The sequence below is a fragment of the Shewanella xiamenensis genome (assembly GCF_014647135.1).
Classification (GTDB): Bacteria; Pseudomonadota; Gammaproteobacteria; order Enterobacterales; family Shewanellaceae; genus Shewanella; species Shewanella xiamenensis.
In genome coordinates this window covers 57,672-115,342 of sequence record NZ_BMOP01000005.1, presented here as the reverse complement: position 1 = coordinate 115,342, position 57,671 = coordinate 57,672, and the positions used below count along the sequence as shown (strand labels likewise).

The window sequence follows — 57,671 nt, the reverse complement described above, 5'->3', positions numbered from 1 at the left end:
TCTTGCGCCATCGGCAATAAAAATACCCGATCAGGTATTTGGTCCATTGCCTGAAGGTGGCTTTGGCATGATTGAAACCCAGCAGCCAAAGGCGATGAGCGAACAAGATATCCAAGCGACTATCAGCGATTTTGTGCAAGCAGCACAAAATGCGATGTTAGCCGGTTTTGATGGGGTTGAAGTGCATGCAGCCCATGGCTATTTATTTGATACTTTTATGCGCTTAGAAAGCAATCAACGGCAAGATCGCTACGGTGGCAGCCAAGAAAATCGGTTGCGTTTTTTAGTCGACACCTTACAAGCCCTTACACAGACCATTGGATCTGGGAGAGTCGCTGTGCGGATATCTCCCCATATTGGCGAGGGATTTACCGGTGACAACCCAGACATCATCCAATTAACACTCGCCTTGCTACAAAAGCTGCAACCGATGAATCTTGCCTATGTGCATTTTTCTGAAAACATCTCGCGCTATGTGGAAGTGTCTGACGCGTTTCGTCAGCAAGTGCGCAGTGTGTATCAACACCCGATAATGGTGGCGGGGAAATTAACCAAGCAATCTGCTCAGCGTTTACTCGACCAACACTATGCTGATTTTGTGGCCTTTGGCACGCCGTTTGTGACCAATCCGGATTTAGTCGCGCGCTTTGCCCATGACTGGCCATTAACCGAGTTTGATGCGGATGCAAGGCTTACCTTGTATGGCGGCGGTGAAGCTGGCTATATCGATTATCCCGTTTATCAGGCATCGTTTGCAGAGAGAAAGGCATAGTCTGAGCGGCATCGTTTTAGTGACATAGTCTAGTGGTGTAGTTTGCGGCTATTAGCTACTAGCTACTAATGGTGTAGGCGCTAAGGGAAGGGGTGAGCCAAAGGGGCAGCCTCACTTAGTGCCTTAAGCTAAAACGGCTCCGCTTGCATAGTCTGTGATTGGATACTGGGGGAATTTATCCGATATTTTGTCGCTGAGTTTGCTATCATGCCGTTTTCCCCTTGAAACCTTACGCAGGTTTCCGCTGTATGAGTCCCGCTTTTTATGTCTATTCAAACGCTGTTATCGACGGCTTTAGCTAAACGCCATGATTTTTTACTACAAGCAGAACAAGATCATACCGATTGTTTTCGGGTGTTCCATGGCACGGTCGAAGGTGTCAGTGGCTTGAATGTCGATCGCTACGGCGATAATTGGTTAGTGCAGAGTTTTCACCACACCTTAACCGCTGAGGAATTGGCTGAAGTAGTGGACGTGCTCACCCAAGAAGTAGCCCTGCCGGTAGTGTATAACGACCGCTCCGCTGGCCATTCGCGGGTGCTCAATGCGCTAAGCCCTGAACTGGATGATATTGCCTGTGCCGAGTTGGTGATGCAGGAAAATGGGATTAAATTCACCACTAAGCTACGCCACGAAGGACAAGATCCGCTGCTATTTCTTGATATGCGTATTGGCCGAGAATATGTGCGGGCACATAGCCAAGATAAAACCGTGCTGAATTTGTTTTCTTACACCTGTGGTATCGGCACTGCTGCGGCTATGGGCGGCGCAGAACGGGTTGTGAATGTCGACTTTTCCTCCTTTGCACTCGCCGCAGGGCGAACTAATGCCGAATTAAACCAAGTGTCAGAGGTATGTGAGTTTGTGCAGAGTGATGCGTTTCCGGCCTTGCGCCAATTAGCTGGTTTAAGTGTGGGAGGGCGCCGCAACCAAAAATTACCCAGTTACCCCAAATTGCCGCAGACCCAATTTGATCTGGTATTTCTTGATCCGCCTCGTTATGCCAAGAGTGCTTTCGGGATTGTCGATTTAGTTAATGATTACCAAGGTTTATTTAAACCCGCATTATTATCAACCAAGGCTGGTGGCACCATTGTGTGTTGCAATAATGTCGCCAAAGTAGACCGTCAAGATTGGTTTGATAGTCTAGTTCGCTGCGTTGAAAAACAAGGCCGAGGTGTGGTTGATCACACTTGGCTCGATCCCCATGAGGATTTCCCGTCGTTCGATGATAATCATCCCCTTAAAATTGTGGCGTTGACTTTAAATTAACCTGAGCTCGGGATAAGTAGCGCCGCTGAATAGGCCCTTTTCGGGCCTCTCTGCGTTGCTCTGTCTAACCATAGCTCGCTATGGTTAGACAGAGCGCCTTGATATGCGCAAAAATCTGCATATTCAGTCAGGAAAAAGATTTTTCTTTTCAAAATAATCATCTATAGCATTGATTTTGTTTGTTATATTTAGACTTTTTCGACACTCGTTATCCCGATTTCAGCTTAAATTAATCGCATTGCAAACCTAATAGGGCGACCATCTTGGTCGCCCTATTACTTTGCTTAATTTAAAGAGCCTTAAAGCGGATCGCTGTGCCGCCACTGCTGGCGAGGGCTAAGGTTAGGCTATGCTTGGCGCTGACTTCTTTGGTTTCAATCACATAATCATAGGGATTGGTTTTCCAATCGGCTTTAGCACCATCGTGATAGATCTGGGCTTGATAGCGTTTGTTTGGGTCGAGGAAACCCAGTTTAACCTTGATCTGACGGGCATTTTCATCGGTCAGCGCGCCTAAGTACCAATCCTGTTGATCTTTGGCTTGGCGGGCAAACACCACATAATCACCCACTTCGCCAGCCAGTGCGATACTTTGATACCAGTCTGTTGGTACATCGCGAATAAACTGGAAGGCATCTAGATGTTTTTGATAATTGCGTGGCAAGTCGGCGGCCATTTGGATTGGGCTATAGAGCACCACATACAGGGCGAGTTGCTTCATTAAGGTGGTTTGCACGCGATTTTCGGCATCTAACCCCTTAGGCGCCAAATCAAAAATCCCCGGGGTGAAGTCCATTGGTCCAGCCAGCATGCGGGTAAAGGGCAGCATGGCGGTATGTTCTGGGCTATTTGGTGGGCTGCCCCATGCATTGTATTCCTGTCCGCGGGCACCTTCGCGGGAGATCCAGTTAGGATAAGTGCGGCGCAGCCCAGTATCTTTAATCGGCTCGTGGGTATTAATGCTGATATGGTGCTTGGCTGCTTCGGTAACGCTGTGAAGATATTCGCCCACCATAAACTGACCGTCGTGCCATTCGTGACGGGTGATGCCATTTTCATCGATGCGTTTGATTTGTCCACCGTCAGCGACATAACCGGTTTTGACTTGGGTCACGCCATGTTTTTCATACAGGGCGAATGCATCATCCATTTGCTTGCGGTAGTGGGTGACTGAGCCTGCGGTCTCGTGGTGACCAATCAGGCGCACGCCTTTTTTCGCGCCGTAGGCGGTAATGGCGGGTAAATCGAAATCATCATAGGCCTTAGTAAAACTGAATTGATCGCCATTATGGAACCAATCGCCATCCCAACCTTGGTTCCAGCCTTCGACCAAGACGCCATCAAACTGGTATTTGGCGGCGAAATCCATATAGCGCTCTGTTTCGCTGGTGGTTGCGCCGTGCGTTGGGCCCGAGCCCCAAGTGTTTTCATTGAGGTGCATACCCCACCAAATACCAACATATTTGCCCGGTTTAACCCAAGAGACATCCCCCAGTTTATTGGGCTCATTCAGGTTGAGGATAAGGTGAGAATTAAGCAGCCCCGTGGCCTTGTCGGCGATTTGAATCGTGCGCCATGGGGTATAAAAGCCCGCTTGGGTTTTAACGCGAGTGCCATCTGACCAAGGGGTGAGATCGGCCTTTAGCTTGCCATCGCGCTGTTGATCGAGTGTCATTGAGGCAAAATCAACTAACGCCGCCTCGTGAATACTCAAATGGGTGCCATCGACCAGTTTAAAGGTAAAAGGAGTGTGGGCTCGGTCGACCTGATTGAGCGCGCTGGTGCGATACAGATATTCGTAGCGGTTCCATCCCCGAGAAGGGATCCACCAGGCGGTGGCCTTATCACTCTGTCCAATATTAAATTCGGTGAGTTCATCGGTAATGGCAAGCGGCGTATTGGCTGGCAGGGCATTTTGTGCGGCTAAGTGATAACGAAAGCCGATGCCATCGTCAAAGGCTTTAAACTCGAGGTTTAAGTCGATTTTACCGTCGGTTAATACCACGCTCAGTTGATTGTGTTGATCCTTTACCCACTCTTGCTCACCCCAAGGTTGCTGCCATTTTTCATTGGCACTGGCGGGGTGGCTCGATTTAATGCGAAGACCTTGGCCTAATTCGCCCAGTGAGGCAAAGACTAACCCTAATCGGCTCGGTTCGATAACGGTTTTGCCATGAAAATGGATTTGATATTCGGGGCGGCCCGTATCATCACTCAGACTCAAGACGATTTGCTTATCGGGGGAGCTCAGGTTGAGGGTCTGCGCCGTGGCACCTGTACTCAACAGGCTGCCAATGCTGAGTGCTAGCAAGCTGGGCGTGAATAAATTGTGTCGATTTCGCGTTGGCGAGTTGATGTGGCGTGCGTGGGTAAGAAGATTGCTGAACATTCCCTGATCCTTGTTTTTATAGTGAATATGGGTCAATGCATACTAGTGGTGATGGCTTTTTGCTCGCAATGGGTTGCATACGTATTCACCGGTGCGGCCTAGAGGCTGGCAGCCTAATAGTCAAACCTAAAGAGATGGGTTTTAACCGCTGACTCGGGTAGAATGCGCGGCTTTATGGCGCTCAAGCATGTATGGGCGCGATTTTTGAGGCGTCAGCGGTGAAAATCAGTCAGCGATTACAGCAGATCAATCAGATGGTAGAGCAAGGATACGATCATATTTGGGACTGCTGCTGCGATCATGGTTTACTCGGCATGCTGTTACTGCAAAGAAATGCCGCGCCTAAAGTGCATTTTGTCGATTGTGTGGCGCCCTTAATGCAGCAACTCAGCCTTGAGTTAGCTCGGTTTTTCCCCCGGCAGCCTATCTCAAACGCTCAAAACGAAAAAGAGCAAACCACCCATGCCCAGAGTGAATGGCAAGTGCATTGTCTGGATGTGGCGGCGTTGCCACTGGCGCATTACGGCAAGCAAGCCAAGCACTTAGTGATTATTGCGGGTGTGGGGGGCGAGTTATTGGTTGAACTGGTGCGCAGCATAGTGTCGTGTTATGGCCAGTATCACAGCGACAATCACAACCATTCTTATCATTCCAGCCCGCTCGAGTTTATTTTGTGTCCCGTGCATCATAATTATCATGTGCGCAGCTCACTTGCAGAGTTGGGATTATCCCTTAAGCAGGAATATTTACTCGAAGAAAATCAGCGCTTCTATGAGATATTGCATTTAACCCATTCGAGTACAGCTTCGAAGCGCAATGACGTGGCACCCTTAAGTTCGACTGGCTCAATTATGTGGCAAGGGTTAGATGCGGATAAAACCAGCCAGGCTAAGCGTTATCTTGTGCAGACAATCAGCCATTACCAACGTATCCCCGAGAGCCGCTTGCCAAATAAGGCGCAAATAGTTGCGGCCTATCAGCAAATCTTGCGGCAACTAAGCAACTGAATTAACCCGTTTCAAGTGTACGTATTGTTGTGCGTGTTGCTTGAAAACGGTTTTGCTCTATAAATCCATAAAGTTGGTTTATGCTAATAGGCCGTTAATCTTGAGTTTTTCTATGCGTTTATTGAAGTCCACCCGAGCCGCCAATATCAATTTGAAACAGGCAAGGATCTTTTATCGCCAAGCCGCCCGCGCCATTGTGCTGTCGGGGGAAGATATTTTGCTGCTCTATACCCAAAAATATCGAGATTACGGCTTGCCCGGCGGTGGTGTGGATAAGGGCGAGAGCATCGAGGTTGGGCTTATTCGTGAGTTACAGGAAGAAACCGGCGCCATTGCAGCTAACGTTATTGCACCCTTTGGCCGCTATGAAGAATATCGACCTTGGTTTCGCGAAGGCGCCAACATAGTACATATGGATTCCTATTGCTACCTGTGTGAAATCGATATGACTTTAGGTAACCGTGGCTTAGGTGAGCCAAAGCTTGAAGCCCATGAAGTGAAAAACGGTATGCGCCCTGAGTGGATCAATATCCATCAAGCCATTGCCCATAATGAAGAAATTCAGCGCACCTTCGCCAACAAAGGCCAATCTATCGACAGGGAAACCTTTTTGCTGAAACAGATAGTTGCAGAATTATTGTAGATAACGCTTGGCTGGCGACTTTATCACTTAGCCATAAAACTCAGTCTCAAAGCATTGATATAAAAAAGCCACCCAGAGAATGGCTTGTGTGACTCAGAGTGCGTGAGATGCTAGATCACTGTTAAATAAATACAGAAGAAATGACTCATCGCGCCAGCTAGCACAAACAGATGCCAAATCGCGTGATTGTACGGAATACGTTTGCCGACATAAAAGATCACTCCAAGGGTGTAAAACAACCCGCCCAATAGCAGTAGATTAAATCCAAGCGGTGACATTGCTGCTGTCAAATCGCCAATCACCGTCATACAAAGCCAACCCATCGCCAGATATAACACAAGACTGAGTTTTTTAAATCGGTGAATAAATAAGGTCTTAAATAAAATCCCACCAATAGCCAAAGACCAAATCGCCGTCAGGATAATGGTTGAAAGCTGTCCTTGCAGGCTGATTAACATCAGTGGGGTGTAGGTGCCCGCAATTAAGCAGTAGATAGCACAATGGTCGGCAATCTTAAGTTTATGTTTCCAGCCTACATGCGTCACGCTGTGATACAGGGTAGAACTTAAAAACAACAGGATAAGGCTTGTACCATAAATAATAACACCTGTAAGTTGAATATTGGTGAGATGATCTGCGCCCTTAAGTAGCATAAAGATTAAGCCCACTACACCTGCAATCACCCCTAGGCCATGGCTGATACTATTGGCAATCTCTTCACTAAGGCTATAGCTACTGATGTTCAATGGTTTTTCATGACTCATTTGCGGCTCTATCAAACTCTGGCTTGGCATGCTGTTGATCCACTCGATGGCGATAATGACTGAGTCTATCAGTTGATAAATTGGAAAGCCATAATTAGCTTACACGTGTAAGCTGATTTATTTTACGTGTTCTTGCCATCGGCTATAACACTGATGAGTTCTGTTGTCTTTGTACAAGATTATGGTACTGGTTTACAACTGAATAATGTCACTGCTTTGGAACTTTGTTCGACTCACTTTCTCTAATTCTCCGTAAGATGTCATGGATTTGTTAAGTACTTTATTCATTAAGTACTAAGGGATGGATTTTGCCTGTTCGATCGAATATAGCCCCAGAAGATAGCATCAGATTTGATGCGCACAGCAGTGCCACAAAGGACGAGGCTTTACCATTTTCCGCTTTGCCTTTTTGTGCAACGTTTTTAAGTGCTACAACCCAAGGCGCTACAGATTTGAACACTAAGCCTTTTAGCGCTTTAAGTGTTCATGCCGAGTCTTGCGATAACAATCTACACCTCAATTTAAGTAAAGCAGACCAAAGATCAATCGATAGCGCATTTAAAACATCTTCAAATCTAAGCGGGCTAGAGCGGCCACATTATTTCAATCTTAAGCTATTGCTTTGGGTCATGTTTGGCCATGGCTTACTGCTGTTTTTATTAATTTTTTTATGGCGAACCCAGTCGGAACACTTAGGGCTGCATTTTACTGAATCATCTGCTAACGCACGGACTACAACCAAAGCGTTAAAGGCATATTTTATTTATGCGCCGCCAACGCAAACTGCTCCAGCGGATTCTGCTCAAGATATCTCAGTGGAAGAGTTTATTAACACTAGCGAGCCGATAACCTCACCGCCTAATACCGTAAAGCCGGCAGCTGATATTGAGCAGTCAGCGAAAGTGTCACCAAAAGTCGCAGTAAAGCTGACGCCAAAACCCATGGAGCAGATAGCCAAACCTCCAGAAGTCAGCGCCCAAGAATCAAAAGTAACAGAATCAAAAGCATCAGTACCAAACACATCTGTGCCTAACACCTCAACGCCGAACACCTCAACTCAGGGCCAAACCCAGCAGAGTGCAAAAGAGGCTGTTAAACCGAAAAAGGCAGAAACCCAATCAAGCTCGGCTCATGCGGCAAGTACTGAGCAGTCTGCGGCCAGTGGGCAAAGCGGTGGGGCGGCGGGCAGTGTGGGATTGTTTACTCAGCGTTATTTTGAACGACAGCGTGAGCAAGCTTTAGATGATTTAGTGTTAGAGCAAGCAAATTATTACAGCAAACGGTCGAATATGTCTGAAATGAGCCCCGAGATGGAGGTACTGATTGTGCCCAATGCCGACGATTTTAGCGGCCCCACCAGTTTGGATTTAGAGCTGGATCCGAATCGTATCGTTCGTCAAGGTAATACCTGTTATCGGGTCGTCAAAGTAGGCACCCCAATTAATCCCTATGCCGAGAATTTAGGTTTTCCCTTCGATTGCAGTGGCAAGAAAATGAACCAAGAAATTGATGATGCCATTAAGGCGCAGCTCGATAAAATGATGGTAAAGCGGCCAAAAGGCTAAAAAATAACGATGATAAATTTTCACCCAAAATAATGATAATGATGAGTTTAAAAATTTTATAAAATTAAATGCTATAATATACAGTTAGTTATGTATTCTTTGTTTTTGATTGATAGTTAAGTTTTTATCCTTAAATTACGCTTGTTTGTTCGCAGCGCTTCTGCCTATACTTTTGCCCATCTTGTCGGAGTGCCTCTTGGCTGAGACCGTTTATTCGGGATCCGTTGAACCTGATCAGGTTAAAACCTGCGAAGGAAACAAGCATAATAACTTCCATTAAATCGTATCAGCGGCAATCTTTTGCCGTCTATTTACCCATCGATTTAGTCGTTATTGAGTCAGTAAATCCACTTACGGTTTACAAGGCTCAGCTCTCAACACTCAAGTCTCCAGACAAGCAACCCCATTTTTATTTGTTAAAGTGAGATTGCTTATGTCCAGTTTAGAATCGTCCTCAGAATCACTTGCCGTGAACACTCATGGGCAAACGAACCGCCGTGTGGCGCGCGCCGAGGCGCAAGCCTTTATCGATACCCTTAAACCATTACAACATCCTAATTCGCAAAAGCTGTATTTGCAGGGAAGCCGTGCGGATTTACGTGTGGGGATGCGGCAAATTCTGCAAACCGATACGCGGATTGGCGGCACGGCGATCGCGGCCAACGTTGAGAAAAATCCTCCCATTCCGGTGTACGACTGCGCTGGCCCGTATTCCGATCTGGCTGCGCAAATTAACGTGCGCCAAGGACTAGCCAAACTCAGATTACCGTGGATTATCGAGCGCCAAGATACCGAAGTACTCGATTGCGCGACCTCAGATTTTACCCAGCAACGCCTAAAGGATGATGGGCTCGATCATCTGCGTTTCGAAGCAGGCTCAAGTGCGATTGTTCGTCCTCGCCGTGCCTTACCTGGTAAACGCGTGAGCCAACTACACTATGCCCGCCAAGGGATTATTACCCCTGAAATGGAATATGTGGCGATTCGGGAAAATATGGCGCTCGCCCAGGTGCAAGATGAAATCTTAAACCGCCGCGGCCATGGTGAATCCTTTGGTGCCGTAATAGGTAAACCAATTACCCCTGAGTTTGTCCGCGACGAAATTGCCCGTGGACGCGCCATTATTCCGTTAAATATCAATCATCCAGAAGCTGAGCCTATGATTATTGGCCGTAACTTTTTAGTGAAAGTGAACGCCAATATCGGTAACTCGGCGGTCACGTCTTCCATCGAGGAGGAAGTGGAAAAGCTTGTTTGGTCAACCCGTTGGGGCGCGGACACTGTGATGGACTTGTCCACTGGCCGGTATATCCATGAAACCCGTGAATGGATTATCCGCAACTCGCCAGTGCCTATTGGCACAGTGCCGATTTATCAAGCATTGGAGAAAGTGAATGGTGTTGCTGAGCACCTGACCTGGGAAGTGTTTCGCGATACTTTGATTGAGCAAGCGGAGCAGGGCGTCGATTACTTTACCATCCACGCGGGCGTGTTATTGCGCTATGTGCCGATGACCGCCAAACGGGTGACTGGGATCGTGTCCCGCGGCGGCTCTATTATGGCCAAATGGTGCTTGAGCCACCATCAAGAAAACTTCCTCTATACCCATTTCCGTGAGATTTGCGAGCTGTGCGTTGCCTACGATGTGTCGCTGTCATTAGGCGACGGTATGCGACCAGGCTCCATTGCCGATGCCAATGATGAGGCGCAGTTTGCCGAGCTTGAAACCTTAGGCGAGCTGGTCAACATCGCCTGGGAATACGATGTGCAGACCATTATCGAAGGGCCTGGGCATATCCCGATGCAGCTCATCAAGGAGAATATGGATAAACAGCTTATCCACTGCGCCGAGGCGCCGTTTTATACCCTAGGGCCGCAAATTACTGATATTGCGCCGGGTTACGATCATTTCACCTCAGGGATCGGTGCGGCGATGATCGCATGGTATGGCTGCGCCATGCTCTGCTATGTGACGCCGAAGGAGCACTTAGGTTTGCCCAATAAGCAGGATGTCAAACAAGGGCTGATTGCCTACAAGATTGCCGCCCACGCTGCTGATATTGCCAAAGGCCACCCAGGCGCGCAGATCCGCGACAATGCATTATCCAAGGCGCGTTTTGAATTCCGCTGGGAAGATCAATATAACCTCGGACTTGACCCTGATACCGCCCGAGCCTATCACGATGAATCCCTGCCACAGGAGTCGGCCAAGGTCGCGCATTTTTGCTCTATGTGTGGCCCTAAGTTCTGCTCAATGAAGATCACCCAAGATGTGCGCGACTATGCGGCAAGTTTAGCGGCGGGTACGTTGTCAGTGGCTTCGTCAAGCCAAAATGTTGTGAGCGCTGAAGCGCTTGCATCGATAAACCCTGCTCAACAAGGGCAATCAAACACAGAAGCAATCCAGCAGATCAGAGTCAAAACTCAAGATGAATTAGCGGTGGCCATGGCGCAAAAATCGGCTGAGTTTGCGGCCTCGGGCGCCAAACTGTATCTGCCGCTGGGCGATGCTAATACAGCTAAAACTGCCAATGAAGCGGCAAAGCATCAGGATGGGGCAGAGCTCAAACCAACAGCACAGGTTGCGGAGGTTTGATAATGACCTTTGCTAAAGATATTAGCCAGGTGGCGCCTAAACCTATCGTCTGGACCATTGCGGGTTCAGACAGCGGTGGCGGCGCGGGGATCCAAGCCGACTTGGCCACCATCAAGGATTTGGGCGGCCATGGATGCAGCGTGATCACCACGTTAACGGCCCAAAGTTCGGTGGCGGTAGCGTTAGTTGAGCCTGTGAGTGAGGCAATGTTACTCACACAGCTTTCGACCCTGTTAGCTGATTTACCGCCTCAGGCGATTAAAATTGGCTTACTCGCAAATCAGCAGCAAGTGCACTTAGTTGCCGATTGGTTGGCTGGTTTTAAAACCCAATTTCCACTCGTCCCCGTTATTCTCGACCCTGTGATGGTTGCCAGCTGTGGAGACGAACTCGGCGATAAGAGCACAGCTAGTAAACCTCTGGATTTTGCACCCTTTAAGGGGTTGATTAGCCTGATAACGCCGAATGTGCAGGAGTTGGCAAGGCTTACTGTCGCCACAGACAAACGAGCGTCAGCCATTCATACAAAAGCAGAATTCGCCGGTGCGGCAATGCAACTCTCTGCGCAATTAGCGTGCAGCGTATTAGCCAAGGGCGGCGATATTGATTTTGCGGCTCAGGCAAGTGCTGGCATTTACACCAGTGATGTCTTAAGCGATCAAAAAAGCGATATCACAAGTCATCGCATCGCCACAGAGAATCAGCGTTTGGCGGAAGATCTGTTGATTTGTCATCAGGTTACTGGCTGCTCACCGCTTGACGCGAATGGTGGTTTTTGGCTCAGTAGTGCGCGGATAAACACGCGCCATAACCACGGCAGTGGTTGTACTCTGTCTTCAGCCATCGCCTCGGTGTTAGCCTTTGGGTTTGTATTGCAGGATGCGGTTGTGGTAGCAAAAGCCTATGTCAATCAAGGCTTAACTTATGCAGTGGGGATTGGCCAAGGCCCCGGACCACTCGCGCGTACCGCATGGCCGCACAGCATAACGGCGTATCCTTACGTCACTTCTTACCCTAAAAATAGCTTGAGTGAATCCAGTGATTTGCAATGCGGCGCGTTTAAGCGCCTTGATTCTGACTTAGGGATTTATCCAGTTGTCGATAACTTACTGTTACTCGAACAATTATTGGCGTGGGGCGTGAAGACGGTACAGCTCAGGATAAAGTCTAATGTGCTGGCGTCGGACGAACTTGAGGCACAAATCCAAACCGCGATTGCCTTAGGTAAGCATTATGATGCGCAGCTTTTTATCAATGACCATTGGCAATTAGCGATAAAGCATGGCGCATTTGGGGTCCATCTTGGACAAGAAGATCTGGCGGTGACGGATCTTAACGCCATTCATGCAGCGGGATTGGCTCTTGGCATTTCGAGCCACGGTTATTTCGAGTTGCTGCGTGCCCATCAACATGCGCCATCTTACATCGCCCTTGGGCATATTTTCCCGACGACGACCAAGCAAATGCCATCGGTGCCACAAGGGTTATTCAAGTTAGCGCATTATGTTGAACTGTTAAAAGCGCATTATCCCTTAGTGGCAATTGGCGGCATCGGGCCTTCGAATCTTGCCCAAGTCAAAGCGACTGGGGTGAGCAATATTGCTGTGGTGCGGGCGATTACCGAATCAAGCGATCCAATAATGGCCTTTGCCGAATTGACGCGAGCTTGGGAGTCAAGCCTATGAGCATCACACAAGAGCAGGCGCAATCCCTTGCCGATAAAGACTTTATTCGTTATTCGCGGCAAATATTTTTACCCGAGGTCGGCGAGGCTGGCCAGTTGCAGCTTAAACAGGCTCATGTGCTTATCGTCGGCTTAGGCGGCCTCGGGCAATTGGCGGCGCAATATTTGGCTTGTGCCGGAGTCGGGCGCTTAACGCTTGTCGATGGCGATAGGGTGGAATTATCCAATCTGCCAAGGCAGTTACTCTTTAGTGACGACGATATTGGTCATCACAAAGCCCTCATTGCTAAACAGAAATTAGCCGTGTTGGCGCACGGTTGTGAGATTGATGCCTTTGCCGAGCATTTGACTCTCGAGTCTGCGAACACTGTATTTTCTGGTCTGTTAACCCATGGTGAAGAGACGAGGTTAGTGCTTGATTGTACTGATAACCTTACTGCGCGCCATTGTATCAATCGGTTGTGTATTGAGCATGCCTTGCCTTTGGTGAGCGCCTCGATTGCTGCCTTTAACGGCCAATTGTTTGCGGTTGATCAGCGGCGATTTCCCGCAGGCGGCTGTTATCACTGTATCTTCCCCTCGAATACTCGCGCGCCACAAAACTGTAGCAGTCAAGGAGTGCTCGGCCCCAGTGTCGGCGTGATGGCATCGATGCAGGCGCTGCTAGCGATGCAATTGTTGCTCTTAGCCACGCCGCCAACTTCTACAACAAAACAAACGGGTAATCAGTCTTTCGAAGAGACAAGTCACCCAGTCACCTCCACGAGAGCGCTACTTGGCCGATTTTGGCGTTTCGATGCCAAGTTACTCCAATGGCATTCGGCCGCATTAACCCGTGATCCCGAGTGCAAGGTGTGCGGATTAAAGCCGAGTGCATTAATGCAATCAACCACAGCTGCTTCATTCAAATCTGTCCCTAATCGAGGTTTGTTATGATTTTAATTCATCTCAATAATGTGCCCCAAACACTTCAACAACCGCTCAGTTTACAAGCCTTGTTAGAAGCACAAAATATTAATCAACAATCAGTCGCATTAGTGCTAAATGAGGCCGTAGTGCCAAGGCATAGATGGTCATCTATCCTCTGCCACCATGAGGATAAGATTGATGTATTTGCCGTGGTCGCAGGAGGTTAAGATGTTAACAATTGCGGGAGTTGAATTTGAATCGCGATTATTTACGGGCACAGGAAAATTCAGCTCAAGTCAGCTGATGCTGGAGTCCATTAAGGCGTCTCAGTCGCAGTTGGTGACAGTTGCGATGAAAAGAATTGATTTAAAAACAGGGGCCGATGATTTGCTCTCGCCACTTAGGCAAGCGGGAATGCGACTCTTGCCAAATACCTCGGGGGCGCGTAATGCTAAAGAAGCAATATTCGCCGCCGAATTAGCGCGGGAAATGCTGGGAACACAATGGGTTAAACTTGAAATTCATCCCGATCCTAAGTACCTGATGCCCGATGCGGTCGAGACGTTAGCTGCGGCCAAAACCCTGTGTGAACGCGGGTTTATTGTGATGCCCTACGTGCATGCCGATCCCGTGCTGTGCCGACGTTTAGAGGATGTTGGCTGCGCCGCTGTGATGCCACTAGCAAGCCCAATTGGCACCAATCAGGGGTTGGTGACTGAGCCTTTCATCAAGATGATTATCGAGCAAGCAAGGGTGCCGGTGGTGATTGATGCGGGAATTGGCGCGCCATCCCATGCAGCGCACGCGATGGAGTTAGGTGCCGATGCCGTGCTGGTTAATACCGCCATTGCCAGCAGTGCTTCTCCGATTGAAATGGCGCTGTGCTTTAAGGATGCGGTAGATTGCGGGCGACGCGCCTTTGAAGCGGGGCTTGGCCGAGTGCAAACTCAGGCTGTGCATACCAGCCCATTAACGGGATTTTTGCAGCAATGAGTTTTGTCGATCAATTTACCCGTATTGAACGGGATAAGTTATTGCTGGCGTTATATTCCTGCACGGCGGTGGAGGTTGAGCGCGCCCTGATGCAACCCGAGGGTAACCTACAGAGTTTACTCGCCTTGCTGTCTCCTGCGGCCGAGCCCTATATCGAAGAGATGGCACAGCGCTCGGCAGCGCTCACTCGACAACGCTTTGGGGCCAATATCGGATTGTACTTACCACTGTACTTGTCCAATCTTTGCGCTAACGAATGTGATTACTGTGGTTTTAGCATGAGCAATAAGCTCAAGCGCAAAGTGCTCAATGAGCAGGAACTTGCTGCCGAAATGGCGATTATAAAATCCCGCGGCTTTGATTCTATCTTGCTAGTGTCGGGAGAGCATGAAACTAAGGCTGGAATGGATTACTTTCAGCGGGTTTTACCGTTGGTAAAACAGCAGTTTAGTTATGTGGCTATGGAGGTGCAGCCGCTTGAGGAGATTGATTATCGCCAGCTTGTTGAGCAAGGGCTGGATGCGGTGATGGTGTATCAAGAAACCTACCAAGCCGCGACTTATGCTAAACATCACACCCGAGGCAAAAAACAGGACTTCGCCTATCGGCTTGCCACGCCCGATCGCGTTGCCCGTGCGGGTATCGATAAGATAGGCCTAGGTGTGTTACTAGGATTAGATGACTGGCGGCTCGATGCCTTACTGATGGGCCACCATTTGGACTATTTAGAACGACATTACTGGCGTACTCGTTTTAGTATTTCTCTACCACGTTTGCGGCCTTGTACTGGTGGCATAACACCAAAAGTGCATTTAACCGATCTTGGACTGGTGCAAATGATCTGTGCCTTTAGACTTTTTAATCAACAACTTGATATCAGTTTATCGACCCGCGAGGCACCATCGCTTCGGGACAATTTACTGCCTCTTGGGATAACGCAAATGAGTGCGGGCAGTTCAACTCAGCCCGGCGGTTACCAAGCACCTGATAGTCAGCTCGATCAGTTTGAGATCAGCGATGAGCGAACTGTTGAGCAGGTCATCAGTCAAATGCGGCTCAAGGGATTTAACCCCGTCTTTAAGGATTGGGAATCGGCTTGGATAGCCTGTTAAAAAGGAGCTGAAAATGAGCAAAAAAGCTCTCCATAAGAGGGATAAATCTGTACATCAAGGTAGGTTTGGTCAATAATTAACCTAGTGTTCACCAGATGCAGGAATCCCTTTATGCAAATCCAATCTGCTTATGCTTCCGGTCTGCAAGGCTTGCAAACGGCTCAATCAGGCTTAACACAGGCTACGATTGATGTGGCTAAACCGAGTCCTTCGCAAAGCGCTGCACCCACAGAAACCGCTAAGGCGGTAGATGAAACCGATAAAACCTCAGCATTAGTTGCTGCCAATTCATCATTGCGACAAGGCGAAGCATCGACTGAGGTACTAGAGAGAGAATCTGAAACTATAGGTTCGATTATTAACATCAAGGTGTAACTATGTCGGTCATGGCGCTGTCATCCCAGGTTGGCGCGCCATCCAATTCGTTTTTGAGTGCTGATAAGCCCATTGAGCCGCTAAAAGGAGCAAAACCTCAAAGTGGACTGGTTTATCAAGGTGACAATAGTCAGACGGTTGCTAACCATAGCGCTTCAACGGCTAGCCTGCATGCACCAAAATCCGAAGTGAATGGGGCACTTGAACCGTCTTTTAGTAGCTTTACTGCTGCGTCCAACCAAACTTTGCTTTTCACTGGGACTCAGCCTGAGTTATTGGCAGGCGCTAAATCGAGTTATGCGAGCCTTTCTTCTAGCGCGAATAATGTTGCGATACAGAAAGCTATTGTAGATTTAGGTGTAAACGCTTCTGCTCAGCTATATTCAAACCCCTCCGCTCCAAAACTGATAGATTCGACTTCACAGTCTTCAACTAATAAAAGTTTTAGTTTACTCACAGGACCTCGTTCCATAGGTGGAATGAGAGGTGGGCAAATTGCTGCCTCTCAGACAGCCGTGTCAGTGTTGAGTGCTCCGGATATGGGGCTTTCAACCTTGAATGGTGCCGTTAATCCTCTGGTGTCTTTGGCGCCAAGCACAACCGCTTACTCAACTGAAAGCGATATCGGTAGTATTACTTCGTCAAATTCGGATTTCGCCAATATATTCCCGACTTCAGATCCCATCACAACGAGTATCGCACCATTGGGACAACAAAAGGCCACTAGTACTGCAATTAATCCTTTTGCTACTGAGTTTGCAGGGGCTGATGTTGTGGGTACTTCTTCGGGGACCCGCGATTCGGTGGTGGCCAACGTTGGTGATAGAACCTCGCCTCAGGCAAACAGTTTGAGTGAGCAGTTTAGTCATATCTTTGGCCAACCTGCCGCGACCAAGGAACCAGTTGGGAGTGAATCGGTAGCAGGCGAACTTTCTCACATTCAGCAAAATCAAGCTGAACAAGTTCGTGATGAGCAAGCTAAGCAAGCAAGGGAAAAGGCTATACAAGAGCAGGAGCAAAAACAACAAGCATTAGCCGAAGCCTTTGCTAAAGCCGATAATAGCCAACAAGCTCAGCAGACACAGGGCGAACAAACTCGCCAGCAAGACTTAGCGAAGGATCAAGTCAAGCAGGCTCAAGAAAAGGCGATAGAACAGCAAAAAGCCCAAATAGACGCATTAAAAGCGAGGGATACAGAAGTCAAAGCCCATGAGCATGCCCACGCCAGTGTGGGCGGTCAATATGCTCAAAGCCCTAGTTTCAAGTATGAAAAAGGTGCCGATGGTCAGCGCTATGCTACCGATGGTGAGGTGCAAATCGATGTGTCAATTGTACCTGGCGATCCACTGGCGACCATCAATAAGATGAAGCAGGTCTATGCGGCGGCGATGGCGCCAGTTGACCCATCTTCTGCCGATATTCGTGTTGCGGCGCAAGCGCTGCAGAAAATGAATGAGGCCAAGGCTAAACTTGCTGAGGAACGTCAGCAGCAGATTGTTGACCAACCGACCACGGAAACCCTAATTGGCGCCGAGGCACAGATTGAAGGTTTACCACCGCTTAAGGAGCGCCAAATTCAAGTCACGGGCAAGATTGATGCTAATGGCAATATCACTGCGCCCCAAGATGACCCATCGGCACCAGTGACAGAAGTGATTGATAAGATTAAGCAAGCCATTGCGGCGCAGATTGCATCGAGTGATACCTCTGATGCCGTAAATGTCATAGAGGTTGAAAATAGCGATACAATTGAACCTCCAACAGCAACCTTGGCCGTTGGTTCTGTGCAATCTAGCCAAGCTGAAAATCCGCAGATTTCCTCACAGCGACTCGAATCATCCGCTCGCTTGTTCAACAAGGGTGCATTGAATCTTAACCAAAGGGACAGCAATGCGGTTCGTTTCTATGATGCGGTAGCCGTAGCAGCGCTAGCCAGTAATCAAAACTCAACACTAGTGCACAATGAGTCGAGTGTTGATGCACATCGTGGGGAGATAGCAGAACCAATAGACGATTCTGCATTGGCGTCTAGCTCGACTGTTTATGGGGAGAATAGTCTTATTTCCAATGGATTAACACTTGACTCATCAAACCGCCAAGACACTCGCGGCCTGTTCAACCCTCAAACTTTAGCACTGCATCGTCCGCGTTTCTTAGATGTGAATGTCTAGGGCGTGTTGACGTTTCGAGATTAGATTTTGTTCGTTCTGGCAAGCACGTGCTCGCGAAACGAGGAATGATGTGTAGTTATTCTACTCAAATGACGAGCGGCTCTTATGACAGAAAGTAAGAGCAAGGCTTGCCAGACGAACCCTTCGGGCAGCATTTGGCTGGCTTTTCTGCCGCGTTATCGTCCGTTTATGTAGAATAACTACACAGCACGGACTTTGCCTTGCATAAAAGCCAGCCTAATTGCTGCAAAAATACCCCTGAAACGTCAACACGCCCTAGCCTCTAATTCTCGATATTCTCGCAAATATTAACCGAGTAGCGTTTGCCCATTAAGGCCTATCGCTTAAGCGTGCTCTGTTTGCAAGTTCATTAGCCATAAATCAAATAACAGTGACTCCCTATTACCTAAGTGCTCATTTTGCTGTTAGAGGAAACAACCTTAGCGTTATCAATCGGTAGTGCTCACACCATGGTGCTTTAGGATATAAGAGGCCAGCAGTTTCGAGGCGGGGCCTTGGTGATCGCGGTTGGGTATCACAAGGCTAAGCATTATCCGTCGTTTCTGGCTGCCTTGCAGGTGTAAACGCACCAGTTTACCCGCGGCTAATTCTTCTTGGATAAGGAAGGATGGGATCCAACAAAAACCAATTCCCTGGTTTAAAATAACTTTCGCCTCATGGAAGTTAGATACTGTCCAGCGCTGCTCGGCTTTGAGCCAGCCGATATCAATGTTAGATTGCACGCCCGTGTCTTTGATCACTAATTGCAGATGCTGTGCCAACAGTTTGTCGTCATCTAAGGTGCCAATGTCGGCTAAGGGGTGGCTCGGGTGGCAAACCAGATGCAGCTCTTGTTCACATAGAGGCTCGGATAAATAGCCTTTGGGTGGGATGCCTGCACAAATGGCTATATCGACTTTATTCTGCAGGATCAGCTCCTGCGTCCCAGTGATCACTGAATCAAGCATAATAATGCGAGTACCACGGCTATGGGGTAGAAAGTCACTTAGCGCACATACAAGGCTTTCCATCGGATAGACAATTTCACGGGCAATGGTCAGCGTTGGCTCCCAACCTTGCTCTAGGTTGCTAGCAAGTTGTTCTAATTCATTCACAGATTGAGTGACATGGCGTGAACGTCGCAGTAACACTTCGCCCTGTGGCGTTAGGTAAGCTTTGCGGCCTCGAACTTCGAGTAGCTCAATTCCCAATTGATGTTGCAACTTGGCGACAGCATGGTTGAGAGACGATTGGCTCTTGTTGAGTTTTTCTGCCGCCTGCGCATAGCCGCCATAATCGACGACGGCCTGTAAAATACGCCATTGCTCAAGGGTGGATTTAGCGCGAGTCATGGAGATCCTAATGTCTAACGACAATTTTCTAAAAAAACGATAGGTTTAGCCCTATAGTGGCTAGTCATGATCGTTTTTTCAATGGTATCGGTGATTTAATTGGAAGACGATAATCGCGGCGATGTGCAGCAGTATGATTATTACTGACGGTAAGATTACGTGTGGATATTGTTTGTTGGTGTGTGCAAATCACCACTCCCATTGAGTTAAGCCGCTAAAAAGCACAATGGCTAGCGTTAGCGTGCGATCCTAAGACAACGATAATCCTCTGGATAAGCGATGCCGCATCAACGGGATCACCAATAGTAGCGCGTAGTTGCTCATTTAAGGTGAGTGCAGCCTCATTGACCACCAGCAGATTAAAAAGCCCAAGTTTATCTTGGCAGTCTTGTGTGGATAAATAGACAAATTTCGCTAATTGCGTTTGCCACAGGGATTGATAATAGCGTGGACCCTCATTAGCGATTGCATTGAAACTATATGCATAGTCAATTGGTTGTTCCCAATTTGCGCCAAAACTCTTACTGAACTCTGCTTGTAGATCGGGATAGCTTTGCTGTTTTAGAGACTGATAAAAATTAAGCGCCACTTTAGCGCGAAACACATTAAGTTGTTTGGTATAGGCCTTGGCGAGTATCTCCCTTGGCGCTATATGTTGAATATCATATTTTGGAAAGAGTGTTTCGTGTAATACATTGGCTAGCCAAAGGCTTGGTAACTGATTTGAATCGAGACTCGGGCCTAAGGTATTGTTTAGATAAAAATGGCTTCCCCGTGCAAGTGCTACAACAGCTTGGGCTAACGCATTGCAAAAACGTTCAATATCTTTGTCACTGTTGAGTGTGGGATTAAGCTCGAGTGCCTGTTGACCAAACTGTTGGCCAATTACACTTTGTCTGAGGGTATGTTGACTGGCACTGGCATGCCGACTATTTACGTCAAGATACACTTCACCAAGCAAACGATGTTGGTGGTAAACCCGAATGATTTGTTGCTGCCATTGGGCCGCGGTTGATGCAATATGCCCATCTATCACTTCAAAACTCAATCCATACTCACCGAGAATAGCAAAAGCATTATCGAGCACTTCGCCAGTGTGTAAGGAAATCTGTTTGGCACTACTTAGCTGCGATAATTTGCGGCCGACATCCCAAGGTGCGACTCCAATTGATTCAGTTTGGCTATCTAGAAACTGTTTTACTAACGCAGGAGAATTGAGTTGCTGTTCAGCCAAGCTGTAACTGGCAAAATCGATAAAGTTTGCGTCATTTGCCATTTGTTGACGCAATTCTGCAATACGATGCAATGCGAGTTGGTTATGCTCGCGGGCACGACCTTGATAGGCCTGCCACAGAATTTGCCGACAGTGGCGATCGGGTTGTTTTAAGAGATAACCGACAATCGTGCCGGAAAACGTTGTATTTGATGTTTCTGTGGTGTTATCTACTGCATCAACGGCGACATTTTCTGTGTTGGCAGTAGTAACCTCAGTTGGCAGTTGGCATTGGGTTGCTTGAACCGCTAAATGAAATTGTTGACTGCCTAATCCTTGTCGAATAGTGGCTTGTGCTGTGTGCAGTTTGGCCTTATCAAGGGGGGATTGATGCTGACGTAGTAATGCGACTAATTGTTCACCGAATAAGAGTTGATCTTGGGTGAGATGCTCATCATTGCTATGTTTATCAGCCGCATCAGTGAGCTCATCAACAAGTTGGTTGAATGCTGCTTGGCTCAGCAGGTCGTTTAGGATATCGGCAAGGCGCAACTGACATTGCAGTAGTCCTTGGCGTTCTTCGCCCGAGAGAGATAAACCTCGGTAGTAGTTGAGTCTATCATTAATGTTATTAAGCCCTATGGTGTGTTGCTCTAATACCAAGGCTTTATCTGAGAGCATTAAAGTGGGCAAATTATGTGTATTGGCATAGCGGCTAAAGGCGCTAGTCAAGTCAATATTAGGATGACGTAAACACTGTTCCACCAGCAGAGGTACAGGGCTTGGTGCAGCAGAGGCTGCACCAATATAGGATAATAAACACCAGCCAAACAGGCTAGCCGTAAACAATGTTTTTGGCATAGGCAACGGGGCTGTGACCCTCATGGTATGGGATGACATGGCTTTAACATGCCTAAGTGTATCATGCTCTAGTTCAAATCTTGATTCGGTTGATTTTTCACAGCAATAATCGTTGCGCGTTTTGGCGCAGGGTAACCCTCGATAGTTTTAGTGATATCGTTAGGATCAAGATATTCAACCAGTGATTCATTTGGCATCCAATCGGTTCGGCGCTGCTCGGCAAGGGCGGTAATATCGGTATCGACACAACGTATGTCGGTGAAATCACATTTTTTAAGCCAGAGCATCAGTGCCGCAACGGATGGAATAAACCAAACGTTATTCATTTTGCCATACCTATCTTGCGGGACGAGTACGGCGTTTTCATCACCATCAATCACTAACGTCTCTAATACTAATTCTCCCCCCATACGTAACTGATCGCGTAATTGCAACAAGTGATCAATGGGTGAGCGTCTGTGATACAAGACGCCCATGGAGAATACTGTATCGAAGGCATCCAATGGCGGAAGTTCTTCAATACCAAGTGGCAACAGGTGCACAGGGTGATTCTCACCACTCAAGCGTTTAACCGCTTCAAATTGGCATAAAAACAGCGGGGAAGGGTCGATACCCACGACACGCTTAGCGCCGGCCCCTAACATACGCCACATGTGATAGCCGCTACCGCAACCTACATCGAGTACTGTACGGTTTTGCAGGGGCGAAATATGCGGTTTAACCCGATCCCATTTCCAATCGCTGCGCCATTCGGTGTCGATATGAATGCCGTGAATATGGAATGGACCTTTACGCCAAGGCATAAAGAGCCGCAGTAAATTCTCGAGTTTTTCCTTTTCGCCTGGCGTGAGCTGCTCACCCGTGCCTATCGTGACACTATCAACAAAATCGACTTTATCTGGGCTTGGATAGTGCAGTTTATTAAGCACTTTTTCCCATTTCGGGAGGTTGCCGTGTTTGTGTTCTCTTTGCCATTTACCGAGGATTGCTGGCAAGGTTTCAAGCCAATGTTGTAAATTTGAGTCGGCAATTTGCTGATAAAAGGAACTAAAATTAATCACTTGATGGCCACCATAGAAGCAAAGTTAAAACATTGGAACCATGTACTAAAGTGACTAAACCCTTGGCGAGTTAAGCGCTGTTGATGCGTACTTAAGGTATCTGGTTTCATGACATTTTCCAGCGCACTACGTTTTTGACTGATTTCCAGCTCGCTATAGCCATTGGCTCGTTTAAAGTCGAGATGCAGTTCTTCAAGTACACTTTGAATTGGCGCATCATCAAAGCGGATTTTTTCCGAGAGTACTAAGATCCCTCCTGGATTTAAGCCTTGATAAATCTTGGCGATAAGTGACTCTCTGTCCTCGGGAGGTAAAAATTGTAGCGTAAAGTTGAGCACCACTAAGGAGGCGTTTTCGATGTGAATATCGCGAATATCACCGCAGATCAGCTCAACCTCAGTATCACTGACATAGGCATTGAGGTTTTCTTGGCAGCGCGTCACCATAGACTCACTATTGTCTACGGCAACAATTCGGCAGTCACGGCCTTGGATCTGGCGGCGAATGCTCAATGTTGCAGCACCTAAAGAGCATCCTAAGTCGTAAATCTGGGTATTAGGTTTAACAAAACGATCCGCAAAATCGCCGATAGTATTGATAATTTGGGTGTAACCAGGCACGGAGCGGCGGATCATGTCACTAAAGACACCCGCAACACGGCTATCAAACTGGAAATCGCTAATGTGCTCGCTCGCTTGAGCGTAGATAGTATCTTGGGAAGCGTTCATTTGGGAATGTCTCGAAAGTTCAACCCCGCATTTTAACGAATCCCGTTCACTAGCAGCAAGTCTCGGGCTAGTAATTTGCCAGAAATTTCTGTCTAATATGCGATAAATAACAAAGTATTTACATTGTACATCAGGTACTAGGGACCCCAGTTGAAGTTAGTGTTCCAGCTTATTGTGATCCTGTGTTGTGTTTTTTCGAACAACACAGTTAATGCCAGTCAAGGACCGACTGATTCGCTTATCGTGGTGATGGGGGAAGACAGCTTTCCCTATCAATTTGTGGATAACGAGGGCGAAGCCACGGGGTTACTAGTCGATCTTTGGAAGGAGTGGGGTAAACGTACCGATACCTCACTTGTTTTTGTTGCGCGACACTGGAATGAATCCCTCGTACAGTTACAACAGGGAAACGCCCAAGTGCATATTGGCATGGGTAAAACCCCGGAGCGTGAACAACTATTTGATTTTGCCGATCCGATTGCTGATGTTCGCACCTATTTGTATTTACATAAATCCTTGCAGGGCAAAAAAAACATTAAAGAATTGGTGCCTTACCAGATTGGAATTGTGTCCGGTTCTTCCCATGAAGCGGAATTACGCCGTATCGAACCGGCCTTAGTATTTAAATATTATGAAAGCCGTGAAAAGCTACTTGCAGGTGTGGCGGCGGGTGACACTGTGGTGTTTGCGGGGCTTGACGGTTATCTTCGCGATCCTTCCTCTAACCAAACGATCGCAGCAAATTTTCCTCTCAATATTCGTATCCCCATTAAAGCGATGCAATTTGTGCCTGCGGTGATGAAGCACAATACCGCCTTACTGAATAAAATTAAGGCGGGTTTTAATGCTCTTGACCCTAAATTTATCCAACAAACTGAGCGTCGCTGGTTGGGTTACCACGGCCAAAAAGCGGGATTGATAGTCGCGATGCAACTGGGGGTTGAACCTTTTGTTGATTTAGGTGTTGATGGTTTACCCCATGGTTTTTATGTGGATCTTTGGCGACTATGGTCGGCTAAAACGGGGATTGATGTCGATTTTATCTCAGGCGATATGAACGGCAGTGTTAACGATGTACGTCAAGGGTTAGCCGATGCTCATATTGGTTATCCCGAGAGTGATGACATGAAAACGGGGTTAACTCGTGCGTGGCACTTGTATACGGTAAAGAGTCGACTGTTTTTGTATCAACAGCAATTAACTGATTTACATCGCTTAAAAGGTAAACGTATTGGTGTTGTGCCAACGGCGCCATATTTAGTCCAGTTACGCAAAGCACTGCCAGATGTGTCATTGCGTTACTATGACAGTATGGATGCAATGGTCGCTGGTGCAAGAGCGGGCGAGATTGTTGGGTTTGTTGCTGCGGGAGCATGGACTACCCATTATCTTTTGCAAAACAAAGCATGGGCCGATTTTAATCAATACCCTGAGCTGGAATTTCCTACCGATATCTATGTATTAACTCGAAGCGATGATCCTGGACTGACTCAACGGATCAGCAATGGATTTCACAGCATTAGCATGCAGGAATTTGCTGATGTTGAACAAAAATGGATGCTTAACCCTAAAGACCGTATTTTTAATCAGGCAGGCTTACGCAGTATCCAACTCTCAAGCAGCGAACAAAACTATCTTTCACAATTGGGTGAACTCAAACTGGGTTATCTTAAGCAGTGGCCGCCCATGGAGTTTAGTGATGAACAAGGGCAATTCGCGGGCATTAATAGTGATATCGTAAATATGTTCGCCCAGCAATTGCATCTTAAGATCCAACCCGTTGCGTTTGATGATTGGCAGTCGCTTATTCGCGCATTGCGAACAGGAGAGATTGCACTGGCGGGCAGTATTGCTAAAACCGCTGAGCGGCAACAGCATGTGGTTTTTAGTGATGCCTATTGGCCATCGCCATGGGGGTTAGTATCGCAGCTTGAACAAGTCTCTGTCTTTAATTTGGCACAATTGGCAGGTCAGAGAGTGGCCGTGGTTGAAGGCTATCATCTTGTCGCTCAACTAATGATGCTACAACCTTCGCTGAAGCTCGTATTGGTACCCGATACGCACTCAGGGCTTTTAGCGGTAAATGAAGGTAATGCCGATGTGTTTATTGATAAGGTGGTGACGCTAGCCTCTGAGTTAAAAACAGGCCAGTATCCTTTACTTAAAATGTCACTCTTAAGCGATTTAGCCGACCAGCATAGTCATTTTGGTATAAATCCGCAATTTACCCCATTGGCACCATTAATCAACCGAGTATTAGCGCAGATCGATCAGCAAAAGCAGCAACAAATCTATTCCCATTGGGTGAATTTCGCGATTGCCACTGACGATGGGCAATACTTGCGTTGGATCCGCTATTTATTGCTTGGAGCGTTGAGTTTATCGGTGGTGATGATCGCGGTATTAGTGGTTAATCGTCGTCTAAATCGTGAGATCACGCGCCGTATTGCGGCGGAAAAACGTTTGCAATACGTTGCGAACCATGATGCATTAACCCAGTTACCTAATCGAGGCTTACTCGATGATCGATTATCGCAGGCACTATTAGCCCATCGTCGCGATCAGAGCCATTTTGCGCTGCTGTTTATTGATTTAGATGGATTCAAACAAATCAATGATCAGCATGGACATCCAATAGGTGATGCCTTGCTTCTACGGGTGGCGGGATTACTGACGCAAGCCGTTCGCCATTCTGATACTGTGGCTCGATTTGGCGGCGATGAGTTTGTTATCCTGCTAAATCGTGTGCAAGATCTCGATGCCGCGACCCAAGTTGCTGATAATATTCTGCACTCGCTTTCATCGCCCTTCACTTTTGAAGGCGTAAAGGTAGAAATTGCTGTGAGTATCGGTGTGGTGATTTATCCCCGCGATGGTGATACGGCGATTGAATTGTTAAAAAAAGCGGATCAATTAATGTATCAAGCCAAAACGGCGGGTGGGCGTTGCTACCGCGTGGCTTGATGTTTTTTTGTACGTTTATGCATAGATAGTGCGTTCGCCTCTAGTCAAGGGCGTAAAACTGTTTGATACTTCACCGCCTAAAAGTGAAGTACTTTGGTAATCGGCATTATTTGACTATAATGCCGCTTTTATCTCGTTTTGATTATTTCCAAAGCACCGGTTTCCGGATAAAGGATAGAGTTAGATGCGCAGTCATTATTGTGGAGACGTCAATAAGTCTCACGTTGGACAAGAAGTTACCTTGGTAGGTTGGGTTAATCGTAGCCGTGATTTGGGTGGCGTAGTCTTTTTAGATTTAAGAGACAGAGAAGGTCTGGTCCAAGTGGTTTACGATCCAGATTTACCTGAAGTGTTCAATGTGGCTAGCACACTGCGCGCTGAGTTTTGTGTGCAGGTAAAAGGCGTGGTTCGTGCACGTCCTGATAGCCAAGTTAACGCACAAATGAAAACTGGCGAAATTGAAGTGTTGGGTAAAGCACTAACTATTATCAACAGTTCTGAGCCACTGCCGCTGAGCTTAGATAACTATCAAAACAACAGTGAAGAACAGCGTTTAAAATATCGTTATTTAGATTTACGTCGCCCAGAAATGGCACAGCGGTTAATGTTCCGCGCGAAAGTGACCAGTGCTGTGCGTCGTTTCCTCGACTCAAACGGTTTCTTAGATATTGAAACGCCGATCCTGACCAAGGCAACCCCAGAAGGTGCCCGTGACTATTTAGTGCCGAGCCGTACATATAAAGGTCAATTTTTCGCACTGCCACAATCACCACAGCTATTTAAACAGCTGCTGATGATGTCAGGCTTTGACCGTTACTATCAAATCGTAAAATGCTTCCGTGACGAAGATTTACGTGCTGATCGTCAGCCAGAATTTACTCAAATCGATATCGAAACGTCTTTCATGAGCTCAGAGCAAGTGATGGCGAAAACCGAAGAGATGATGCGTGGTCTGTTCCTTGAGATGCTGAATGTCGATTTAGGCGAATTCCCGCGCATGACCTACAACGAAGCCATGCGTCGTTTTGGTTCAGACAAGCCCGATTTACGTAACCCATTAGAGCTGGTGGACGTGGCTGACTTGCTCAAAGAAGTAGAGTTTGCGGTATTCTCAGGTCCAGCCAATGATGAAGAAGGCCGTGTTGCGGCGCTGCGTATTCCTGGCGGTGCAAGCCTGTCTCGTAAGCAAATCGACGATTACACTAAGTTTGTTGGCATCTACGGCGCCAAGGGCTTAGCGTGGATGAAGCTAAACGACCTTACTCAAGGCCTAGAAGGCATTCAATCGCCTGTGCTTAAGTTCTTGAATGAGAACATTGTTAACGAAATCATCAGCCGCACTGGCGCACAAACGGGCGATATTATTCTGTTTGGTGCTGATCAAGCGACTGTGGTTGCCGAATCTATGGGCGCACTGCGTCTTAAAGCCGGTGAAGACTTTAATCTGCTTGAAGGTCAATGGCGTCCATTGTGGGTGGTTGACTTCCCAATGTTTGAGAAGATCAACGGCAGCTTCCACGCGGTTCACCATCCATTTACCGCTCCGCGCGGCGTGACACCTCAAGAGCTAGAAGCCAATCCTGCTAACCGTGTGTCAGATGCCTACGACATGGTATTAAACGGCTGTGAATTAGGTGGTGGTTCGGTACGTATCCACAACCAAGAGATGCAGTCTGCGGTATTCCGCATTCTTGGCATTACCGATGAAGAAGCGAAAGAGAAATTCGGCTTCTTACTCGAAGCGTTACGTTACGGTACGCCACCACATGCAGGTTTAGCCTTTGGTTTAGACCGCATCATCATGCTGATGACGGGCGCAAGCTCAATCCGTGATGTGATGGCATTCCCGAAAACCACCACAGCGGCGTGCCCGTTAACCAATGCGCCAGGTTTTGCTAATCCACAACAATTAGCTGAACTAGGTATTTCCGTGGTGAAAGCCGCGAAGACTGAAGACTAATCTTTAGCGATTATCGAGTACCGAGGCGCAAGCCTCGGTCTATTTTTATCCCGTCATTTCATTTCTTATCAATATCTGCGTTATCGACGTCACTGAACTTGCCGTCATTCACTGTGTAAAGGAACATTGAGTAAAGGCGCCTTATTCGAGGCACCGTCAAGGTTACCTTAGGCTATTGATAAGATGTGCAATGGCTACATGTAGAGGAGAACTCCCATGGCTGGTCATAGTAAGTGGGCCAATATTAAGCACCGCAAAGCAGCGCAAGATGCCAAGCGCGGTAAACTCTTTACCAAATTTATCCGTGAGTTAACGGTTTCAGCCCGCGAAGGCGGCTCAGATCCCGATTCAAATCCGCGTCTGCGAATCGCCATCGATAAGGCGCTCGGCGGCAACATGACCCGCGATACCATTGAGCGCGCGATTAAGCGCGGTGCTGGCGAGCTTGAAGGTCAGCAGCTCGAAACCATTATTTACGAAGGTTACGGCCCAGGCGGCACCGCGGTGATGGTGGAAACCATGACCGATAACCGTAACCGTACCGTCAGCGGCGTACGTAATGCCTTTAGCAAATCGGGCGGTAACTTAGGAACCGATGGTTCGGTTGCCTATTTGTTCACTAAACGCGGAGTATTGTCCTATGCGCCTGGCACCGATGAAGATGCCTTGATGGATGCGGCGCTCGAAGCGGGCGCCGAAGATGTGGTGAGTTACGATGATGGTGCGATTGACGTATTTACCGAACCGACCGAGTTTTACGGGGTGAAAGATGCCCTCGATGCCGCAGGGTTTGTCAGTGATAACGCCGAAATCGCGATGATAGCCTCGACCAAAGCCGAGTTAGATGCCGAGACTGCCGAGAAGTTTATGCGCCTTATCGATACCCTCGAAGAGCACGATGATGTGCAAGAGGTGTATCATAATGCCGAAATTTCTGATGAGATTATGGAAAGTTTGGGTTAAGCCAACTTGGGGAGGTACAAGTGTTTGCAAGCTAGATGCTGAGTAAGACAACGTGTCTTCTTTGGTTGAATGAACGCGAGCAGGTTTTGAGTGGTTCTTTAATGGTTCTTTAATCAGTCATGATTTGGTTGAGGCGCTGTTAAGACGCAAATCGACCGATTTACGTAAGGCGCACGCATAAGGAAACAATGGCAATTATTTTAGGTGTAGACCCAGGTTCGCGGATCACAGGTTACGGTGTTATCCAATGCCAAGGGCGACAGCAACTTTATTTAGGCAGTGGCTGCATTCGTACCTCGGGTGATGATTTGCCGTTAAGATTAAAGCAGATCTTTGATGGGATCAGTGAAATTATTCGCCAATATCAACCCGATGAGTTTGCGATTGAGCGGGTATTTTTGGCTAAAAATGCTGACTCAGCTTTGAAATTGGGTCAAGCCCGTGGCGCAGCAATTGTCGCAGCAACCGTGGCGAATTTACCTGTTACAGAATACAGCGCAACACAGATAAAAAATGCGGTGGTAGGGACGGGACGTGCCAAGAAAGAGCAGGTTCAACATATGATCCAGCAATTGCTTAAGCTTCCAGCTGCACCACAGGCAGACGCCGCGGATGCACTCGGCGTTGCAGTATGTCATTATCACACCAATCAAAGTTTGGTTGCCTTAAGCGGCCGAGCAACAACAAGAACATATGGACGGTACAGATGATAGGTCGTTTACGTGGCGTATTAATAGAAAAACAAGCGCCAGAGGTGTTGATTGATGTGAATGGGGTCGGTTACGAATTACAAATGCCGCTGACTAGCTTTTATGAGCTCCCTGAACTCAATCAACCGACCACGGTTTATACTCATTTTGTTGTGCGTGAAGACGCCCAGCTGCTGTATGGTTTTATCACCAAACAAGAGCGTTCACTGTTTCGCTTATTGATTAAGGCTAACGGTGTTGGCCCAAAACTCGCATTAACAATTCTTTCTGGCATGACGGCCAGTGAATTTGTGGGCTGTGTTGAGCGCGATGATATAGTGACACTGGTAAAATTACCCGGTGTCGGTAAAAAGACCGCCGAACGTTTATTGGTTGAGATGCGCGATAAATTGAAGAGCTTAATGGAGGCATCCGTAGGTTCTGAGCGTGAGTTTGTGCTGCAATCCAACTACTCACCAGCACCGACGGCCAACAGTGCCGAAGAGGATGCCATTTCAGCCTTGATCTCCCTCGGCTATAAACCGCCACAGGCGAGTAAAGCCGTATCTGCCGCCTATAAAGAAGGCATGGACAGTGAGACCTTGATTAAAGCCGCGTTAAAATCGATGCTCTAATGCATGGTTTTGATTGAGGCAGTTTATTGCGGTGCGTGATTTTTGCAGCCAAGCAGGCTGCAACTGCAGCAAAATAGCAAGTACCGTATGTCAAGAATGCAATGCGGTAACAGGAATAGGTAAATGATTGAAGCAGATAGACTGATACAGCCACAGCTGCAAGGTCAAGATGATGTTATCGATAGGGCAATGCGCCCTAAATTGCTCGATGAATACACTGGGCAGGATGATACGCGCGCTCAATTAAAGGTATTCATTCAAGCGGCCAAGAATCGCGAAGAAGCCTTAGATCATATGTTGATCTACGGTCCGCCAGGTTTAGGTAAAACCACCTTGGCGATGATTGTCGCCAATGAAATGGGCGTCAATATTAAATCGACCTCGGGTCCCGTGTTGGAAAAAGCAGGGGATTTAGCGGCGCTGCTGACTAACCTCGAAGCGGGTGATGTACTTTTCATCGATGAAATCCATCGATTAAGTCCAGTGGTTGAGGAGATCTTGTATCCGGCGATGGAAGACTATCAACTGGATATCATGATTGGTGAAGGACCTGCAGCGCGTTCCATTAAGCTCGATTTACCACCTTTTACTTTAGTCGGCGCGACCACGCGGGCGGGGGCCTTAACCTCTCCGCTAAGGGCGCGTTTTGGCATCCCGCTGCGACTTGAGTTTTATAATGTCAAAGATTTAAGCACCATTGTGACCCGTTCTGCCCAAGTGATGGGATTAGCCATTGATAGTGAGGGCGCAACCGAAATTGCCAAACGTTCACGCGGTACGCCAAGGATTGCCAATCGGTTACTCCGGCGGGTGCGTGATTATGCCGAAGTGCAACACGATGGAGCTGTGACTCGACATGTTGCTGAGCTGGCGCTCAATTTACTCGATGTCGATGGCGAAGGCTTCGATTATATGGACCGCAAATTGCTACTCGCGATTATCGATAAGTTTATGGGCGGCCCCGTGGGTCTTGATAACCTCGCAGCAGCAATTGGTGAGGAGCGCGAAACCATTGAAGATGTGCTCGAACCTTTCCTTATTCAACAAGGTTTTATCCAACGCACTCCCCGTGGCAGGATCGCAACGGCCAGAGCGTATTTACACTTTGGAATGATAAAACCAGAGTGATCGCTAAATAGTGTTATCTATTGCTTAATATAAAAGCGACTTAGGTCGCTTTTATATTTTTTGAATAGAAATAGATGAAACCTGGATTTAATTTAATCCTTATTGTTTTTATTAGCTTTTTACGTAATCTCTGCAAGTAATTTAAGTGATGCGTTATTGAGTGTTGTTTGATTGTATATCATCTATCTTCTTCGTATTTTCGTCATCTTAATGCATTTTTGTCCCTTAACGATTGTCCCAATAGCAAATTAGTTCTCAATTTATAAATTGACAATTAATTGTTGCATTTGTGTTTAAAATTCCCTGGGTTTGCATAAAAACCACACCTTATTCATTTTGTATCCATTAACTCACCAAAACTACTTATGTTTTCTCAATTCTTAGTATTGCAAAGATTGCTAATATGCATATTTTCTCATAATTAATCGATACATTATTCTGTGCGCAAGACTGTTTACCTTTGATAAGGTGTGACATATATCACACTTTTGAAGTGTTTAGATGTTTTTTAAATGTTGCATTGTTAACAGTTGTTGTGTCTATCTGAAATCAGTTTTATTGGTGTTTTATGCTGAATAAATCTAAAAGAAAGTGCACACGATCTTTTTGAAACAAATAAAAAACAAAGTAACTAAATAAATTAAACATTTTGATTTTTAAAGTTAAAAAAATGAACGTTGACTGAATGAAAGTGAATCCTCAGTATCAAGCGCAACAGTCGTACAGCAATAGTTGTACATACTGTAAGCATAAAAATAATAGTAAGATCTAGGGAGCATTCATTCATGATAAAAAGAACCAAAGTTGCGTCGGCTATCAATTTAGCTGTCGTTAGCTCAATTGCTGCTGGTACCTTCGTGGTATCAAGCGCATTTGCAGCTGAAGAGACTGCAAAAGTCGAGCGTATTGAAGTCACGGGTTCACGTATTCAACGTCAAGATATGGAAACAGCTTCTCCTGTTACCGTTATTGATGCTGCTGCAATCAAAGCCGAAGGCTTTACCTCTGTAGACCAAATGCTACAAGTACAAACCTCAATGGCAGGTGCTGCGGTAGGTTCAACCACTAACAACGGTGCTGACGGTGTTGCCCAAGTTGACTTACGTGGTATGGGCTCGCAACGTACTCTCGTACTATTAAACGGTCGTCGCATGGTGAACTCAGGTTCAGGTGCTGACAGTTCTGTGGATTTAAACTCTATCCCTGTTGCGATGATCGCTCGCGTTGAAATCCTGAAAGACGGTGCTTCAGCGGTATACGGTTCTGATGCGATTGCTGGTGTAGTGAACATCATCACCAAAAAAGATTTTGAAGGTTTCCAATTAGACTTCAACGGTAGCGGCACCGACAAGGGTGACGGCGAAAACGGTGATGTGAGCGCACTGTATGGCTTTAACACCGATGGTGGCAACTACACCTTTGGTGCAGCTTATGCTGATCGTCGTGGTGTAATCCAAGGTGACCGCGATTGGACTGAGCCAGGTGCAAGTTCTTATATCCCAACAGGCACCTTAGGCGGTAAAGTTCAAGATGCAAACGGCAACTGGGTTGACCGTACTTATGGTTATGATTTTACACAAGATAGTTACTATCAAACTCCAAATGAGCGTCGTAGTTTATTTGCAAACATGACTCAAGAGTTAGGTAATGATGTGGTATTAACTGCTGACGCTATCTACACTAACCGTCGATCTAATCAGCAAATGGCCGCACAACCTGCTGAAGTTTTCTTAGATGTTTGTAAAACGGCAGGTCAAAAGGATTGTTTGACCCTTGATCAAGCAATGATCGCCGGTGGTATCACTGCAAATAAAGATGATCAAGTTAGTTACCGTCGCCGTACTAATGACGTTGGTCCACGCATTTACACTCAAGATACTGATACTTGGCGTTTATCTGGTGGTTTAGCGGGTACTCTAGATGTACATACTGGTATGAACTGGGATGTGACTTACACCTATGGTAAGAACCAAGCTAAAACCGCAGTAGAAAACTCAATCAACGGTTCTGATATGAAAGCTTCAGTGCTGGCAAATCAAGCTGCATGGTTCAGTGGTGCGCCATTAACTCAGCAAATGATTGACGCGATTAGCTACACAGAAGAAGCTAAAGGGGGTAACGAGCAACAAACGCTATCTGCTGGCTTAAACGGTGAGTTATTCGATTTGAGTGCAGGTGCTGTAGGTTTCGCTATCGGTGCTGAGTACCGTCGTGAAAGTGGTTTCTACACGCCAGACGAAGTGGTTATCGCTGGTGAAAGTACTTCAGCCCAACAAGACCCAACTAAAGGTAATTACAACGTAGTATCTTTCTTCCAAGAAGTGAGCGTACCATTTACGGAAAAACTGACAGGTGAATTCGCGCTGCGTTTAGACGATTACTCAACCTTCGGTAAAGCGACTACTTGGAAAGTTGGTTTAACTTACACTGCGACTGATGAGCTGATGGTTCGTACTGTGGCTGCTACGGGCTTCCGTGCACCAAGCGTTGCAGAATTGTATGGCGGTAACTCTGGTTCATTCGATTACTTAACGGATCCATGGGGTAATATTAAGGATGCACAGATCCTAGTAAACCGTACTTCAGATCCAAACCTGAAGCCTGAAGAGTCAGAGTCATATACTGCTGGATTAGTATATTCTCCTAGCTATATCGACGGTATGTCTGTGACATTAGACTACTGGCGTTTCAAGGTGAGTGATGCTATTGCTCGTGCAAATACTCAAGACGGTTTAGATGCGTGTTTTGCGGGTGATACCGCTGCTTGTGACAAGTTCAACATTGGAGCAGGTGGCGATTTAACCAATCTGTCAAATGCGCTGACAAACGTGGGTTCTCAAGATACAAGCGGTATTGACTTTAACTTAGCCTATAACTTCGAGTTAATTGGCTTAGATTGGAAAGTAAGCAACGATACAACCTACTTAGTGCAATTCGAGCAGGACGGTGTTGATTACACTGGCACTATTGATGGTAACTTCGGTGCATATTCTCGCGTGCGTAACAACTTCAGCATCAGTGCTGGTCAAGACGATTGGAGTGTCATGTACTTCAACCGTTACATCGGTGACATGCGTGATCTTGAAGGTGGTAACAAAGTGGGTGATATCGTTTATCATAACATTTCTGGTACCTATCACGTTAACGACAGCACTGCAGTTAGCTTAGGTGTGAAGAACTTTACCGATGAAAAACCATTGACTGTATCTAACGGTAGTGATGGTGGTACTGTTCCAGAAGTTTACGACACTATCGGCCGTACTATTTACGGTGGTGTAACTGTTAAGTTCTAATATTAACTAGAACTCACCCTAAAAAAGCGCCTTCGGGCGCTTTTTTGTTTTTGTGCAAAAGGTTACAAGCGTTATCTATCGCTGCCAACTTGATCACAATTAAGTAAATACTGATTTTTAATCTTCTTCTTATGCTAGAGCCAAACATCTAGGTATGGTAACATAAATGATATTGATTATCGTTTGGTGTTTTAAGATGAGTAGAATACTGTTAGTCGATGATGATCCATTATTCCGAGTGTGGTTAACTGATGTGCTCCGAGCACAAGGACATGAGGTTGAATGTGCCGTTAACGGTGTTGATGGGCTTTCACGCATTCGCTCCTTTGCGCCCGAGATTGTTATGCTCGATCTGGTGATGCCGCAAATGGATGGTTTTGAGCTTTTACAGGCAAGGGATTGTTTGACTCCGATAATGATGTTGTCTGCCCGCGATAATGAAGAAGACAGGATCAGAAGCTATGAACTCGGGGCGGATGACTTCTTAGCTAAACCCTTTAGTATTAAAGAGTTATTGGTACGTTTGCAGGCGATTGAGCGACGGTTAGTGCAGCGGCATAAGCCACTAATGGCAATAGATCAAACCGCAGCCATTCAATCGATTAAGTTTGACGAAACCGCCTACAGGATAACCATCGACAAGCATGCCGTGGAGCTAACCCAAACTGAGTTTAGGTTATTTAAGTACCTGTTTGAACGAAAAGGGCAAGTGATCACTAAGCAAGAGCTGCAAAAGTCCGTTTTGCAGAAGGACTTAGGGCGGTTTGATCGTAATTTAGATATGCATATCAGTAATACTCGGCGAAAACTCGCTAATACTCGCTTACCGCGTACCTTAATCAACACTGTTCGCGGTCAAGGATATAGCTTTAGCACTTAAATGATGATGTAAATGGATTTGCCTTAGGCACTGATTAATTAAAGCGTGATTGATGGCTTCTTAGGCAATTTTACTCGCTTTCATTTTCCCCAGATACGGATTTGGTTTATTCTAACGGGCATTATAGTAGATGCGTATTTTGCATCATTACCCTCACATGAATAACCAAGTAGGAATCAGTATGCGGATCAGTGCCAATTTTGATGGCGGAAATATCCAAGTCATTAATCTTGATAATAAAGACGATATTCAACTGGCAATCCGTCCCGATGCGGGCGGTGAGTTTTATCAATGGTTCAACTTCCGATTCGAAGGTGAGGTGGGAAACCAGTACACCTTAAATATTATCAATGCGGGCACCGCTTCCTATCCTAAGGGCTGGCAAGATTACCACGCAGTCGCCAGTTACGATCGTCAGCATTGGTTCCGTGTACCAACTCAATATATTGATGGCAAACTCAGTATCCAGCTTGAACTTGATTGTGATGCGATTCAAATCGCTTACTTTGCCCCGTACAGCTATGAGCGTCACTTAGATTTACTCAGCAACGCACAATTGCATCCCGATGTTAATCTTGAACATTTAGGCTTAACCTTAGATGGCCGTGATATTACCCTGATGAAAGTGGGCGATGGCAATCCTGATAAACGCAATATTTGGATCACCGCAAGGCAACATCCCGGTGAGACCATGGCGGAATGGTTAGTCGAAGGCTTAGTAAATCGTTTGCTGGATAATGATTGTCCAACGGCAAAAGCGTTGCTCGATAAAGCGAACTTCTACATAGTGCCTAATATGAACCCGGATGGCAGCGTAAGAGGCCATCTGCGTACCAATGCGATTGGGGTTAACCTTAACCGTGAATGGCAAACCCCGAGCTTAGAAAGAAGCCCTGAGGTCTACCATGTAGTGCATAAGATGCAGCAAACGGGTGTAGATTTATTTTACGATGTTCATGGTGATGAAGGTCTTCCCTATGTTTTCCTCGCGGGTTGTGAGGGTGTACCAGCTTACAATGAGCGATTGGCGCAGCTGCAAGCGAACTTTAGTCAGGCATTAACCTTAGCCAGTGCCGATTTCCAAACCGAGTTTGGGTACGCTAAAGACGAGCCTGGTCAAGCCAACTTGACCGTGGCGTCTAATTGGGTGGCGCAAACCTTCGATTGCTTGTCGAACACCTTAGAAATGCCTTTTAAAGACAACAATAACCTGCAAGATCCGTTTGTGGGTTGGTCACCTGAGCGCAGTATTTATTTAGGCGAAGCGTCATTGATTGCCATGCTCGCCGTGGTTGATAAGTTAAGATAGGTGCGACTATGGCATTAATCGAATGTCCAATCTGCCGTAAACGGATGTCGAGCAAAGCGCCAGCTTGCCCGCATTGTGAGGCAAAAACTAATGGTGATAATAGCTCGCTCGTACGGATCAGTCATATCCAAAAATCCAGCAGCTTAATGAACCAAAGCTTTGTTGCCATGACGCTGTTTATTGCGGGGGTGGTGATTTGGTTTTGGGGTGGAGAGCCCGCCGAAGGCGTACGCGCGACCATTGGTGCCATCTGTTTTGTCTTTGGTTTTGTGGGCTATTTAATTACCCGCGTTAGAATCGTATTACATAAGCGAAAGAGTGTATGACCGACATTAATCAAGTAATCGACCAAATGCCTGAAGAAGTCTATGAAAGGCTGCGTAGCGCTGCTGAATTAGGCAAATGGGAAGATGGCACAGTATTGACCGAAGCCCAGCGTGAATCGACTCTTCAAGTGGTGATGCTCTATCAGGCGCGCCGTTTAGATCAAACGGAGCATTTCACCATAGGTGCTGGCGGAAAATTAAATGAGCTGTCAAAGGCGGAGTTGAAGAAACAATTCCGTGGCGAGTCGATAGCCGAGTTTAAAGCTGACGACCTGTAATCTCAGTTGACGCAACGTAGTAAAAAAGCCCACTAATGTGGGCTTTTTTACTACGCAAAGTTGCGATCCTTAATCGGGGCTGAGCTCACCAACTAAGTTTTGCAACATAGCAGCCTTAATTTCGCTCGGCTTTAAGTTTTTCGACAGCAGATAATGTAACTTAGCCAATGCAGCCTCAATGGTCATATCTGCGCCACTGATCACGCCTGCTTTAGCGAGGGCGTTTCCCGTTGCATAACCGCCCATATTCACTTTGCCTTGGAAACACTGAGTTAGGTTCACTAACACAATTCCCCGTTCATCCGCTTGCTTTAGGGTATCAAGTAATGCCGTATCTTGCGGTGCATTCCCTACACCAAAGGTCAGTAAAATGAGCGCCTTAACGGGTTGCTGTAGAATATTCTCAAAAATCTGCGTGGAGATACCAGGGTATAGGGTGACCACACCGACAGGCTGAGGGCTGATATTAGCGACTTCTAACGGCTTATCGCTTGGCGTGGCAATTTTACCTGCGCGCAGATTAATTTTGATCCCCGCTTCAAGCAGTAAGGGGAAGTTTGGTGAGGCAAAGGCATCGAAGCCGTCGGCATGGGCTTTGGTGGAACGATTGCCACGAAATAGTTTGTTATTAAAGAATAAGCAAACCTCAGCCACTGGATAATTAGCAGCGATATACAAAGAGTTGAGTAGGTTGGTTTGGCCGTCGGAACGCAACTGCGCCAAGGGGATTTGTGAGCCGGTGACAATAACAGGCTTTGACAGGCCTTGAAGCATAAAGGATAAGGCCGATGCAGTATAGGCCATGGTATCAGTGCCGTGGAGGATCACAAAGCCATCGTACTTGTCATAATTGGCTTTGATATCATCGGCAATCATTTGCCAGTCGGTCGGTGCCATGTTTGATGAGTCGATGAGCGGGCAGTACTCGTGGATCACAAACTCAGGCATTTCAGCATGGTAAAACTCGGGCATGGATTGGACGCATTGGGTCAAAAATCCTGCTACTGGTGCAAAGCCATTATCGGTTTTTTGCATGCCTATGGTGCCGCCCGTGTAGGCGACATAAATGGAGCGTTTAGTCATTCTTGTCGTTATCTTAGCTTCACGTGGGCTAATTATACGATTTTGCTGACATAAACCCAATAAAAAAGCCCGAGGTATCGGGCTTTTGTGTCTTTCATCTTGAGTCTGCGCTAGTTGATCGCACAGCTGTCACAATATACATACACATGGTTAGGGTCGTTAAAGGCCGCTATAGTCTTTAAGCTACCGGTCCATTGGCTCAGCATTTGCTCAAGCAGCGTTGAATGGCTGAGTGAAGCGGGTAAATAAGCCGACACAGAGGCAAACATTTGCTGCACAAAACGCTGCTCAGGTGTGAGCTCTTGCTCAATCACACGGGTATCGAACAGGCTTAAATCCGCCAGTTTTGCTGCTTTCGCGACAGCTTGGTCTATATCACCTAGCTCATCAACTAAGCCTAATTCTAGGGCTTTTTTACCACTCCACACACGGCCTTGGGCGATGTTATCCACTTGTTCTAAGGTCATTTTTCGTTCCTTAGCCACCAGTGAAATAAAGTCTAAGTAGCCACGCTCAATATGGCGCTGGATTACCGATTCAATTTGTGGAGAGAGGGTGCGCGTGACTGATAAACCCGCCCATTCAGAGGTTGATACGCCGTCGGTATGAATGCCTAAGCTGGCGAGTGAATCTTCGAAGGTGGTGATCATCCCGAAGATGCCGATAGAGCCCGTCAGTGTTGTTGGTGTCGCGAAGATATAATCGGCGCTGGCCGAAATCCAATAACCGCCGGATGCCGCAAGGCTACCCATACTGACCACCACAGGTTTACCCGCCGCTTTGAGGGCGAGTAATTCTTGGCGGATTTGCTCCGAGGCAAAGGCGCTACCGCCAGGGCTGTCAACTCGTAACACCAGTGCTTTAATATGTTTATCAAATCGCGCCTTACGAATGAGTTCAGCCGTGCTATCGCCACCAATCTGGCCGGCGGGTTGGCTGCCATTTAAAATAGTGCCGCTGGCAACGATAATACCAACACTGTCTTGCTCAACAAAGCTTGGTAAAGGTGTCACTAGGGTTAAATAGTCGTAAAAGCTGACTTGCTTAAAGCTGTCACCCGACTTTTCTTTACCCACGGTCTCAAGCATAACTTTGCGGAAATCTTCATCGGTCGCTAGGGTATCGACCCATTTCATATTGAGGGCCATAGTCGCAGAATCGCCCTCAGCCTTATCGAGTTGCGCGAGGTAATTTGCCGAGTCTAAAACCAAGGCTTTGGTATCAATTTGGCGATTTGTCGCCACCGTTTGAGTGTAACTTTGCCAAACATCAGCAAGTAGGACGTTGCTGGCCTCTCTGGCCGCATCTGACATATCGTCACGCATATAAGGTTCTACTGCGGATTTAAACGTCCCAACACGGAAAATATGTGCTTTTATCTTGAGTTTTTCGAGGGCGGATTTGAAGTATTGGTTATACATACTTAATCCCTCAAGTGAGACGCTACCTTGAGGGTTGAGATAGATGGTATCGGCAAAACTGGCAAGAAAATATTGGTTTTGTTCGTAATAGTTACCAATCGCTACGACCTTTTTGCCGCTTTCTTTAAAACGATTTAAGGCGTCGCCAATGGATTGTAATTTGCTGATCCCCGCACGTTTTAGCTCTGACAAGTCTAAGACTATAGTGCTTATCCTGTTATCGTGCGCCGCGTTATCAATCACATAGATAATATCCGCCAGTAGGATTTCGCCATCGCTGCTGCCGTTATTACCTTGCTTGAGTGCGGCTTCAAGCGGGTCGACCTGTTGTTTTTGATCAACAATCGATCCCGCAAGATTAAGTACCAGTGCCGAATTATCTTCGACCTGAATATCTTCACTACTGCCAATGACAATCAGAATCATGGCGAGGAGGCCAAAAAAGATCAGGTTGAGTATGAATTTACGGATCCCGTTAAGGGCGTTCCAAATGAATAAGCATATTCTCTTGAAAAACGATGGGTTAGCGGACATTAGCCACTCCTTTGCATATCGAATGTGCCAATGCTAACTGAAAATCTCTTCACTGGCTAAACACAATTGTAAAGGTTTTTAACTTTTAACCCGTTAGCAACAGTTGAGCTTACATTTGACTCAAGGTATGCTCATTTAAATCACTTGTTTAAAAAGGATGTTTGAATGTCGTTTCCCCATTTATTAGAACCCTTAGATCTGGGATTTACCCAGCTCAAAAACCGTGTGTTGATGGGCTCCATGCACACGGGGTTAGAAGAAGAAAAGGGCGGATTTGAGAAACTGGCAGCGTTTTATAAAGAGCGTGCGTTGGGCGGTGTAGGATTGATCGTCACTGGCGGAATTTCACCAAACCTACGTGGCCGCTTAACTCCCCATGCTTGTCAGTTGAGTTTCCCCTGGCAAGTAGGCAAGCACCGCATTGTGACTCAAGCGGTGCATGAAGCCGGAGGTAAAATCTGTATGCAAATCCTGCATGCTGGCCGCTATGGTTATCATCCTTTTTCGCAGGCACCGAGTAAAATCAAATCGCCGATTACTCCCTTTACGCCTTCGGCCATGTCGAGCCGTCAAGTACGCGCCACCATTAAGGATTACGCCAGTTCTGCCGCCTTAGCGAAAAGAGCAGGGTATGATGGCGTTGAAGTGATGGGCTCTGAGGGGTATTTGATCAACCAATTTATCAGTTCCCGGACCAATACGCGCACCGATGAATGGGGCGGCAGTTTTGAAAAACGCGCGCAATTTCCGCTAGAGATTGTGAATGCCATTCGTGCCAAAGTGGGCAAAGACTTTATCATTATTTTCCGTTTATCTATGCTCGACTTAGTCGATAACGGCTCCACTTGGGACGAAGTTGTGCAACTGGCCAAATGGCTTGAACATGCGGGAGTGTCTATTATCAATACTGGGATTGGCTGGCATGAGGCCCGTGTGCCAACCATTGCGACTAGCGTGCCCCGCGGCGCCTTTGCTTGGGTAACTGAAAAACTTAAGAAGTCGGTTTCAGTGCCCTTGATTGCCACAAACCGTATTAATACGCCTGAGATTGGCGAGCAAATCATCGCCTCTGGTCAAGCGGACATGGTATCTATGGCGAGGCCGTTTCTGGCCGATCCTGAGTTTGTGAATAAAGCGGCGGCCAATACGCCAGAGCTGATTAATACCTGTATTGGTTGTAATCAGGCCTGTTTAGATCATACCTTCTCTCTGAAACGTGCCACTTGCTTGGTCAATCCTCGTGCCTGTTATGAGACCGAAATAAACTTTTTACCTACCAATAAAAAGAAGCGAATTGCAGTGATGGGCGCGGGTCCCGCAGGCATGGCATTTTCGGTGTATGCAGCGATGCGTGGTCATGAAGTCGTGCTTTTTGAGGCGAAATCAGAGGTGGGTGGTCAGTTTAATCTGGCACGTAAAATCCCAGGAAAAGAAGAGTTTAACGAGACAATCCGTTATTTCCTCAATCAAATCAAACTGTATAAAATTGATCTGCGCTTAAATACCCGCTTGGATGCTAAGGTACTGGAAACCGAAACGTTTGATGAAATCGTCATTGCTTCCGGCGTGGTCCCGCGCGAGTTGAGCTTGCCAGGATTTGATAGCCCCAAAGTGGTGGATTATCAACAGGTGCTGACGGGCCAAGCTACGATTGGCAACAAAGTGGCCCTGATTGGTGCTGGCGGTATTGGCTTTGATATGGCGCATTACCTCTGCGAATCTGAGTCTAGCACCCTCAATCCTGAAAAATGGTTAAAGCAGTGGGGTATAGACAAGCAATATCAGCATGCGGGTGGATTAGCCGAGCCTGAAGTGGATAATAGCGATCACAGACAAGTTTATTTGCTGCAACGTAAGACCTCTAAGATGGGCCAAGGTTTAGGTAAAACCACCGGTTGGATCCACCGTTTAGTGTTAAAACAGCACAATGTGAAAATGAAAACCGGCGTCAACTATGAAAAGTTTGATGACGCTGGCCTACATATTCGGGTTGGTGAGCAAACTGAAGTGCTAGCCGTGGATAATGTGATCCTCTGCGCCGGACAAGAATCAAACCGCACCTTAGTCGATGAGATGAAAGCAACGGGTATTCCAGTGCATTTGATTGGCGGTGTTGATGTGGCCGCCGAGCTCGATGCAAAGCGTGCCATTCGTCAAGGCGCCGAGCTTGCTATGCGGCTGTAGTTTTTAAGCGGTTTATCCTAAAAAATGCCTGAGTCAGACTCAGGCTTTTTTGTTGATTGATATGAAGATAAGCGCTTATCTATATGAGTGGGCCATTTGCTTAGTTGGGTAAATGCCCATAACTGACGACTCTAGTGACTTGCCACTGGCCATTGGTGTGTTGCCAGACCATTAAAAATTTGGCTTTGCCGTCACAACTGCCAGTTTCTTGGCTGCAAAATTTATGTACACCCTCTGTTATCGCGCCAAAGTCCTTGATGGGATAGGCTTGAAAGCTCTCTTCAACCAGTGAGCGGGTGTATTTACCACAGGCATAGTTTTTAGTGTTGTTGATCATCGACTCGCGAACCCAAGTCACACCCGAAAATGCCTAAGAGTTTAAGACAACTATTTTAGTCTTCAACCACTTCTTGCTGTGGCACGGCTTTGAGGTTGGCGGTTTTACGTGTAGATGTAGACTGAGCGCGGGTGTGGCAAGAATAGGTCACCACGGCAGCGCCTTCGGGCGATAAGTCGAGTTCTAAATCTTCGCTGGGTATACAGCAGCAGGGCAGACATTCGTCGGCATTGAGATTGGCTAGAGGCTCGGTTAAATAGCTGACACGACCACTAAGCACTTTTGTTTTACAGGCACCACAAAAGCCACTACGACATTCAGAGAAAATTCTGACTTTTTTGGCTTCAAGAGCTTGCAGTAAAGAGCCGTGCTGCGGGGTAAATAGCAGCACAGGTTGCCCTTGCAGGCGCACAATGGGCGCCTTGGCAAAGGGATTATTCAATGGATGGCTCTTTAGCTGGTTCGACTTAGTCATTTCGTAATCTAGTCATTTCACAATCAAAAGTGATTAGAGATCGAAATCAAGAAATTCATCACTGTCGACGGCTGCATCGATTTGGCCGACCAGATAGGATGACACTTCCACTTCTTGCGGAGCAACTTGCACTGCGTCACTCTCTAACCAGTTTTTCATCCATGGCAGTGGGTTAGTTTGTTCTGCATAAGGTAGCGGTAGGTTAACTGACTTCATCCGTTGGTTGGTAATGTACTCAACATATTGGCAGAGGATCTGCTCGTTTAGACCGATCATTGAGCCGTCTTTGAACAGGTATTTCGCCCATTCTTTTTCTTGTTCGGCGGCTTTTAGGAACAGGTTATAGGCTTCCTGTTGGCATTCTGTGGCAATCTCGGCCATCTCAGGATCGTCTTTGCCGCCCTGCATAATGGTTAAGATATGCTGAGTGCTGTTTAAGTGCAGCGCCTCGTCACGGGCGATAAGACGAATAATTTTCGCGTTACCTTCCATAAGTTTACGCTCAGCGAAGGCAAATGAGCAGGCAAAACTGACGTAAAAGCGAATCGCTTCGAGGGCGTTAACTGACATCATGCACAGGTACAACGCTTTCTTTAGCGTGCGAGTGTTGACTTCAATCGGCTCGCCATCAATCACATGGGTGCCTTTGCCTAACAGGTGGTAAACCTGCGTCAGCTTGATTAAGTGATCGTAATATTCAGCAATGTCAGTCGCGCGGCGCAGGATCTCTTGATTCACCACGATATCGTCAAAAATCACTGAAGGATCGTTGACGATATTGCGAATAATATGAGTGTATGAGCGCGAATGAATGGTCTCGGAGAATGACCAGGTTTCAATCCAGGTTTCTAACTCAGGCAGTGACACCAGTGGCAAAAAAGCTACGTTAGGCGAGCGACCTTGAATTGAATCGAGCAGCGTTTGGTATTTCAGGTTCGAAATAAAAATATGCTTTTCATGATCGGGTAGTGAGTTGTAGTCGATTTTATCGCGGCTCACATCGACTTCCTCTGGGCGCCAGAAGAAAGACAGCTGCTTTTCAATTAGTTTTTCAAACACTTCATATTTTTGTTGGTCATAACGTGCGACGTTTACCGATTGTCCGAAGAACATGGGTTCACGGGTGGCATCGTTGGGTGTTTGGCAAAAAGTAGAGTAGGTCATGGTACGAGTATTCCAATAAGTCGGGATCCCATTGGGATCCCGCAACCGTTAACATTGAAGATTAGATTTTGCAAGCGCCGCCAGCACAGCCGTCATCTTCTTTCTCTATGTTGGTAATGTCATCGTGTTGATCCGATGCACCATCGCGAGTGTTATGGTAGTACAGCGTTTTTACACCTAACTTGTAGGCATTGAGTAAGTCTTTTAGCAGGGTCTGCATTGGGACTTTACGGCCCTCAAAACGCGCTGGATCATAGTTTGTGTTGGCCGAAATCGCTTGGTCAACGAACTTTTGCATGATACCCACAAGTTGTAAGTAACCTTCGTTGCTTGGCATTTGCCATAACAGCTCGTAGTTGTATTTCAGCTCATCAAAATCGGGTACAACTTGCTTTAACTGGCCATCTTTACTGGCTTTCACACTGATCAAGCCGCGTGGCGGTTCGATACCGTTGGTGGCGTTTGAGATCTGTGATGAAGTCTCAGACGGCATCAGTGCAGACAATGTCGAGTTACGTAAACCGTATTCTTTGATATCTTGACGTAGTGTTTCCCAGTCTAAATGCAATGGCTCACTGCAAATCTTATCTAGGTCACGTTTGTAGGTATCGATAGGTAAAATACCTTGAGCGTAAGTGGTCTCATTAAATAATGGGCACGCACCTTGCTCTTTTGCCAGATTCATTGACGCTTTGAGCAGATAAAACTGAATCGCTTCAAAGGTCTTGTGAGTCAGATTGTTCGCGCTACCATCGGAGTACTTCATACCATTCTTCGCTAAATAGTTAGCGAAGTTGATAACACCAATCCCTAAGGTACGACGGTTCATCGACGAAATCTGCGCCGCTTTGATTGGATAATCTTGGTAATCCAGCAGGTTATCTAAGGCTCGCACGGCTAAATCAGCTAATGGCTCCAGTTCCGCTAAATCGGTAATTGTCCCCAGGTTTAATGCCGACAGTGTACAAAGGGCGATTTCGCCGTTTGGATCGTCAATGTTATTCAATGGCTTAGTCGGCAGCGCGATTTCAAGGCAGAGGTTAGACTGTCTGATCGGTGCAACTTTTGAGTCAAATGGACTGTGGGTGTTACAGTGATCCACGTTTTGAATGTAGATACGGCCCGTTGAAGCACGTTCTTGCATCATCAATGAGAACAGATCCACCGCTTTTAATGTCTTTTTGCGAATGCTGCTGTCTTGCTCATATTGCAGATATAAACGCTCAAATTCAGCTTGGTCTTCAAAGAAGGCATCGTAAAGACCGGGTACGTCCGATGGGCTGAACAGGCTGATGTTTTCACCTTTGATCAGACGTTGATACATCAGTTTATTCAGTTGCACGCCGTAGTCTAAATGACGGATACGGTTATCTTCAACGCCACGGTTATTTTTCAGTACTAGCAGCGATTCAACTTCTAAGTGCCAAATAGGATAGAAGAGGGTAGCTGCACCGCCGCGCACGCCGCCTTGCGAGCACGATTTCACCGCAGTTTGGAAATACTTGTAGAAAGGTAAGCAACCCGTGTGGAAGGCTTCGCCACCACGGATTGGGCTTCCTAATGCACGGATACGACCGGCGTTGATACCGATACCAGCGCGTTGGCTCACGTATTTTACGATAGATGATGCTGTCGCGTTGATTGAATCCAAGCTATCGCCACATTCAATCAGTACGCATGAGCTAAACTGACGAGTCGGCGTACGCACTCCCGCCATGATAGGCGTTGGCAGTGAAATCTTAAAAGTCGATACCGCATCGTAAAAATCTTTGACGTATTGCAGACGCGTAGCTTTTGGATAGCGGGCAAACAAACAGGCCGCCACCAGAATATAGAGGAACTGGGCGCTCTCATAAATCTCGTGGGTGACGCGGTTTTGAACCAGATATTTACCTTCAAGCTGTTTAACGGCTGCGTAAGAGAAGTTCATATCGCGCCAATGGTCGATATAAGTATCCATAATATCGAGTTCTTCGCGGGTGTAATCCTGCAGAATATGCATATCATACTTACCCAACTCTACCAGCTTAGTGACATGGTCATATAACTTGGGCGGCTCGAACTGACCAAAAGCCTTCTTACGCAAATGGAATACGGCTAAACGCGCAGCCAGAAACTGATAATCGGGTGACTCAGGGGAAATTAAATCCGCCGCAGATTTGATGATCGTTTCGTGGATAGCTTCGGTTGGGATCCCATCGAAAAACTGTAAATGCGTGCGAAGTTCAACTTCAGAAACAGAAACGTTTTTTAATCCCTTGGCTGCCCAAGTAATTACGCGGTGTATTTTGTCGAGATCAATTGTCTCACGTGCACCACAGCGTTTTGTAACTGTCATATTGCTATTCATTGAAGAGAGGCCTTGGTTCTGATATCTGTTCAGGTGAACTAAGTCACCGTACGTTTCCTTGTAAAACAATCAACCTGAAAACCCTTAATACTGTTGACTATGGTGAAAATAGTCGATTTAGCGGGGAACTTCTAGTGTGTCTGATTGCTACCTATACACAAGATATGGTGTTTTAAATAATCTGAGATACAAGATAGTGAGGTTTGCTATTATTTGCAAGTCTCAATTTAGGGGGTATCTTGTGGATATCTTGAGGATAAAAAAATGCGTTAGTAATGACTAACCCTGTAGCTCAAATTGAGATTAGCGTGCGTTTGATATGGCGAATTTTTATTCCGATCCCGCAGTGTGATCGATCGCTAAAATAAGCAGCGATCACGATCGCGGGGATTGACCCATAGCGTTAATTCTATTAATAGCTATCAGCAAGAATCCTGATTCGTGCTTATTTTGTTAACGCTTGGCTTAGTGCCGAATGTAAATTCGAAGGCGTCGTAAACTGTGCATAGGCAGGCCATGCATCGGGTGTATCGTCCTCGCCCAAATATCCCCACAGCGCTACACCGCCGAGCATGCCCGCCGCTTGGGCTGCGAGTAAATCCCGCTCGGCATCGCCTAAATAAAGGATTTGCTGTGGCTTGCACTGCAACTGCTGTGCGCCCAATAGCATAGGTGCGGTATGGGGCTTAGGGTAACGGGTCGAATCGCCGCTGATCATCACTGGCATACGCGAGCTGAGCTTAAGCTTATGTAACAGGGGACGAGTAAAACGGGCAGGTTTATTGGTGATGACTCCAAATGGCACGCGGCATAACTCGAGCCAGTCAAGCAGTGGGGAAATACCTTCAAACAATTGGCAATGGTCGCCATTGATCCTTTGATAGTGGGCAAGGAGTCCTTGCTGGACTTGGGTGCGTAGCACCTCATCTGCACCAGGAATGGCCGCATCGACTAAGGCAAAGCTGCCATGGGAGGCGGCGCTACGCATGTCTGCAAAGGGTTTTGCCAGGATACCGACATCAGACAAACTGAGGTTAAGGGCCTGAACCAGATCCGGCGCGGTATCGGCAAGGGTACCATCAAGGTCGAATAAGACCCCTTTAACCTCAGCTAAACTCATCTTAATCTGCCTTTTGCGTTGCAATCATATAGTTTACATCGACCTTAGATGTGTACTTAAAAATCCCTGTTAACGGGTTATAAGTGATCCCAAGGGCGTCTTTGCAGATGAGGTCGGTGTTATCGACTAACTCAATCAATTCAGAAGGTTTAATAAACTTATTATGATCATGAGTGCCAATCGGTAACATCTTCAGTAGATATTCAGCACCGATAATGGTTTCGACAAAGGATTTAACATTGCGATTAATCGTGGAAAAAAACACAAAACCACCGGGTTTTACCATATCGCAGCAGGCTTGGATCACTGATTGGGGATTGGGTACGTGTTCGAGCATCTCCATGCAGGTCACCACATCATAGTATTCGCGGTGATCTTCCCTATGAGCCTCGGCGGTGTTTTTCACGTAATTGATGCTCACACCGGTTTCCAGCGCATGCAAGCGTGCAACTTCTAACGGTTCTTCACCCATATCAAGACCATCAACCACTGCACCGATGCGCGCCATGCTTTCGGATAAAATGCCACCGCCACAGCCGACGTCGAGCACTTTTTTACCAAAAATCCCGCCAGCGGTCTGATCGATATAGTTTAAGCGAAGGGGATTTAATAGATGCAGCGGTTTAAACTCGCCATTGAGATCCCACCAGGTTTCGGCCATACGTTCAAACTTTGCGATTTCCTGTGGGTCTACGTTGGTATTCTGTTGCATGCGATTACCTAAAGCGGCTGAATAGTGCGGCTATTATAACGACAATGGTGGATAAACACAGTATTGGCTGATTCTAAGTCTTTGTGGTTGAGTGAAATTTCAGCAATTATCATTAATTCTTAAATACTTTGTGAAGCGGAGCGGTTTTTCTGCTCGGATATTAATCAAGTCTTGGACTCAATTTCGCCATTAACAACGGATTTTATCGGGTTTAAAAGTGCAAATTGACAGTGTTTTCATCTATTAAGCCACATCCTTCTCAATTCGCGCAGGATAGGTCTGGCGACATTAAATAACTGTGTTAGAATGCCAAATCACGTTTTTGGGCCGCTCAATGATACGGATTATGCGTTGTCGGCTAATTTTCAGGGGAACGAGCAGTTTATGACTGATCTGGCATCATCTATTTCGCCAATTAATATCGAAGACGAACTAAAGAATTCGTACCTTGATTACGCCATGAGCGTCATCGTAGGACGTGCATTACCAGACGTGCGTGATGGCCTTAAGCCTGTACATCGCCGCGTGCTGTTTGCCATGAGTGAATTGAAGAACGATTGGAACAAGCCGTACAAAAAGTCTGCCCGTGTGGTCGGTGACGTGATCGGTAAATATCACCCCCATGGTGACTCGGCGGTATACGACACTATCGTGCGTATGGCTCAGCCTTTCTCACTGCGTTACACCTTAGTCGACGGTCAAGGAAACTTCGGTTCGGTTGACGGTGACTCTGCCGCGGCAATGCGTTATACCGAAATCCGGATGGATAAGTTAGCGCACCAGCTCCTCGCCGATCTTGAAAAAGAAACCGTTGACTATGTGCCAAACTACGACGGCACAGAACAAATTCCTGCGGTATTACCGACACGCGTACCTAACCTGTTGATTAACGGTTCATCGGGTATTGCGGTGGGTATGGCGACGAACATCCCACCACACAACTTAACTGAAGTGGTTAAAGGCTGTTTAGCGCTGATCGCCGATCCTGCGCTGTCGATTGAACAGCTCATGGAATATATTCCTGGCCCAGATTTCCCAACGGCGGCGATCATCAATGGCCGTAAGGGCATTATCGATGCGTATAAGACGGGCCGCGGCCGCGCAGTCATGCGCGCGCTGGCTGAAGTCGAAACCGAAGATAACGGCCGTGAACGTATTATCGTCACCGAAATTCCTTATCAGGTGAACAAGGCTAAACTCATCGAGAAAATCGCTGAGCTAGTTAAAGATAAGAAGATTGAAGGTATTAGCGGCCTGCGCGATGAGTCTGACAAAGACGGTATGCGCATCGTTATCGAAATCAAGCGTGGTGAAGTGGGCGAAGTTGTCCTGAACAACCTCTATGCCCAGACACAAATGCAATGCTCTTTTGGTATCAACATGGTGGCTTTGACCAATGGTCAGCCTAAGTTGTTCAACTTAAAAGAAATGCTCGAATGCTTTATCCTGCACCGCCGTGAAGTGGTGACTCGCCGTACCGTATTCGAACTGCGTAAAGCGCGCGAACGTGCCCATATTCTTGAGGCATTAGCGGTCGCGCTGGCCAACATCGACCCGATTATTGCGTTGATCAAAGCCTCGCCAACCCCAGCTGACGCTAAAGTCAAACTGGTTGAGCAGGGCTGGGCGCTCGGTCATGTACAGGGCATGCTTGAAAAAGCGGGGGATGATGCGGCGCGGCCTGAATGGTTAGAGCCAGAATTCGGTATCCGTGACGGCTTATATTATCTGACTGAGCAACAGGCTCAGGCGATTCTAGAGCTGCGTTTACACCGTTTAACCGGTCTTGAGCACGATAAGATCATCGCTGAATACGAAGAGCTGCTCGAGTTCATCGCAGGTCTGCTGTTTATTTTGCGCAGCCCTGAGCGTTTGATGGAAGTGATCAAAGAAGAGCTGGAAGAAATTCTTGCTGAATACGGTGATGCGCGCCGCACTGTCATCAACGCCAATGAAATTGATATGAGTCTTGAAGACTTAATCAACGAAGAAGACGTAGTTGTGACTCTGTCACACTTAGGTTACGCCAAGTACCAACCGCTTAGCGATTACCAAGCCCAGCGCCGTGGTGGTAAGGGTAAAGCCGCCACTAAGGTGAAAGACGAAGATTTCGTTGAAAAACTGCTGGTTGCGAACACCCACGATACGATTCTGTGCTTCTCAGACTTCGGTAAAATGTACTGGCTCAAGGTCTATCAGTTACCGCTGGCGAGCCGCACTTCCCGAGGTCGTCCGATTGTTAACTTGCTGCCGCTGGCCGATGGCGAACGCATTACGGCGATTCTGCCGGTGCGTGAATACGCCGAAGATAAGTACATTATCATGGCGACCTCTAACGGTACCGTGAAGAAGACTGCGCTGACAGCTTACAGCAACCCACGTGCTAACGGCATTATCGCTGTTAACCTCAAAGATGGTGACCAACTGATCGGTGTCGATATCACCAATGGTGATGATGAGATCATGCTGTTCTCGAACGAAGGTAAAGTGGTTCGCTTTAAAGAAGGCGAAGAAGTTGCCGTACTCGATGAAAACGGCAACCCAGTGCTGGATGAAGAAGGCAATCCACAAATCAACTTCAAGGGCGTGCGTCCAATGGGCCGCGGTGCGACCGGTGTTCGCGGTATCAAGCTTGAAGAAGGCCAAAAAGTGGTGTCTCTCATCGTACCTAAGGGCGATGGCGCTATCTTAACCGTGACTGAAAACGGCTATGGTAAACGTACTGAACTGTCTGAATACCCATCTAAGAGCCGTGCGACCAAAGGTGTGGTATCGATCAAGGTGAGTGAGCGTAACGGTGCAGTTGTTGGCGCGGTACAAGTTGGCGGCAATGATGAAATCATGCTGATCAGCGACAAAGGTACCTTAGTGCGTACGCCGGCGAACGGTGTGTCTATCATCGGCCGTAATACGCAAGGTGTGACCATTATCCGCACCGCAAGTGATGAGAAAGTGGTTGGTCTGCAACGTATTGATGAGATCCAAGGCGACGAAGATGACGTCGAGCTGGATGAAAACGGTATGCCAATCGTCCCAGTTGTCGCTGAAGGTGACTCTGTTCAACAAGAGCCTTTAGAGGAAGAGGATGAACTGGAAGAAGAATTAGACGAAGATGAAGAGCTTGACGACGAGCAAGACGAAGACTAATTCGAAAGCATAAAAACGAGCGTCCAATTGGACGCTCGTTTTTTTCATGGCAACGTTTTATTTTATGAATTCTAATATCATGGTTTGTAAATAAGGAGAGTGGCAGTGAGCGCGATTTATAATTTCTGTGCAGGTCCTGCGATGTTACCCGCAGCGGTAATGAAAAAAGCACAACAGGAATTACTCGATTGGAATGGGCTAGGTGTCTCCGTGATGGAAGTCAGCCACAGAGGTAAGGAATTTATCGCGCTGACCAAGCAAGCTGAGGCAGATTTACGCGAGCTGATGCACATTCCACAAAACTATCATGTGTTGTTTATGCACGGCGGTGGTCGCGGTCAGTTCTCTGCCGTTGTGAATAATTTTTTAGGCAATCAAGGCCGAGCCCTGTATTTAGTCAGTGGTCAATGGTCTTCTGCAGCATTAGCCGAAGCCCAAAAGCTGGCGGGCGACGCGCAAATTGATAGCCTTAACATTGTTGAAAAACATAATGGACTCAATGCAGTGGTGCTGCCTGATCTGCATAAGATTGATGCCGATTACCGTTATGTACACTACTGTCCAAATGAGACAGTTGATGGTATCGAAATTTTTGATGAACTAGACAGTCCATGGCCGATTGTTGCCGACTTATCATCTACCATTATGTCTCGTGAAATCGATGTCAGCCGTTACGGCTTAATCTATGCTGGCGCACAGAAAAACATTGGTCCTTCGGGCTTATCCATTGTGATCGTGCGTGATGATATGTTGAAACTGCCGAGTTTAACTCAATCATCCATTATGGATTATCGTTTAGCGGTGGAGCATGATTCTATGTTCAATACGCCACCAACATTTGCCTGGTACTTAGCGGCTGAAGTGTTTGCCTGGCTCAAATCCTTAGGTGGTGTGGCCAGTATCGCGAAAATCAATCAGCAAAAAGCGCAAATGCTATATGCCTGTATCGACGCCAATCCTTTCTATAAAAATGGTGTGGTCGCGGCAAACCGCTCACAGATGAATGTGACCTTTCAACTGGCTGATGAATCCCTTGATGGCGCCTTCTTAAAAGAGGCCGAAGCCGCAGGCTTAGTGGCATTAAAGGGGCACCGAATCGTTGGTGGCATGCGTGCAAGCCTATACAATGCAATGCCACTGGAAGGTGTTGCCGCGCTGGTGACATTTATGAACGAGTTTGCAGCTAAACATCACAAGATTTAGTCCGCACTCACCCTATAGCGCATAAGTTTTAAGCTGTTATACGCAAAAAGCGAATGCACATATGCATTCGCTTTTTTGTTGGCTGGATTTGGTTAGGCACTTTTACCGAGCAAGCCTGTGAGCCGGCGCGCATAACAGACCAATATACTTAGCAATCTATTGGGTAAGTTTTATCGTATTGTTTATCATGATTAAAAATTGATATTTTGATTTTTACCATAAGATAAATTACCAGGAAACCACTGATGGATTTAGCCAAGCTTTCGCGTATTAGTATGAAGCACTTAATCACTTTACACGTGATGCTCGATACTCTGAGCGTTACCGCCAGCGCCGAACGTTTATGCTTAAGCCCTTCATCGGTCAGTAAAACCTTAAGTCAGCTTCGAGACAGTTTGAATGATGAACTGTTTTACCGTAATGGTAATTCACTGGTTGCAACACCTTTAGCCAAACGATTAGGCCCAAGCGTGCAACAAATGATCAATGATATGAATCAGATCATAAGTCAAGATGCGTTTACCCCAATAAACTATGAGGGGCGTTTTTCGCTTGCAATGCGTGAAAGCACCTTTGAACTGCTGGCCGCCAAACTCAGCGCCCATATTTTGAGTTTGGCGCCCCATATTCATCTCGATATTTACAGCAAAGACAATATTGGTTTTGATGGACTCATTAATGGCTCGTTAGACTTTGTACTGTTACCCCATGATTTGAGTCAGCCTAATCCTTCGCAAGATGATCTAGTGTGGGAAACCTTGTTCAGTGATGAAATGATTTGCTTAATGAATGCATCCCATCCCTTGGCCAAACAATCGCATATCAGCTTTGATGACTACCTAAGCTACAGCCATATAGGCATCACAGATACGGATCTGAGTACACCTTATTTTGATATTTTACTCGCTCAGCAATCTAAAAAACGTGCCGTCCCCATTTCAGTGCCAGACTTTGGCAGCGCGGCGTTAATGTGTCACAACAGTGAACTGCTGTTTACCTGCTCGCGCCGCTGGGCATCCATCGCGAGCCAAGCCAAAGGCTTAACAGTGAAACCGTTACCCATCGAATATGGAAAAGTGGCTTATAGCCTCGTATGGCATAAACAAAGTATCAAGGATCCCGCGCTACGCTGGCTGTACGAGCAGATCCTGCTTTGTAGCCGTTAAAGGTAGATGGACGGTAACACGATATTTGTTAAGCCTCGCTGGGCAAGGGAGGCTGCTAAGGCTTCAATATCGGTTTGAGTGCAACTTGGCCATGTTAACGCCTCATCAACCACACCATGGTGGTGAAAGGCGTTTAATTTCACCCGCGTATCGGCACCGAGTGTCAGTAAATAGCAAGATAGCGCGTCTATCTCCTGTTCAAAATCCGTAATACCTGGAATATGCAGCAATCTTACTTCATACAGTTTTTGCTGCTGCGCCAAAAGTTGAATGGATTTGAACACCGCATGGTTATCTCGCCCGGTAATGTATCTATGGGAATCTCGTTGCCATGCTTTAAGATCCACCATAGCGCCGTCTAAAAAGGGCAGCAGTTTATGCCAGCCAGTGAGGCTCAAACTGCCATTGGTATCAAGCATACAGGTTAACTGTGATAACGACGTTGAGGCCTTAATCGCTTTAAATAATTCAATAATAAATGGCAGTTGTAGACTTGCTTCGCCGCCGCTCACCGTAATGCCATTAATAAATTGACGCTGATGGTGAAGAATCGCCAAGATTTCTTCCACAGTGTGTCGGGTGACTTTGGGATTGGCTTGTTTTGGACACACAGCAAGACAAGTATCGCACTGGCTACAACGGTCTTTATCCCAATGGATCTGATGCTTATTGTTAGCGTTTATCAATGTCAGCGCCTTGTCAGGGCAGGTGGCGATGCAATCGCCACAGCCATCGCATAAGCCGATGGTATGTGGGTTATGGCAGTTTTTACATTGATAGTTGCAGCCCTGCAAGAATAACACGAGCCTGCTGCCAGGCCCGTCGACGCAGGAAAACGGCAATAGTTGGCTGACAATTGCCTGCTTATTTATGGCCGATTTAGTTAACAACACAGCGGGAGTGCTCATGGGCAATAACGCGTGCTTGGCGTTGCAATATGCCGGTATTTTGTGCTGCTTCAGCCCCTAAACCCGTGGTATTAAGGCGCGAACCGCATTGTTTAAATGCTTCAATATCAGAGCGTTTTACCATATAGCCAGTGACGCGCATTAAATCGTTAGAGGCCACATTGGCGGTAAATTCCCTAAAGCCTAACTCCAGTGCCGCTTTACACAGTTGGAACATGGCTTGAGGATTGGATTTGATGGTTTCATCGATAGTCAAAATATCGCTGATCCCCGCCGTATAATACTGGTGATGCTGCGCGAGGGCTTGAATATGGGCGATGGGGTTGGGTTCTGTGCCATAGGGAATGCGAACGCCAGGCGTCACGTTTTTATCGAGACTAATACCGCCCTGTGAATGCAGCAGCGCTCGTCCATGGTAGCCATAGGTGACGGGCGTGGATTTTAATATGGTATCGAGGGCGGCAGAAATACGGTAGCCAAGTTGGTTTGCATCCATGCTATGGCCATAACCTGTGGGTTTGTTTGATTGAGATGATTTGTCTGTCTCACTTGTCATCTGAGCTTGCAGAATATTCACCGCTTCAGCCATACCGTAAATACCAAACATGGGGGCAAAGCGCGATTCATCAATCAATTGTTCTTTAACTAAAAAGCTATCAAAGAAGTGCGACTCTTGATGTAAAAATGCTGAGCGCGCCTCGATAAGTTCGAAGGTGAGTGAGCAGTAATAGGGCAAGACACGCTCAAAAAAGTCATTGATTGATGTGGCCTTTAATGCCACTTCTTTCAGATTGAGTCTAACCAAGGTATTAGCGCCGCCTGCTAATGGTAAGGCATTGTAGCAACTCACAATACCAAAGCCGCGCTTGTCAAATGCACTGGCATGCAGAGGATAGTTGGCGATATGCGGTTTACTGCACTGACAAATATTGGTGGCCGCAATTTGCAATAATTCATCCGGCGTGACGGCAGGGTCATACATAAAGGTCAAATTGGGGGCAACTTGTTTGAGTTCGGCATCAATGCGCAGTAGGGTGCGGCAAACAATATTGTCTGTTGGGCCAATATTGACGTGCATAAAGGCGTCGGGCAGGGTTCTGTCGAGCATTATCCAGAACAGCTTTAGTTTACGATAAAGGACATCCGCATCCATTCCTTCAACGAAAGGCATCAAAATGTCGTCCAACTGACCTAAATACACGGGGATATTGGTCACCGATGGCACATGGTGATACAGAATCGTTAAGGCATTGAGGGCTTCATCTAAATTTTGCGCGGGAACAAGCTCTAAATATTCAGAGCCTTGCTCAAGATAGCGGACATAATCTGGCAATACATAGCGCGGTTTAAACGGTGTATGGCCTTCAAACATATCGCAGATCACGCCGTCTTTCATCGCTGTTTTTACTTCATCTGATATTGGCATGTAGGGCAAACTCGCCTCCGCCTCCAACGCTAAATAGTTAGATTTTTGCTTAGGTGAAAGCTGCGGACTGGTGACGATTTGCATTAATTTATCTTGTAATAACATGGCGGAATATCCACAAGTTCAATAATGACGATTAATCTACTGGGCGGCTTTGGCTTTAAAAAGTGAAAATTGCCGTAGCCCCGATTGATAAAATGGAAATCCGCTGACCGAGATCACAACGTGCGGTTTATTGTGATAAGACCGTGGAGTCAACATCATTCAAATAGGGTTTTACGATTGAAAATAAATGCTTAAACGGTGAGGATGGCGTGGCTTATGAGGTTTTTTGGGGAGAAACGAAAAGGAAGACTCGTCAATCCAAACTAAATAGACGAGTGTAATATTGACAAGCGGTAGAGCAACTCTGCTGCATCCTAAATCGAGAATACAGCAGAGTATGCTGTGTAGAAAAAATACTAAAGCGCTTGTATTTAAAGCACTTTGGCAATCGACTTGGCTAAGTAATCCACATTGTCTTCGCTAATGCCTGCAATGCTAATACGG

Annotated in this window: 46 protein-coding genes and 1 riboswitch (2 of these 47 cut by a window edge); of the genes, 28 read left to right on the top strand and 18 right to left on the bottom strand. The window is 46.9% G+C overall.

The genetic code is table 11. From position 1 onward, the window contains the following. Both IEY09_RS06680 and IEY09_RS06675 read left to right on the top strand, forming a co-directional pair. Nucleotides 1-772, top strand: partial view of an alkene reductase gene (locus IEY09_RS06680; RefSeq protein ID WP_188870384.1) — the 3' portion only. 338 nt of this gene lie to the left of the window's left edge; 772 of the gene's 1,110 nt are visible here — the last part of the coding sequence; the start codon falls outside the window, past its left edge; the stop codon is at nt 770-772. Between the two features lie 264 nt (nt 773-1,036). Then, nucleotides 1,037-2,044 carry a class I SAM-dependent rRNA methyltransferase gene (locus tag IEY09_RS06675; protein WP_188870382.1) on the top strand — a complete coding sequence of 336 codons (1,008 nt, stop codon included), beginning with the start codon at nt 1,037-1,039 and terminating at the stop codon, nt 2,042-2,044. A 289-nt stretch (nt 2,045-2,333) separates the two neighbouring features. On the opposite strand, the gene IEY09_RS06670 is transcribed toward IEY09_RS06675, so the two are convergent. Further along, nucleotides 2,334-4,433 (bottom strand): glycoside hydrolase family 97 protein, encoded by a 2,100-nt coding sequence (locus IEY09_RS06670; protein WP_188870380.1) that lies wholly within the window; start codon nt 4,431-4,433, stop codon nt 2,334-2,336. Between the two features lie 218 nt (nt 4,434-4,651). Here IEY09_RS06670 and IEY09_RS06665 point away from each other — a divergent pair, with 218 nt between their 5' ends. Further along, entirely contained in the window at nt 4,652-5,440 is a 789-nt protein-coding gene (locus IEY09_RS06665; protein ID WP_037419037.1) for a tRNA (adenine(22)-N(1))-methyltransferase, read from the top strand. Nucleotides 5,441-5,552: 112 nt separating this feature from the next. Then, entirely contained in the window at nt 5,553-6,083 is a 531-nt protein-coding gene (locus IEY09_RS06660; RefSeq protein WP_055648294.1) for an NUDIX hydrolase, read from the top strand. Nucleotides 6,084-6,193: 110 nt separating this feature from the next. Here the strand turns inward: IEY09_RS06660 and trhA are convergent, their stop codons facing one another. Both trhA and IEY09_RS20200 read right to left on the bottom strand, forming a co-directional pair. Continuing rightward, complete coding sequence (gene trhA, locus IEY09_RS06655; protein ID WP_188870378.1) at nt 6,194-6,877, bottom strand: PAQR family membrane homeostasis protein TrhA; 684 nt, start codon at nt 6,875-6,877, stop codon at nt 6,194-6,196. Nucleotides 6,878-7,127: 250 nt separating this feature from the next. Beyond that, nucleotides 7,128-7,307, bottom strand: coding sequence for a hypothetical protein (locus IEY09_RS20200; RefSeq protein ID WP_229777739.1), 180 nt, complete (start codon nt 7,305-7,307; stop codon nt 7,128-7,130). On the opposite strand from IEY09_RS20200, the gene IEY09_RS06650 reads away from it, so the two are divergent. The 9 genes from IEY09_RS06650 (at nt 7,300) to IEY09_RS06610 (ending at nt 18,252) form a co-directional block, all read left to right on the top strand. Beyond that, a complete protein-coding gene (locus IEY09_RS06650; protein WP_229777737.1) occupies nt 7,300-8,412 on the top strand; it encodes a hypothetical protein in 1,113 nt (370 codons plus the stop codon). The genes IEY09_RS20200 and IEY09_RS06650 overlap by 8 nt on opposite strands. Nucleotides 8,413-8,587: 175 nt before the next feature. Beyond that, nucleotides 8,588-8,686: riboswitch (TPP riboswitch) on the top strand. 159 nt (nt 8,687-8,845) lie between these two features. Next, nucleotides 8,846-11,008 carry a phosphomethylpyrimidine synthase ThiC gene (gene thiC / locus IEY09_RS06645; protein ID WP_188870374.1) on the top strand — a complete coding sequence of 721 codons (2,163 nt, stop codon included), beginning with the start codon at nt 8,846-8,848 and terminating at the stop codon, nt 11,006-11,008. Between the two features lie 2 nt (nt 11,009-11,010). Next, nucleotides 11,011-12,693, top strand: coding sequence for a thiamine phosphate synthase (thiE, locus tag IEY09_RS06640; RefSeq protein WP_188870373.1), 1,683 nt, complete (start codon nt 11,011-11,013; stop codon nt 12,691-12,693). Continuing rightward, nucleotides 12,690-13,628, top strand: coding sequence for a HesA/MoeB/ThiF family protein (locus IEY09_RS06635; RefSeq protein ID WP_099458120.1), 939 nt, complete (start codon nt 12,690-12,692; stop codon nt 13,626-13,628). Before thiE ends, IEY09_RS06635 begins: the two co-directional genes overlap by 4 nt. Beyond that, complete coding sequence (gene thiS / locus IEY09_RS06630) at nt 13,625-13,828, top strand: sulfur carrier protein ThiS (RefSeq protein ID WP_037418815.1); 204 nt, start codon at nt 13,625-13,627, stop codon at nt 13,826-13,828. The genes IEY09_RS06635 and thiS overlap by 4 nt, the downstream gene beginning before the upstream one ends. A gap of 1 nt (nt 13,829) precedes the next feature. After that, complete coding sequence (locus tag IEY09_RS06625) at nt 13,830-14,594, top strand: thiazole synthase (RefSeq protein WP_188870371.1); 765 nt, start codon at nt 13,830-13,832, stop codon at nt 14,592-14,594. Next, nucleotides 14,591-15,706, top strand: a complete 1,116-nt coding sequence (gene thiH / locus IEY09_RS06620) for a 2-iminoacetate synthase ThiH (RefSeq protein WP_188870369.1) — start codon at nt 14,591-14,593, stop codon at nt 15,704-15,706. Before IEY09_RS06625 ends, thiH begins: the two co-directional genes overlap by 4 nt. Before the next feature lie 111 nt (nt 15,707-15,817). Continuing rightward, the gene (locus IEY09_RS06615; RefSeq protein ID WP_037418823.1) at nt 15,818-16,081 is read left to right on the top strand and encodes a hypothetical protein; all 264 of its coding nucleotides are present in this window, start codon (nt 15,818-15,820) and stop codon (nt 16,079-16,081) included. A gap of 2 nt (nt 16,082-16,083) precedes the next feature. Next, nucleotides 16,084-18,252 carry a putative metalloprotease CJM1_0395 family protein gene (locus tag IEY09_RS06610; protein WP_188870368.1) on the top strand — a complete coding sequence of 723 codons (2,169 nt, stop codon included), beginning with the start codon at nt 16,084-16,086 and terminating at the stop codon, nt 18,250-18,252. Between the two features lie 449 nt (nt 18,253-18,701). Here IEY09_RS06610 and IEY09_RS06605 read toward each other — a convergent pair whose 3' ends face one another. The 4 genes from IEY09_RS06605 to cmoA form a co-directional block, all read right to left on the bottom strand. Further along, the gene (locus IEY09_RS06605) at nt 18,702-19,604 is read right to left on the bottom strand and encodes a LysR family transcriptional regulator (RefSeq protein ID WP_037431654.1); all 903 of its coding nucleotides are present in this window, start codon (nt 19,602-19,604) and stop codon (nt 18,702-18,704) included. Between the two features lie 214 nt (nt 19,605-19,818). Next, nucleotides 19,819-21,678, bottom strand: a complete 1,860-nt coding sequence (locus tag IEY09_RS06600) for a gluzincin family metallopeptidase (RefSeq protein WP_188870449.1) — start codon at nt 21,676-21,678, stop codon at nt 19,819-19,821. Nucleotides 21,679-21,746: 68 nt separating this feature from the next. After that, complete coding sequence (gene cmoB / locus IEY09_RS06595) at nt 21,747-22,739, bottom strand: tRNA 5-methoxyuridine(34)/uridine 5-oxyacetic acid(34) synthase CmoB (protein WP_037418833.1); 993 nt, start codon at nt 22,737-22,739, stop codon at nt 21,747-21,749. After that, on the bottom strand, nt 22,736-23,467 hold the full coding sequence (cmoA, locus tag IEY09_RS06590; RefSeq protein ID WP_037418836.1) for a carboxy-S-adenosyl-L-methionine synthase CmoA: 732 nt from the start codon (nt 23,465-23,467) through the stop codon (nt 22,736-22,738). The genes cmoB and cmoA overlap by 4 nt, the downstream gene beginning before the upstream one ends. 150 nt (nt 23,468-23,617) lie before the next feature. Between cmoA and IEY09_RS06585 the strand changes: the two genes are divergently transcribed. The 11 genes from IEY09_RS06585 to IEY09_RS06535 all read left to right on the top strand — a co-directional run bounded on the left by IEY09_RS06585 (nt 23,618) and on the right by IEY09_RS06535 (nt 37,892). Then, a complete protein-coding gene (locus IEY09_RS06585) occupies nt 23,618-26,431 on the top strand; it encodes a transporter substrate-binding domain-containing protein (RefSeq protein WP_188870366.1) in 2,814 nt (937 codons plus the stop codon). Nucleotides 26,432-26,615: 184 nt separating this feature from the next. Next, nucleotides 26,616-28,391, top strand: coding sequence for an aspartate--tRNA ligase (gene aspS / locus IEY09_RS06580; protein ID WP_037430590.1), 1,776 nt, complete (start codon nt 26,616-26,618; stop codon nt 28,389-28,391). 216 nt (nt 28,392-28,607) lie between these two features. Next, nucleotides 28,608-29,354: a YebC/PmpR family DNA-binding transcriptional regulator gene (locus tag IEY09_RS06575; RefSeq protein WP_011622670.1), complete on the top strand. Its 747-nt coding sequence runs from the start codon at nt 28,608-28,610 to the stop codon at nt 29,352-29,354. Nucleotides 29,355-29,542: 188 nt separating this feature from the next. Beyond that, the gene (ruvC, locus tag IEY09_RS06570; protein ID WP_088585612.1) at nt 29,543-30,064 is read left to right on the top strand and encodes a crossover junction endodeoxyribonuclease RuvC; all 522 of its coding nucleotides are present in this window, start codon (nt 29,543-29,545) and stop codon (nt 30,062-30,064) included. Further along, on the top strand, nt 30,061-30,678 hold the full coding sequence (gene ruvA / locus IEY09_RS06565; protein WP_088585611.1) for a Holliday junction branch migration protein RuvA: 618 nt from the start codon (nt 30,061-30,063) through the stop codon (nt 30,676-30,678). The genes ruvC and ruvA overlap by 4 nt, the downstream gene beginning before the upstream one ends. Nucleotides 30,679-30,801: 123 nt before the next feature. Further along, entirely contained in the window at nt 30,802-31,806 is a 1,005-nt protein-coding gene (gene ruvB / locus IEY09_RS06560) for a Holliday junction branch migration DNA helicase RuvB (RefSeq protein WP_055648358.1), read from the top strand. 785 nt (nt 31,807-32,591) lie between these two features. Continuing rightward, entirely contained in the window at nt 32,592-35,099 is a 2,508-nt protein-coding gene (locus IEY09_RS06555) for a TonB-dependent receptor (RefSeq protein WP_188870364.1), read from the top strand. 196 nt (nt 35,100-35,295) lie between these two features. Beyond that, nucleotides 35,296-35,979 carry a response regulator transcription factor SsoR gene (gene ssoR / locus IEY09_RS06550; RefSeq protein ID WP_188870362.1) on the top strand — a complete coding sequence of 228 codons (684 nt, stop codon included), beginning with the start codon at nt 35,296-35,298 and terminating at the stop codon, nt 35,977-35,979. 181 nt (nt 35,980-36,160) lie between these two features. After that, the gene (locus IEY09_RS06545; RefSeq protein ID WP_188870360.1) at nt 36,161-37,288 is read left to right on the top strand and encodes a M14 family metallopeptidase; all 1,128 of its coding nucleotides are present in this window, start codon (nt 36,161-36,163) and stop codon (nt 37,286-37,288) included. A gap of 8 nt (nt 37,289-37,296) precedes the next feature. Beyond that, nucleotides 37,297-37,614 (top strand): hypothetical protein, encoded by a 318-nt coding sequence (locus IEY09_RS06540; protein ID WP_037418858.1) that lies wholly within the window; start codon nt 37,297-37,299, stop codon nt 37,612-37,614. Beyond that, nucleotides 37,611-37,892, top strand: a complete 282-nt coding sequence (locus tag IEY09_RS06535) for a YeaC family protein (RefSeq protein ID WP_037418861.1) — start codon at nt 37,611-37,613, stop codon at nt 37,890-37,892. Before IEY09_RS06540 ends, IEY09_RS06535 begins: the two co-directional genes overlap by 4 nt. Nucleotides 37,893-37,961: 69 nt before the next feature. On the opposite strand, the gene ansA is transcribed toward IEY09_RS06535, so the two are convergent. Further along, on the bottom strand, nt 37,962-38,975 hold the full coding sequence (ansA, locus tag IEY09_RS06530) for an asparaginase (RefSeq protein WP_037418865.1): 1,014 nt from the start codon (nt 38,973-38,975) through the stop codon (nt 37,962-37,964). 110 nt (nt 38,976-39,085) lie between these two features. After that, entirely contained in the window at nt 39,086-40,930 is a 1,845-nt protein-coding gene (gene sppA / locus IEY09_RS06525; protein WP_188870358.1) for a signal peptide peptidase SppA, read from the bottom strand. Nucleotides 40,931-41,095: 165 nt separating this feature from the next. On the opposite strand from sppA, the gene IEY09_RS06520 reads away from it, so the two are divergent. After that, complete coding sequence (locus IEY09_RS06520) at nt 41,096-43,114, top strand: oxidoreductase (RefSeq protein WP_069454980.1); 2,019 nt, start codon at nt 41,096-41,098, stop codon at nt 43,112-43,114. Between the two features lie 100 nt (nt 43,115-43,214). On the opposite strand, the gene IEY09_RS06515 is transcribed toward IEY09_RS06520, so the two are convergent. The 6 genes from IEY09_RS06515 to ubiG form a co-directional block, all read right to left on the bottom strand. Then, on the bottom strand, nt 43,215-43,472 hold the full coding sequence (locus IEY09_RS06515) for a nuclear transport factor 2 family protein (protein ID WP_229777733.1): 258 nt from the start codon (nt 43,470-43,472) through the stop codon (nt 43,215-43,217). 34 nt (nt 43,473-43,506) lie between these two features. Then, on the bottom strand, nt 43,507-43,926 hold the full coding sequence (gene yfaE, locus IEY09_RS06510; RefSeq protein WP_188870356.1) for a class I ribonucleotide reductase maintenance protein YfaE: 420 nt from the start codon (nt 43,924-43,926) through the stop codon (nt 43,507-43,509). Nucleotides 43,927-43,959: 33 nt separating this feature from the next. Then, nucleotides 43,960-45,090 carry a class Ia ribonucleoside-diphosphate reductase subunit beta gene (nrdB, locus tag IEY09_RS06505; RefSeq protein ID WP_188870354.1) on the bottom strand — a complete coding sequence of 377 codons (1,131 nt, stop codon included), beginning with the start codon at nt 45,088-45,090 and terminating at the stop codon, nt 43,960-43,962. 61 nt (nt 45,091-45,151) lie between these two features. Next, nucleotides 45,152-47,440 carry a class 1a ribonucleoside-diphosphate reductase subunit alpha gene (gene nrdA, locus IEY09_RS06500; protein WP_188870352.1) on the bottom strand — a complete coding sequence of 763 codons (2,289 nt, stop codon included), beginning with the start codon at nt 47,438-47,440 and terminating at the stop codon, nt 45,152-45,154. Between the two features lie 445 nt (nt 47,441-47,885). Further along, nucleotides 47,886-48,560: an HAD family hydrolase gene (locus tag IEY09_RS06495; protein WP_099458105.1), complete on the bottom strand. Its 675-nt coding sequence runs from the start codon at nt 48,558-48,560 to the stop codon at nt 47,886-47,888. A gap of 1 nt (nt 48,561) precedes the next feature. Then, nucleotides 48,562-49,272 (bottom strand): bifunctional 2-polyprenyl-6-hydroxyphenol methylase/3-demethylubiquinol 3-O-methyltransferase UbiG, encoded by a 711-nt coding sequence (gene ubiG / locus IEY09_RS06490; RefSeq protein WP_037418885.1) that lies wholly within the window; start codon nt 49,270-49,272, stop codon nt 48,562-48,564. Nucleotides 49,273-49,656: 384 nt separating this feature from the next. On the opposite strand from ubiG, the gene gyrA reads away from it, so the two are divergent. The 3 genes from gyrA to IEY09_RS06475 all read left to right on the top strand — a co-directional run bounded on the left by gyrA (nt 49,657) and on the right by IEY09_RS06475 (nt 54,788). Next, on the top strand, nt 49,657-52,419 hold the full coding sequence (gene gyrA / locus IEY09_RS06485; RefSeq protein WP_037419047.1) for a DNA gyrase subunit A: 2,763 nt from the start codon (nt 49,657-49,659) through the stop codon (nt 52,417-52,419). 105 nt (nt 52,420-52,524) lie between these two features. Continuing rightward, entirely contained in the window at nt 52,525-53,622 is a 1,098-nt protein-coding gene (gene serC, locus IEY09_RS06480) for a 3-phosphoserine/phosphohydroxythreonine transaminase (RefSeq protein ID WP_109285973.1), read from the top strand. A gap of 245 nt (nt 53,623-53,867) precedes the next feature. After that, nucleotides 53,868-54,788, top strand: coding sequence for a LysR family transcriptional regulator (locus IEY09_RS06475; protein ID WP_088585604.1), 921 nt, complete (start codon nt 53,868-53,870; stop codon nt 54,786-54,788). Here IEY09_RS06475 and IEY09_RS06470 read toward each other — a convergent pair. The 3 genes from IEY09_RS06470 to IEY09_RS06460 all read right to left on the bottom strand — a co-directional run. Beyond that, nucleotides 54,785-55,696, bottom strand: a complete 912-nt coding sequence (locus tag IEY09_RS06470) for a YjjW family glycine radical enzyme activase (RefSeq protein ID WP_188870350.1) — start codon at nt 55,694-55,696, stop codon at nt 54,785-54,787. The genes IEY09_RS06475 and IEY09_RS06470 overlap by 4 nt on opposite strands. Further along, the gene (locus tag IEY09_RS06465; protein WP_188870348.1) at nt 55,668-57,227 is read right to left on the bottom strand and encodes a YjjI family glycine radical enzyme; all 1,560 of its coding nucleotides are present in this window, start codon (nt 57,225-57,227) and stop codon (nt 55,668-55,670) included. Before IEY09_RS06465 ends, IEY09_RS06470 begins: the two co-directional genes overlap by 29 nt. Before the next feature lie 371 nt (nt 57,228-57,598). Continuing rightward, nucleotides 57,599-57,671, bottom strand: the 3' end of a protein-coding gene (locus IEY09_RS06460) for an amino acid aminotransferase (RefSeq protein ID WP_188870346.1). 1,118 nt of this gene lie beyond the right edge of the window; 73 of the gene's 1,191 nt are visible here — the last part of the coding sequence; its start codon lies off the right edge, out of view; it ends in the stop codon at nt 57,599-57,601.

What these genes read in the sequence shown, in the direction of transcription:
- IEY09_RS06675 (WP_188870382.1), top strand. Translation starts at nt 1,037, where the DNA reads ATGTCTATTCAAACGCTGTTATCGACGGCTTTAGCTAAACGCCATGAT.
- IEY09_RS06670 (WP_188870380.1), bottom strand. Translation starts at nt 4,433, where the DNA reads ATGTTCAGCAATCTTCTTACCCACGCACGCCACATCAACTCGCCAACG.
- IEY09_RS06660 (WP_055648294.1), top strand. Translation starts at nt 5,553, where the DNA reads ATGCGTTTATTGAAGTCCACCCGAGCCGCCAATATCAATTTGAAACAG.
- trhA (WP_188870378.1), bottom strand. Translation starts at nt 6,877, where the DNA reads ATGCCAAGCCAGAGTTTGATAGAGCCGCAAATGAGTCATGAAAAACCA.
- thiC (WP_188870374.1), top strand. Translation starts at nt 8,846, where the DNA reads ATGTCCAGTTTAGAATCGTCCTCAGAATCACTTGCCGTGAACACTCAT.
- thiE (WP_188870373.1), top strand. Translation starts at nt 11,011, where the DNA reads ATGACCTTTGCTAAAGATATTAGCCAGGTGGCGCCTAAACCTATCGTC.
- IEY09_RS06635 (WP_099458120.1), top strand. Translation starts at nt 12,690, where the DNA reads ATGAGCATCACACAAGAGCAGGCGCAATCCCTTGCCGATAAAGACTTT.
- thiS (WP_037418815.1), top strand. Translation starts at nt 13,625, where the DNA reads ATGATTTTAATTCATCTCAATAATGTGCCCCAAACACTTCAACAACCG.
- IEY09_RS06625 (WP_188870371.1), top strand. Translation starts at nt 13,830, where the DNA reads ATGTTAACAATTGCGGGAGTTGAATTTGAATCGCGATTATTTACGGGC.
- thiH (WP_188870369.1), top strand. Translation starts at nt 14,591, where the DNA reads ATGAGTTTTGTCGATCAATTTACCCGTATTGAACGGGATAAGTTATTG.
- IEY09_RS06615 (WP_037418823.1), top strand. Translation starts at nt 15,818, where the DNA reads ATGCAAATCCAATCTGCTTATGCTTCCGGTCTGCAAGGCTTGCAAACG.
- IEY09_RS06610 (WP_188870368.1), top strand. Translation starts at nt 16,084, where the DNA reads ATGTCGGTCATGGCGCTGTCATCCCAGGTTGGCGCGCCATCCAATTCG.
- IEY09_RS06605 (WP_037431654.1), bottom strand. Translation starts at nt 19,604, where the DNA reads ATGACTCGCGCTAAATCCACCCTTGAGCAATGGCGTATTTTACAGGCC.
- IEY09_RS06600 (WP_188870449.1), bottom strand. Translation starts at nt 21,678, where the DNA reads ATGCCAAAAACATTGTTTACGGCTAGCCTGTTTGGCTGGTGTTTATTA.
- cmoA (WP_037418836.1), bottom strand. Translation starts at nt 23,467, where the DNA reads ATGAACGCTTCCCAAGATACTATCTACGCTCAAGCGAGCGAGCACATT.
- aspS (WP_037430590.1), top strand. Translation starts at nt 26,616, where the DNA reads ATGCGCAGTCATTATTGTGGAGACGTCAATAAGTCTCACGTTGGACAA.
- IEY09_RS06575 (WP_011622670.1), top strand. Translation starts at nt 28,608, where the DNA reads ATGGCTGGTCATAGTAAGTGGGCCAATATTAAGCACCGCAAAGCAGCG.
- ruvC (WP_088585612.1), top strand. Translation starts at nt 29,543, where the DNA reads ATGGCAATTATTTTAGGTGTAGACCCAGGTTCGCGGATCACAGGTTAC.
- ruvA (WP_088585611.1), top strand. Translation starts at nt 30,061, where the DNA reads ATGATAGGTCGTTTACGTGGCGTATTAATAGAAAAACAAGCGCCAGAG.
- ruvB (WP_055648358.1), top strand. Translation starts at nt 30,802, where the DNA reads ATGATTGAAGCAGATAGACTGATACAGCCACAGCTGCAAGGTCAAGAT.
- IEY09_RS06555 (WP_188870364.1), top strand. Translation starts at nt 32,592, where the DNA reads ATGATAAAAAGAACCAAAGTTGCGTCGGCTATCAATTTAGCTGTCGTT.
- ssoR (WP_188870362.1), top strand. Translation starts at nt 35,296, where the DNA reads ATGAGTAGAATACTGTTAGTCGATGATGATCCATTATTCCGAGTGTGG.
- IEY09_RS06545 (WP_188870360.1), top strand. Translation starts at nt 36,161, where the DNA reads ATGCGGATCAGTGCCAATTTTGATGGCGGAAATATCCAAGTCATTAAT.
- IEY09_RS06540 (WP_037418858.1), top strand. Translation starts at nt 37,297, where the DNA reads ATGGCATTAATCGAATGTCCAATCTGCCGTAAACGGATGTCGAGCAAA.
- IEY09_RS06535 (WP_037418861.1), top strand. Translation starts at nt 37,611, where the DNA reads ATGACCGACATTAATCAAGTAATCGACCAAATGCCTGAAGAAGTCTAT.
- ansA (WP_037418865.1), bottom strand. Translation starts at nt 38,975, where the DNA reads ATGACTAAACGCTCCATTTATGTCGCCTACACGGGCGGCACCATAGGC.
- sppA (WP_188870358.1), bottom strand. Translation starts at nt 40,930, where the DNA reads ATGTCCGCTAACCCATCGTTTTTCAAGAGAATATGCTTATTCATTTGG.
- IEY09_RS06520 (WP_069454980.1), top strand. Translation starts at nt 41,096, where the DNA reads ATGTCGTTTCCCCATTTATTAGAACCCTTAGATCTGGGATTTACCCAG.
- yfaE (WP_188870356.1), bottom strand. Translation starts at nt 43,926, where the DNA reads ATGACTAAGTCGAACCAGCTAAAGAGCCATCCATTGAATAATCCCTTT.
- nrdB (WP_188870354.1), bottom strand. Translation starts at nt 45,090, where the DNA reads ATGACCTACTCTACTTTTTGCCAAACACCCAACGATGCCACCCGTGAA.
- nrdA (WP_188870352.1), bottom strand. Translation starts at nt 47,440, where the DNA reads ATGAATAGCAATATGACAGTTACAAAACGCTGTGGTGCACGTGAGACA.
- IEY09_RS06495 (WP_099458105.1), bottom strand. Translation starts at nt 48,560, where the DNA reads ATGAGTTTAGCTGAGGTTAAAGGGGTCTTATTCGACCTTGATGGTACC.
- ubiG (WP_037418885.1), bottom strand. Translation starts at nt 49,272, where the DNA reads ATGCAACAGAATACCAACGTAGACCCACAGGAAATCGCAAAGTTTGAA.
- gyrA (WP_037419047.1), top strand. Translation starts at nt 49,657, where the DNA reads ATGACTGATCTGGCATCATCTATTTCGCCAATTAATATCGAAGACGAA.
- IEY09_RS06475 (WP_088585604.1), top strand. Translation starts at nt 53,868, where the DNA reads ATGGATTTAGCCAAGCTTTCGCGTATTAGTATGAAGCACTTAATCACT.
- IEY09_RS06470 (WP_188870350.1), bottom strand. Translation starts at nt 55,696, where the DNA reads ATGAGCACTCCCGCTGTGTTGTTAACTAAATCGGCCATAAATAAGCAG.
- IEY09_RS06465 (WP_188870348.1), bottom strand. Translation starts at nt 57,227, where the DNA reads ATGTTATTACAAGATAAATTAATGCAAATCGTCACCAGTCCGCAGCTT.